General features: G+C 69.1%; 55 protein-coding genes and 2 pseudogenes. 22 read left to right on the forward strand and 35 right to left on the reverse strand.

Annotation, left to right across the window (positions count from 1 at the left end; translation table 11 throughout):
* Window positions 1–37: 37 nt before the first annotated feature.
* On the reverse strand, window positions 38–1,000 hold the full coding sequence (locus BZL64_RS05000; RefSeq protein ID WP_086766556.1) for a cytochrome P450: 963 nt from the start codon (window positions 998–1,000) through the stop codon (window positions 38–40).
* 649 nt (window positions 1,001–1,649) lie between these two features.
* On the opposite strand from BZL64_RS05000, the gene BZL64_RS05010 reads away from it, so the two are divergent.
* Window positions 1,650–2,951 (forward strand): FAD-dependent monooxygenase, encoded by a 1,302-nt coding sequence (locus tag BZL64_RS05010; RefSeq protein ID WP_208639363.1) that lies wholly within the window; start codon window positions 1,650–1,652, stop codon window positions 2,949–2,951.
* Window positions 2,952–3,014: 63 nt separating this feature from the next.
* On the opposite strand, the gene BZL64_RS05015 is transcribed toward BZL64_RS05010, so the two are convergent.
* From BZL64_RS05015 to BZL64_RS40490, 3 genes and pseudogenes are all read right to left on the reverse strand, one after another.
* Window positions 3,015–3,860, reverse strand: a complete 846-nt coding sequence (locus tag BZL64_RS05015) for a class I SAM-dependent methyltransferase (RefSeq protein ID WP_086766560.1) — start codon at window positions 3,858–3,860, stop codon at window positions 3,015–3,017.
* 312 nt (window positions 3,861–4,172) lie between these two features.
* The gene (locus BZL64_RS39735) at window positions 4,173–4,313 is read right to left on the reverse strand and encodes a hypothetical protein (RefSeq protein WP_158101503.1); all 141 of its coding nucleotides are present in this window, start codon (window positions 4,311–4,313) and stop codon (window positions 4,173–4,175) included.
* Window positions 4,246–4,567: pseudogene (locus BZL64_RS40490) on the reverse strand (IS5/IS1182 family transposase); the annotation flags it as partial. The pseudogene BZL64_RS40490 and the gene BZL64_RS39735, both read right to left, overlap by 68 nt.
* A gap of 709 nt (window positions 4,568–5,276) precedes the next feature.
* Between BZL64_RS40490 and BZL64_RS05025 the strand changes: the two are divergent.
* Window positions 5,277–5,888 (forward strand): YdeI/OmpD-associated family protein, encoded by a 612-nt coding sequence (locus BZL64_RS05025; RefSeq protein ID WP_086766685.1) that lies wholly within the window; start codon window positions 5,277–5,279, stop codon window positions 5,886–5,888.
* A 73-nt stretch (window positions 5,889–5,961) separates the two neighbouring features.
* On the opposite strand, the gene BZL64_RS05030 is transcribed toward BZL64_RS05025, so the two are convergent.
* Both BZL64_RS05030 and BZL64_RS05035 read right to left on the reverse strand, forming a co-directional pair.
* Window positions 5,962–7,539 (reverse strand): sodium:solute symporter family transporter, encoded by a 1,578-nt coding sequence (locus BZL64_RS05030; protein WP_086766563.1) that lies wholly within the window; start codon window positions 7,537–7,539, stop codon window positions 5,962–5,964.
* Complete coding sequence (locus BZL64_RS05035) at window positions 7,536–7,874, reverse strand: hypothetical protein (protein WP_086766565.1); 339 nt, start codon at window positions 7,872–7,874, stop codon at window positions 7,536–7,538. The genes BZL64_RS05030 and BZL64_RS05035 overlap by 4 nt, the downstream gene beginning before the upstream one ends.
* A gap of 483 nt (window positions 7,875–8,357) precedes the next feature.
* Between BZL64_RS05035 and BZL64_RS05040 the strand changes: the two genes are divergently transcribed.
* The gene (locus BZL64_RS05040; RefSeq protein WP_086766567.1) at window positions 8,358–8,963 is read left to right on the forward strand and encodes a dihydrofolate reductase family protein; all 606 of its coding nucleotides are present in this window, start codon (window positions 8,358–8,360) and stop codon (window positions 8,961–8,963) included.
* Between the two features lie 208 nt (window positions 8,964–9,171).
* Here the strand turns inward: BZL64_RS05040 and BZL64_RS05045 are convergent, their stop codons facing one another.
* The 4 genes from BZL64_RS05045 to BZL64_RS05060 all read right to left on the reverse strand — a co-directional run bounded on the left by BZL64_RS05045 (window position 9,172) and on the right by BZL64_RS05060 (window position 12,427).
* Window positions 9,172–9,840 (reverse strand): NAD(P)-dependent oxidoreductase, encoded by a 669-nt coding sequence (locus tag BZL64_RS05045; RefSeq protein WP_086766569.1) that lies wholly within the window; start codon window positions 9,838–9,840, stop codon window positions 9,172–9,174.
* Window positions 9,837–10,670, reverse strand: coding sequence for an NAD(P)H-binding protein (locus tag BZL64_RS05050; protein ID WP_086766571.1), 834 nt, complete (start codon window positions 10,668–10,670; stop codon window positions 9,837–9,839). Before BZL64_RS05050 ends, BZL64_RS05045 begins: the two co-directional genes overlap by 4 nt.
* 185 nt (window positions 10,671–10,855) lie before the next feature.
* Window positions 10,856–11,776: an RNA polymerase sigma-70 factor gene (locus BZL64_RS05055; RefSeq protein ID WP_086766573.1), complete on the reverse strand. Its 921-nt coding sequence runs from the start codon at window positions 11,774–11,776 to the stop codon at window positions 10,856–10,858.
* Between the two features lie 177 nt (window positions 11,777–11,953).
* Entirely contained in the window at window positions 11,954–12,427 is a 474-nt protein-coding gene (locus BZL64_RS05060) for a carboxymuconolactone decarboxylase family protein (protein WP_086766575.1), read from the reverse strand.
* Window positions 12,428–12,598: 171 nt separating this feature from the next.
* Between BZL64_RS05060 and BZL64_RS05065 the strand changes: the two genes are divergently transcribed.
* Complete coding sequence (locus BZL64_RS05065; protein WP_086766577.1) at window positions 12,599–12,982, forward strand: DoxX family protein; 384 nt, start codon at window positions 12,599–12,601, stop codon at window positions 12,980–12,982.
* Window positions 12,983–13,117: 135 nt separating this feature from the next.
* On the opposite strand, the gene BZL64_RS40860 is transcribed toward BZL64_RS05065, so the two are convergent.
* Window positions 13,118–13,264, reverse strand: coding sequence for a DUF6233 domain-containing protein (locus BZL64_RS40860; protein WP_425276013.1), 147 nt, complete (start codon window positions 13,262–13,264; stop codon window positions 13,118–13,120).
* 158 nt (window positions 13,265–13,422) lie between these two features.
* On the opposite strand from BZL64_RS40860, the gene BZL64_RS05075 reads away from it, so the two are divergent.
* The gene (locus tag BZL64_RS05075) at window positions 13,423–13,953 is read left to right on the forward strand and encodes a DUF6584 family protein (protein WP_086766579.1); all 531 of its coding nucleotides are present in this window, start codon (window positions 13,423–13,425) and stop codon (window positions 13,951–13,953) included.
* Window positions 13,954–14,772: 819 nt separating this feature from the next.
* On the opposite strand, the gene BZL64_RS05080 is transcribed toward BZL64_RS05075, so the two are convergent.
* From BZL64_RS05080 to BZL64_RS05100, 5 genes are read right to left on the reverse strand one after another with little or no spacing between them, the layout of a single operon-like run.
* Window positions 14,773–15,567, reverse strand: a complete 795-nt coding sequence (locus BZL64_RS05080) for a hypothetical protein (RefSeq protein WP_244205195.1) — start codon at window positions 15,565–15,567, stop codon at window positions 14,773–14,775.
* Window positions 15,568–15,579: 12 nt separating this feature from the next.
* Window positions 15,580–16,491 carry a carbohydrate ABC transporter permease gene (locus BZL64_RS05085; RefSeq protein WP_086766581.1) on the reverse strand — a complete coding sequence of 304 codons (912 nt, stop codon included), beginning with the start codon at window positions 16,489–16,491 and terminating at the stop codon, window positions 15,580–15,582.
* Window positions 16,488–17,432, reverse strand: coding sequence for a carbohydrate ABC transporter permease (locus tag BZL64_RS05090; protein WP_086766583.1), 945 nt, complete (start codon window positions 17,430–17,432; stop codon window positions 16,488–16,490). The genes BZL64_RS05085 and BZL64_RS05090 overlap by 4 nt, the downstream gene beginning before the upstream one ends.
* On the reverse strand, window positions 17,429–18,697 hold the full coding sequence (locus BZL64_RS05095; protein WP_208639365.1) for an extracellular solute-binding protein: 1,269 nt from the start codon (window positions 18,695–18,697) through the stop codon (window positions 17,429–17,431). Before BZL64_RS05095 ends, BZL64_RS05090 begins: the two co-directional genes overlap by 4 nt.
* Window positions 18,698–18,749: 52 nt before the next feature.
* Window positions 18,750–19,769, reverse strand: a complete 1,020-nt coding sequence (locus BZL64_RS05100) for a hydroxyacid dehydrogenase (RefSeq protein ID WP_086766586.1) — start codon at window positions 19,767–19,769, stop codon at window positions 18,750–18,752.
* Between the two features lie 203 nt (window positions 19,770–19,972).
* On the opposite strand from BZL64_RS05100, the gene BZL64_RS05105 reads away from it, so the two are divergent.
* Complete coding sequence (locus BZL64_RS05105; protein ID WP_086766587.1) at window positions 19,973–21,154, forward strand: substrate-binding domain-containing protein; 1,182 nt, start codon at window positions 19,973–19,975, stop codon at window positions 21,152–21,154.
* Between the two features lie 52 nt (window positions 21,155–21,206).
* Here BZL64_RS05105 and BZL64_RS05110 read toward each other — a convergent pair whose 3' ends face one another.
* Window positions 21,207–24,122: a GH59 galactosidase gene (locus tag BZL64_RS05110; RefSeq protein ID WP_244205196.1), complete on the reverse strand. Its 2,916-nt coding sequence runs from the start codon at window positions 24,120–24,122 to the stop codon at window positions 21,207–21,209.
* A 231-nt stretch (window positions 24,123–24,353) separates the two neighbouring features.
* Window positions 24,354–27,344, reverse strand: coding sequence for a glycosyl hydrolase 115 family protein (locus BZL64_RS05115; RefSeq protein ID WP_341868781.1), 2,991 nt, complete (start codon window positions 27,342–27,344; stop codon window positions 24,354–24,356).
* Window positions 27,345–27,538: 194 nt separating this feature from the next.
* Here BZL64_RS05115 and BZL64_RS40865 point away from each other — a divergent pair.
* From BZL64_RS40865 to BZL64_RS42120, 3 genes and pseudogenes are all read left to right on the forward strand, one after another.
* A pseudogene (locus tag BZL64_RS40865) lies at window positions 27,539–27,676 on the forward strand (IS5/IS1182 family transposase); the annotation flags it as partial.
* 53 nt (window positions 27,677–27,729) lie between these two features.
* A complete protein-coding gene (locus tag BZL64_RS05120) occupies window positions 27,730–28,491 on the forward strand; it encodes an isocitrate lyase/PEP mutase family protein (protein ID WP_086766593.1) in 762 nt (253 codons plus the stop codon).
* A gap of 128 nt (window positions 28,492–28,619) precedes the next feature.
* Entirely contained in the window at window positions 28,620–28,853 is a 234-nt protein-coding gene (locus BZL64_RS42120) for a VMAP-C domain-containing protein (RefSeq protein WP_425276014.1), read from the forward strand.
* A gap of 167 nt (window positions 28,854–29,020) precedes the next feature.
* Here BZL64_RS42120 and BZL64_RS05125 read toward each other — a convergent pair whose 3' ends face one another.
* Window positions 29,021–29,224: a cold-shock protein gene (locus BZL64_RS05125; protein ID WP_086766595.1), complete on the reverse strand. Its 204-nt coding sequence runs from the start codon at window positions 29,222–29,224 to the stop codon at window positions 29,021–29,023.
* A 352-nt stretch (window positions 29,225–29,576) separates the two neighbouring features.
* Here BZL64_RS05125 and BZL64_RS05130 point away from each other — a divergent pair, with 352 nt between their 5' ends.
* Complete coding sequence (locus BZL64_RS05130) at window positions 29,577–30,203, forward strand: TetR/AcrR family transcriptional regulator (RefSeq protein ID WP_086766597.1); 627 nt, start codon at window positions 29,577–29,579, stop codon at window positions 30,201–30,203.
* Window positions 30,200–30,547: a nuclear transport factor 2 family protein gene (locus BZL64_RS05135; RefSeq protein WP_086766599.1), complete on the forward strand. Its 348-nt coding sequence runs from the start codon at window positions 30,200–30,202 to the stop codon at window positions 30,545–30,547. The genes BZL64_RS05130 and BZL64_RS05135 overlap by 4 nt, the downstream gene beginning before the upstream one ends.
* Window positions 30,548–30,676: 129 nt before the next feature.
* Here the strand turns inward: BZL64_RS05135 and BZL64_RS05140 are convergent, their stop codons facing one another.
* Window positions 30,677–31,600: a LysR family transcriptional regulator gene (locus BZL64_RS05140; protein ID WP_086766601.1), complete on the reverse strand. Its 924-nt coding sequence runs from the start codon at window positions 31,598–31,600 to the stop codon at window positions 30,677–30,679.
* 113 nt (window positions 31,601–31,713) lie between these two features.
* Here BZL64_RS05140 and BZL64_RS05145 point away from each other — a divergent pair, with 113 nt between their 5' ends.
* Window positions 31,714–32,205 (forward strand): GNAT family N-acetyltransferase, encoded by a 492-nt coding sequence (locus tag BZL64_RS05145; RefSeq protein WP_244205197.1) that lies wholly within the window; start codon window positions 31,714–31,716, stop codon window positions 32,203–32,205.
* Window positions 32,206–32,321: 116 nt separating this feature from the next.
* Window positions 32,322–33,050 (forward strand): aspartate/glutamate racemase family protein, encoded by a 729-nt coding sequence (locus tag BZL64_RS05150; protein ID WP_086766691.1) that lies wholly within the window; start codon window positions 32,322–32,324, stop codon window positions 33,048–33,050.
* Between the two features lie 204 nt (window positions 33,051–33,254).
* Here the strand turns inward: BZL64_RS05150 and BZL64_RS05155 are convergent, their stop codons facing one another.
* The 3 genes from BZL64_RS05155 to BZL64_RS05165 all read right to left on the reverse strand — a co-directional run bounded on the left by BZL64_RS05155 (window position 33,255) and on the right by BZL64_RS05165 (window position 36,416).
* Window positions 33,255–33,464, reverse strand: coding sequence for a DUF6243 family protein (locus BZL64_RS05155; protein WP_086766603.1), 210 nt, complete (start codon window positions 33,462–33,464; stop codon window positions 33,255–33,257).
* Window positions 33,465–34,502: 1,038 nt separating this feature from the next.
* Complete coding sequence (locus BZL64_RS05160) at window positions 34,503–35,135, reverse strand: DUF6368 family protein (protein WP_086766605.1); 633 nt, start codon at window positions 35,133–35,135, stop codon at window positions 34,503–34,505.
* 111 nt (window positions 35,136–35,246) lie between these two features.
* Complete coding sequence (locus BZL64_RS05165) at window positions 35,247–36,416, reverse strand: endonuclease domain-containing protein (protein ID WP_086766607.1); 1,170 nt, start codon at window positions 36,414–36,416, stop codon at window positions 35,247–35,249.
* Window positions 36,417–36,678: 262 nt separating this feature from the next.
* On the opposite strand from BZL64_RS05165, the gene BZL64_RS05170 reads away from it, so the two are divergent.
* From BZL64_RS05170 to BZL64_RS05190, 4 genes are all read left to right on the forward strand, one after another.
* Window positions 36,679–38,052 (forward strand): MBL fold metallo-hydrolase, encoded by a 1,374-nt coding sequence (locus BZL64_RS05170; protein WP_086766609.1) that lies wholly within the window; start codon window positions 36,679–36,681, stop codon window positions 38,050–38,052.
* Between the two features lie 39 nt (window positions 38,053–38,091).
* A complete protein-coding gene (locus tag BZL64_RS05175; protein ID WP_086766611.1) occupies window positions 38,092–38,454 on the forward strand; it encodes a rhodanese-like domain-containing protein in 363 nt (120 codons plus the stop codon).
* Window positions 38,451–39,203, forward strand: a complete 753-nt coding sequence (locus tag BZL64_RS05180) for a sulfite exporter TauE/SafE family protein (RefSeq protein WP_086766613.1) — start codon at window positions 38,451–38,453, stop codon at window positions 39,201–39,203. The genes BZL64_RS05175 and BZL64_RS05180 overlap by 4 nt, the downstream gene beginning before the upstream one ends.
* A 433-nt stretch (window positions 39,204–39,636) precedes the next feature.
* Entirely contained in the window at window positions 39,637–39,969 is a 333-nt protein-coding gene (locus BZL64_RS05190) for a hypothetical protein (protein ID WP_244205198.1), read from the forward strand.
* Between the two features lie 64 nt (window positions 39,970–40,033).
* Here BZL64_RS05190 and BZL64_RS40870 read toward each other — a convergent pair whose 3' ends face one another.
* Entirely contained in the window at window positions 40,034–40,666 is a 633-nt protein-coding gene (locus BZL64_RS40870; RefSeq protein ID WP_244205199.1) for a nuclear transport factor 2 family protein, read from the reverse strand.
* A gap of 211 nt (window positions 40,667–40,877) precedes the next feature.
* On the opposite strand from BZL64_RS40870, the gene BZL64_RS05205 reads away from it, so the two are divergent.
* Window positions 40,878–41,636 (forward strand): hypothetical protein, encoded by a 759-nt coding sequence (locus BZL64_RS05205; RefSeq protein WP_086766615.1) that lies wholly within the window; start codon window positions 40,878–40,880, stop codon window positions 41,634–41,636.
* A 434-nt stretch (window positions 41,637–42,070) separates the two neighbouring features.
* Here the strand turns inward: BZL64_RS05205 and BZL64_RS41900 are convergent, their stop codons facing one another.
* On the reverse strand, window positions 42,071–42,265 hold the full coding sequence (locus BZL64_RS41900) for an ATP-binding protein (protein ID WP_341868783.1): 195 nt from the start codon (window positions 42,263–42,265) through the stop codon (window positions 42,071–42,073).
* Between the two features lie 276 nt (window positions 42,266–42,541).
* On the opposite strand from BZL64_RS41900, the gene BZL64_RS05220 reads away from it, so the two are divergent.
* On the forward strand, window positions 42,542–43,030 hold the full coding sequence (locus BZL64_RS05220; RefSeq protein WP_341868782.1) for a hypothetical protein: 489 nt from the start codon (window positions 42,542–42,544) through the stop codon (window positions 43,028–43,030).
* Window positions 43,031–43,046: 16 nt separating this feature from the next.
* Here BZL64_RS05220 and BZL64_RS40495 read toward each other — a convergent pair whose 3' ends face one another.
* The 5 genes from BZL64_RS40495 to BZL64_RS05240 all read right to left on the reverse strand — a co-directional run bounded on the left by BZL64_RS40495 (window position 43,047) and on the right by BZL64_RS05240 (window position 46,618).
* The gene (locus tag BZL64_RS40495) at window positions 43,047–43,667 is read right to left on the reverse strand and encodes a Mu transposase domain-containing protein (RefSeq protein ID WP_208639366.1); all 621 of its coding nucleotides are present in this window, start codon (window positions 43,665–43,667) and stop codon (window positions 43,047–43,049) included.
* On the reverse strand, window positions 43,664–43,816 hold the full coding sequence (locus BZL64_RS39740; protein ID WP_158101504.1) for a hypothetical protein: 153 nt from the start codon (window positions 43,814–43,816) through the stop codon (window positions 43,664–43,666). The genes BZL64_RS40495 and BZL64_RS39740 overlap by 4 nt, the downstream gene beginning before the upstream one ends.
* Before the next feature lie 627 nt (window positions 43,817–44,443).
* Entirely contained in the window at window positions 44,444–44,890 is a 447-nt protein-coding gene (locus BZL64_RS05230; RefSeq protein ID WP_086766698.1) for a DUF3592 domain-containing protein, read from the reverse strand.
* A gap of 138 nt (window positions 44,891–45,028) precedes the next feature.
* A complete protein-coding gene (locus tag BZL64_RS05235) occupies window positions 45,029–45,877 on the reverse strand; it encodes a hypothetical protein (RefSeq protein WP_086766617.1) in 849 nt (282 codons plus the stop codon).
* An 87-nt stretch (window positions 45,878–45,964) separates the two neighbouring features.
* The gene (locus BZL64_RS05240; protein ID WP_086766619.1) at window positions 45,965–46,618 is read right to left on the reverse strand and encodes a hypothetical protein; all 654 of its coding nucleotides are present in this window, start codon (window positions 46,616–46,618) and stop codon (window positions 45,965–45,967) included.
* A 416-nt stretch (window positions 46,619–47,034) separates the two neighbouring features.
* Between BZL64_RS05240 and BZL64_RS05245 the strand changes: the two genes are divergently transcribed.
* Together BZL64_RS05245 and BZL64_RS05250 are read left to right on the forward strand one after the other, a co-directional pair.
* On the forward strand, window positions 47,035–47,541 hold the full coding sequence (locus BZL64_RS05245; protein ID WP_143662994.1) for a hypothetical protein: 507 nt from the start codon (window positions 47,035–47,037) through the stop codon (window positions 47,539–47,541).
* Between the two features lie 196 nt (window positions 47,542–47,737).
* Window positions 47,738–48,322, forward strand: a complete 585-nt coding sequence (locus tag BZL64_RS05250; protein WP_086766623.1) for a DinB family protein — start codon at window positions 47,738–47,740, stop codon at window positions 48,320–48,322.
* A gap of 498 nt (window positions 48,323–48,820) precedes the next feature.
* Here BZL64_RS05250 and BZL64_RS05255 read toward each other — a convergent pair whose 3' ends face one another.
* On the reverse strand, window positions 48,821–49,726 hold the full coding sequence (locus tag BZL64_RS05255) for a hypothetical protein (protein WP_086766625.1): 906 nt from the start codon (window positions 49,724–49,726) through the stop codon (window positions 48,821–48,823).
* Window positions 49,727–50,105: 379 nt separating this feature from the next.
* Between BZL64_RS05255 and BZL64_RS05260 the strand changes: the two genes are divergently transcribed.
* The gene (locus BZL64_RS05260; RefSeq protein ID WP_086766627.1) at window positions 50,106–51,083 is read left to right on the forward strand and encodes a sigma-70 family RNA polymerase sigma factor; all 978 of its coding nucleotides are present in this window, start codon (window positions 50,106–50,108) and stop codon (window positions 51,081–51,083) included.
* A 163-nt stretch (window positions 51,084–51,246) separates the two neighbouring features.
* Here BZL64_RS05260 and BZL64_RS05265 read toward each other — a convergent pair whose 3' ends face one another.
* The 4 genes from BZL64_RS05265 to BZL64_RS05280 all read right to left on the reverse strand — a co-directional run bounded on the left by BZL64_RS05265 (window position 51,247) and on the right by BZL64_RS05280 (window position 55,287).
* Window positions 51,247–52,362: an LLM class flavin-dependent oxidoreductase gene (locus BZL64_RS05265; RefSeq protein WP_086766629.1), complete on the reverse strand. Its 1,116-nt coding sequence runs from the start codon at window positions 52,360–52,362 to the stop codon at window positions 51,247–51,249.
* Window positions 52,363–52,659: 297 nt separating this feature from the next.
* Complete coding sequence (locus tag BZL64_RS05270) at window positions 52,660–53,127, reverse strand: MarR family winged helix-turn-helix transcriptional regulator (RefSeq protein ID WP_086766631.1); 468 nt, start codon at window positions 53,125–53,127, stop codon at window positions 52,660–52,662.
* A 150-nt stretch (window positions 53,128–53,277) separates the two neighbouring features.
* Window positions 53,278–53,700: a hypothetical protein gene (locus BZL64_RS05275; RefSeq protein WP_244205200.1), complete on the reverse strand. Its 423-nt coding sequence runs from the start codon at window positions 53,698–53,700 to the stop codon at window positions 53,278–53,280.
* 144 nt (window positions 53,701–53,844) lie between these two features.
* On the reverse strand, window positions 53,845–55,287 hold the full coding sequence (locus BZL64_RS05280; protein WP_086766635.1) for a GH1 family beta-glucosidase: 1,443 nt from the start codon (window positions 55,285–55,287) through the stop codon (window positions 53,845–53,847).
* Window positions 55,288–55,292: the final 5 nt, after the last annotated feature.

Consider the following 55,292-nt stretch of genomic DNA (forward strand, 5'->3'; position numbering starts at 1 on the left):
GACCGTGCCACAGCAGCATCCGCGGCAAAGTCGCCCGTCACATCGCCTTGCTCGCGACGAGTCGGACGGGAACCTCGGCGTAGGTGTTCAGGATCGTGTTCTGCGCGATCACCGGATCTCCGGTGAACTCGAAACGCTCCACGGACTCGAGCAGCGCGTGGATCAGGGCGTGCAACTCCATGCGGGCGACGCCCTGACCGACGCAGTTGTGCGCGCCATGTCCGAACCCGAGATGGTCGAGGGGATTGCGGCGGAGGTCGAACTCGTCCGCGCGTTCCCACTTCCGCTCGTCACGGTTGGCGGAGGCGAACAGCGCCCACACCCGGGCTCCCTGCGGGATCGTCACCCCGCCCAGCTCCGTGTCGCGCGCCGCGACGCGGGTCAGGCCCCGCACGGGAGTCTCGAGCCGGAGCAGCTCGTTGATCGTCGAGGCCACCAGAGCGGGTTCGGCGCGCAGCGCGGTCCACTGGTCCGGGCGCTCGGCGAACAGGACGAGCAGATGGCCGATGGCCGCGGCGGTGGTCTCCAGCGACGGCCCGATGAAGTCGACGAGGAGGAGCGGGCACTTCTCCTTGGCGATGACTCCCTGATCGGCCGCCTCCAGCATGGCGGCACCGGGGCTGTGGGGCGCGAGTTCCCTGTTCGCCGCGAGCTCGTGGGCGAAGGCGAACAGACGTTGTGTCATCTCCATGTTGTGCGGTGTGCGTTCGGAGACCGGGCCCAGCAGGTCGTTGCCCACCTGTCCCCATGCGTAGAGATGTTCGCGATTGCGTTCGGGTAGTCCGAGGTAGTCGGGGATGACCAGCATCGGCATCGCCTGCGCCAACTCGGTCACGCCGTCGATCTCGCCGCGCGCGACGACTTCGGCGACGAGGTCGTGCGCCTTGCCCGCGATCTCCTCGGCGCGCGCCCGCAGCGGTCCGGGCCGTAGCCCCGCCCCGACGACGGAGCGCAGTACGTCGTGCTCCGGAGGGTCGCTGACGAGGGTGACGCCCCGCATGATCTGGTTGACATCGGGATCAAATCCCACGCCCTCGCCGAGAGGAAGGCGTCGTGGTTGGCGAGCACGGCCTTCACGTCGTCGTACCGTGTGATCGCGTACACGTCCGGTTCGCGCAGCCGGACGACGCCGCCCAGCTCGCGCAGGTGCCGATACTGCTCGTAGCGAACGGACCGGTCCGAGGTCGCGAACATGTCGATCTCTGTCGTGGGTATGACGGCCACGGGTTCCTCCTCGAGCGTCGCCGAGGGAACCGGCGCGCTCCTGTCCGTGACCGGGGGCAACACGCCTCCCCCCTTGCTTCGCTTCCTCGTTCGAGCCGAACGCATGATCCTGATCTTGCTCGGCGGACGCGGCCGCCAAACCGCCTCACGCTGAGGCAGGTCCCTTCGGTCGGTCACGGCTGCGGGAGGAGAACCGCCAACCCGGCCGAGGCAGCGACGGGTTGGTGGCCGCAGCTTTCCGCCGCCTGCGGGTAGCGGGCCGCACGGCGGCCAACCGTCCCCGAGGTGACTTCAACATCTTCATCAATGTCTGCCGTGACCGATGAGTTTTGTGCGGATCCATGGTCGATACGGCTGGATACACCGACAGCGGTGGACCTGTGCTGGGGACGTTCCAGCGTGTGAGGAAGCACATGGAGGCTGTGATGAGCGTCGACGACTCCGACCCGGGGCACGCGATCCGGACGGGCGGGCAGGGGACGCGGGAGAGCGGCCCCAAGGTGCTGGTGGCGGGGGCAAGCATCGCGGGACCCGCGCTGGCCCACTGGCTGCGCCGACGCGGGGCTGAGGTGACCGTGGTCGAACGCGCTCCCGAGCTGCGTTCCGGCGGGCAGGCGGTGGACGCGCGCGGGGTCGCCAAGGAGGTCATCGGGCGCATGGGGCTGGACGCGGCGGTGCGCGCGGCGTGCACCGACACCGCCGGCGCGCACACCGTGGACGCGGACGGGCAGGTACTGGAGACCTTCCGTGCCGACGACGAGGGTGGCGACGGGTTCATCGCGGACATCGAGATCCTGCGCGGGGACCTGTCCAAGGTGCTCTACGACGACACCCGCGACAGCGTCGAGTACGTCTTCGGCGATCGAATCGCCGGACTCGCCCAGGACGCGGACGGGGTCGACGTGGTCTTCGCGGGCGGCGACCGGCGGCGCTTCGATCTGGTGGTCGGGGCGGACGGGCTGCACTCGGAGCTGCGAGCGATGGCCTTCGGGCCGCATGAGCGGTTCCTCCGCCACCTCGGGCACATGCTGGCCTTCTACAGTGTGCCCAACGAGTTCGGGCTGGACCGCTGGCTGCTGGAGTACCAGGATCAGGCGACCGGGCGCTCCGCCCTCCTACGGCCCATCCAGGACGCCAACCGGGCGATGGCCGTGTTCTACCTCGCCTCGGCTGACTTCGACGTCGACCACCGCGACGTCGCGGCCCAGAAGGTCCTGCTGCGGGAGCGGATGGCGGGCCTGGGCTGGGTGGCCCCGGACATCCTCGCGCACCTGGACGACACTCCGGACTTCTACCTCGACCAGGTCGCCCAGGTGGTGATGGACCGCTGGTCGAGTGGACGGGTGGGGCTGCTCGGGGACGCGGCGTTCAGCTCGTCGCCGATGTCCGGGCAGGGCACCGGGCTGGCCCTGGTCGGTGCCTACCTGCTGGCCGGAGAGCTGGCCGCTGCCGGATGGGATCCGGAGACCGGGTTCACCCGCTACGAGGCACGGATGCGCTCGTTCGTCGAGGCCAACCAGGAGATCGGCCGGTTGAACGCCCGCAGCCGCGACGTCCCCGGGCCGGACTCCGAGCCGGCCCCCGAGCCGCGCCCTGATTTCGCCGGCGAATGGTTCACCGAGCTGGTCGGGCGCGCGATCAACGGCGTCGAGCTGCCCGACTACGCAGGGGTGCCGGACTCCGCGACCCCGGCCGGATCGCCGATCACCTCGTCGGCCAGGCCGTAGGTGTCACACAGCGTGTCGAGGTCGAGAGGGACGACGCTTCGATAGGGCACCGCCGGCCGGGCGTCAGCCGGCCCGGCGGGCGGTGACCAGCAGGTACTCCCACTCCATGACCGTCCCGTCCTGCCCCGCCGCCAGGTTCCCGTCGCGGGCCAGGGCCGCCAGGTCCCGGTCCAGGGCGGCGGCCCGGTCGGGCTCGCCCGCGATGTTCTTGTAGACGGAGATGGTCGGGCCGTAGCGCTCCTTGAAGTAGTCGCGGAACGCCTCGGGCGTGGGGAAGAGGCCGATCCGGACGGTCCGGCGCTCGGCGCGCACGTCCGTGACCCGGTCGCCGAGGAGGCCGCGCACATGGTCCTCGTCCCCCCACAGCGGGGGCGGCTGCGCACCCGGCGGGGGCGGCGGCGCGTAGGGCTTCATCGCGGCGAACATCCGGCCGATGAACCCCTGAGGCGTCCAGCTCAGGAGCCCGATGGTGCCGCCGGGGCGGCAGACCCGCACCATTTCGCCGGCGGCCTGCCGGTGGTGCGGGGCGAACATCACGCCGACGCAGGACAGCACGGTGTCGAACTCCGCATCGCCGAACGGCAGGGCCTCGGCGTCGGCCTCCTGCCAGGTGAGCTGCGCACCCTGCTCGGCGGCCACACGTCGGCCGGCCTCGAACAGTTCGGGGGTCAGGTCGCAGGCGACGACGTCCGCGCCCGCGAGGGCCGCCGGGATCGCTGCGTTCCCGGAGCCGGCCCCGACGTCCAGGACCCGCTGGCCGGGGCGCACGTCGCACGCCTCGACCAGGACCGCCCCCAGTTCGGGGATGACCTCGGAGGCCACGGACGGGTAGTCCCCCTGGGCCCACATCGCGCGGTGCTTGGCCTTCAGCGCACGGTCGGCGTCGGCCGTGCTGTTCTGCGTCGTCATGGCTGCGCTCCTCACCGGTCGGACGGCGGTTTCGCGCCGACGGTCTCGAGCGAGCTCCGCCGCCTCCATACGAGCGTAGTGACGAGCCAGGAGAGTGTCTCGCCGTCTGCCGCCGGGATCCGGCGTGCAGGGCGGGGCGAGCGCGGTGGGGGCCTCACCGATCAGAGTAAGTACCGCACGAACTACTCACCGGGTCTCAGTCCGTCCAGGCGGCCAGGGACGCGTTCACGCCGAGAGCCGGGCGGGCTCGGCCTGCTGCAGCTACAGCTGCCCAGCGGTGTCCCATGCCTGGCTGGGCCGCAGGCCAGGGCCTCAGGCAGCGAACGGGTTGGTGTGGCGGGGCAACTGCTGCCCCGGGCGCGCGAACCGCTGGGCGCCCTGTTCGTCGCGTACGGCGAGGAACCCGGCGTCCGTCAGGCGCTGTGCGATCTTCCCGCGGCGGATCGCGGTCATGGGTGTTGCCGGCCGAGACGCCGACGAGGAGGGGCAGTCCCTTCGCGTCCGACAGGACGTGCATCTCGGAACCCGGCTCACTCCGGTCCACAGGGCTCGGACCTGTGTGTTCGCCCCCTTTCTTCAGCGCGGACGTGGGCGGTGTCCAGGACGACGCGGGTGACGTCGAGGAGGCCTGCGTCGTGGAGCCGGTGCAGCACGGCTTCGTGTAGCCGTCCCCGGACGCCGGCTCGAGGCGGAAGTTGGCGCCAGGCAACCGGTGGCGGCGGGCAGGCCGGCCGACTCACCGAAACCCGCCGGACCCAGATCCTGGTCCCCGTCGGCGAACTCCAGGTCGTCAACTGACGCCGAAAACCGAGACAGCCTCATCCAGGAAGACCGAAACAATCGCCGAGAAGCCGTCTCAGCCTTCACATCGAAGACGCCACCGCGCCCAGACGCCTACGAATCCAAGCCGAACACCGACCCGGCCAGCACGAAGAGAACGAGAGTGTCATCCTCCCGCGGGTAAATGAGCCCGGCGCCGAGTCGGTGACGAGGCGCCAGCGCTTCTGCTCGCCGAGCGCCTCACGCAGCCAGTCCAACGACCGGTCTTCAGCACGGCGACGGCGAGCGCCCTGCCCCGACCCGGTGACGATCCTGGCGCGGCTGTCGTCGATCCACCGCTGCGCGTGGACGTAGCCCGGAGGGGAGGCTGCTGGTGGACCAGCAATGGTCGGAAGGCCCGAACACCGATCCCGATGCGGCAAGAGAGCGCTCCGACGCGGACCTACGGGCGTCGCGGGTTGCCGTACGAGCGGTGTTGCGGTGGAACAGGCCGACTTCGTAGGAGCCGGGGGCGATGTGCAGGCAGCCATACTCGGCGATGGCGTCGGTGAGGGGGGAGCCAGGCCGATACCGACGCTGCGGGCTCGACGAGTCACCCCGAGAGGTCGCAACACCGGGTGGCACTAATCTGCGGTGGTGACCGGAACCGAGCTGGATGAGTTGATCGTTGCTGACGGCGTGGCGCTGCGCGCGTGGCTGCTGGACAACCACACCGCCTCTCCTGGCGTGTGGCTCGCCCTCACCAGGAAGGGCGGCTCCGTTACCACGCTGACCTGGCAGCAGGCGGTCGACGAGGCACTGTGCTTCGGCTGGATAGACGGGCAGGCCCGCAAGCGCGACGAGGGGAGTTCCTGGAGGCGGCTCACCCCGCGCCGGCCCCGCAGCATCTGGTCCCAGCGCAACGTCGCCAACGTGGCCCGGCTGGAGGCGGCCGGCCTGATGCTGCCCGCCGGCCGCGCCGCGGTGGACGCCGCGAAGGCCGACGGGCGGTGGACGGCCGCCTATGCGCCGTCATCGGAAGCGGAGGTGCCGGCCGACCTGCGAGCCGCGATCGCCGCCGACCCAGCGGCGCAGGCGATGTTCGAGGTACTCACCAAGACCAACCGCTTCGCCCTCATCAGCCGGGTCAATGCCGTCAAGCGGGCCGAGACGCGCACCCGGAAGATCGCCGAGTGCGTGGCGATGCTGGTCCGGCACGAGACGGTCCACCCACAGCGGGCCAAGCCGGCGGACCCGCCGACGCCGTGACCGGGCATCTGCCGGAACGGACCAACCCACGCTATTGAGCTGCAGCCGTCCTCACCGTGGATGTGACCAGCCGTCAAGGCGTTGACCAGACGGCGTGCTCCGCGCCGCGTACCTCGCCGGCCGCCCGGCGTCGATCCGTGACGCTGCCCAGCCAGCCCAGCAGGAATCCGGCCGGCACCGTCACCAGGCCCGGGATCGTCACGTTCCAGATCCTGAAGTCCTGGTCGGGGAAGATCGACGCGGGTGTGCCGGACGTGTACGGCGACAGCACCAGCGCCGCGATGCTCAGCACCGTGGCTCCCCACAGGCACCACAGGGCACCGCGGGCGGTGAAGCCGGGCCAGTACAGGGCGTACAGCAGAACGGGCGCGAGGGCGGCGCCGCAGACGGCGAGCCAGAGCGTCGAGACGACCACCAGGTTCCAGTCGGCGACGACGACCGCCACGAGCGCGGCGACAGTGCCCGTCAGCGCCGCCGACCACCGCGACGCGGTTCCATCCGCCTTGTCCGCCGGGCGGCTCCCGGCGGTCTTGCCGTACGCGCCCAGCACGTCCCGTCCCAGGGCGATGCCGGCGGCGAGGGTCACATCCACGACGGCCGCGAGCGCGGTCAGGAAGAGGACGCAGGCCAGGGCCGCGACCAGGAGGCCGCCGCCGTCGAGCGCCCGCCCCAGCATCAGCGGCGTGAAGACCTGCGCCGACGGGCCGGCCTGGCGCAGCGCCTCGCCGACGAGGGCCGCGGCGCCGACGCCGACGACGGTGAGCGCGCCGTACAGCAGGGTGAGTTCGGTGAGCATCCAGCGCCCGACGGTGCGGGCGCCGCGCGGGCTCTTCGTCGAGATCGCCCGCATGAGTACGGCGGGCATGGCCAGCGTCGCCATCGACATGCCGAAGGTCTGCCCGATCCGGTTCACGGCGCCCACCCATCCGTCACCGGTGTAGCCGCCCGGACGCAGATACGCCTCGCCCATCCGCGAGCCGTGCGCGGCGGCGTCGAGCAGCCGCCCGGGGTCCCCGCCGAAGCGGTCGAGCACCAGGACGGCAGCGACCACCAGCACGGGCAGGGCGATCGCCGACTTCGCGATCATCACCACGCCGGTGCCCCGGATCCCGCCGCTGACGGCGAGCGCCGTCATCACGCAGCCGATGACCACGATGCAGCCGGCCCGCGTACCGGGCTGCCCGATCAGCGCTGCTGCGACGTTGCCGACCACCACCAACTGCACGACCAGCAGCGGGAAGCAGACGAGCAGGGTCACCACACCCCACGAGACGCGCACGGCGGGCCCGCCGCTGCCGCGCGCGTCCAGCATGTCCGCGGCCGTCAACGAGGCGTGCCTGCGCAGCGGCTCGATGATCAGCACGAGGAGCAGCATGACCCCGATCAGGCTGCCCAGCATCACGCCGAGGCCGTCGAAGCCGGACGTGGCGACCATGCCCACCAGTACGGTGACCGTCGCGACCGTGGTGGTGTCGCCGCCCATCGCGATGCCCTGCTGCCAGGAGCGCAGCCTGCGGTTCTCGGACCGTACGAGAGCCCGGTCGTCCTCGTCGGCGCCGGTGACGATGCACAGCAGCAGGCAGATCACGACGAACACCGAGAACACGGCGAAGACGAGGGACCGGGACGAGGGATCGAGCAGCGTGGTCACGACCACCTCCGGGCACCCGGCTGCGGCTCGATCCGGTCGACCCGTCGCCCGTACAGCACGAGCGCGTGCACACCGACGCCGAACGGCACCACGGCGAGGAGCACACCGAGGCTCACCGGCCCGGCGATCCTCGTACCGTACAAGGCCGGTACGAGGGAGGCGGGCAGCACATAGAGCAGCCAGGCCACGGCGATCCGGACGCCGAGCCGCAGCCCGACGGCCAGGCGCGCCGCCTCCTCGGCGTCGGGTCGCTCGTGCTCCGCGGGAGGTCGCCCGGCGGCGGCGAATGCGTCATGGTGGGGCGGCCCGTGCCAGGGCTGCGGTGCGAAGGACATGTGGGCGGCTCCGCTCACGTCGGTGCGACACCCCGGAAGGGGTGCGAGTACGGGTGTGGGGGTGAGCGCGGAGTCAATCAGACACATGCACGTACCCGCGCGCCCCGGACGCAGGACTGTTCGTCCGCCCAATACGGAGCCGTGTGGACGGTGAGCGGGCACTGCGCGATCGGGAGCGGCAGCGGCAGCAGCGGTCGGGACGGTCCTGGTACTCCGCGACCTCGCCGGCCCTGACGCGGCTGCCAAAAATCCAACTCGAGTGTCTCCTCGGTCCAGCGGTCCACCGGTTTGCCGGTCGGCCTCTCGACGTTCAAGGCCACGCCGTCGCCAGCCCCTCGCCTTCGCCCTCGATACCGTCAGTGCCGCTCCGCCCACCTGATCGGCTGCAGCGTCATGGGTTTCCTCGCTACGCCACAGCGCGGCCGATGAGTTTTGGGATCACGGCCGGTCCAAACTCGTGACACCCCAGGAAAGGACACCGCCATGTCGGAGCTTCTCGTCGACTTCATCACCTCCCTCGACGGCCACGCATCGGGAGAGGGATGGCCCGGGTTCTGGGGCCTCGAGGGCCCGGAGTACCTCGCATGGCTCGGCGAACAGCCCGAGGCCACCTACCTGATGGGAGCGAACACCTACCGACTGATGTCGGGCTTCGCCGCAGGTGAGGTCCCCGATGGCCAGGACGAGTTCAGGCCCGAGGAAGAAGCGTCCGTCGACGAGCTCACGCAAGCGTCCAAGGTGGTCTTCTCCTCCTCCCTCGATGAGCCACTGACGTGGGCCAACTCCACGCTCGTCCGCGACGACGCCGTCGAGGCGGTCCGCGCCATGAAGTCGAGCGGCTCGGGGCTCCTCAGCACGATCGGCAGCCTCAGCCTGTGCCGGTCCCTGCTGCGAGCCGGACTCGTCGACCGCTTCCGGGTCGTGATGTTCCCGGTGATCACCGGGGCCACCGGCCAGGAACGCATCTACGACGGCTATCCGGACGTTGCCCTCGAGATGATCGAGCACCACACCTTCGACGGCCGCATCCAGCTGGTCGAGTACAAGCCCAGTGTGCTCGACCACCCGCCGCTCGGCGTCCCTGCGTGACATCACCCCGGCCGCCGCTTTGAACGGCCGCCCAACCGGCGCCGGCGGGCGCGCAGCGAAACCGCGTCCTGACGTTGGCCACGGTGACCCGGGCGGCGAAGGACAGGGACGGGACTCCGAGGCATCTCTTCGACCTTGCTGGTGACCGTCTCGGCGTGTCGCCCGCCCTCTTGCCGCAGCCCGGATCGCTGTGCGTGGCTGGTATGGGTCAGTTCGCGATTCCGACGACCTGCTCGATGGTGTCCGGCTGGTTCACCATGGCGAGCATGTGGTGGGCGACATCGGCGCGGGACACGGAGAACCCGCCCCGGATGTTGCGGTTCCACGCGGTCCTGTACCTGCCGGTCAGTGGCTTGTCGGTGAGCTTGGGCGGGCGCGACACCGTCCACTGCAGTCCGCTGTCGCGCAGGGTCTGCTCGGTGACGGCGAGGTCGGCATAGTGCCGGCCGAACATCGCCCGGGTAAACGGGACTCCCAGGTGGCGCATGAAGAAGCCGTCGCCGGGGTCGTGCCTGGGTGGCGTCGACTGTCCGGGCACCGGCACCGGTCCGACGGGTGCGGCGCTGACGATGATGATCCGGCGGACGTGCTCGGCCCGCATCGCCTCGACGATCGCGCGGGTTCCACGCGAGGTGATGCCCGCGTCCGCGCGCGGGTTTCGCGGGCCGAGCGCGGACAGTACGGCGTCGGCGCCGCGTACTGCCGCGGCGAGCGTCGGCATGTCGGGCCGGGTGAGGTCGACGGCGACCGTGCGGACGCCGCCCGGCAGCTCCCGCGGGCGGCGGGCCACGGCGGTGACATCATGCCCGTCGGCCACCGCCTGCTCGACCAGGTGCCGTCCGATGCCGCCGGTGGCGGCGACGATCGTGAGTTTCATCGGGGTCCTCCTGCGGTGAAGGCGGCACGGTGGTCTCGCGCCCAGGTGCCGTACGTGCGTGCCGGGCGGCCCAGCAGCCGCCGCACGGTGTCGGTGGTGGGCCCGGCCTCGCGGGCGTAGTCGGCCAGCGAGCCGAGCAGCCGGTCGGGTACCTCGTCGGGCAGGCCGGCGGCGAGCATGCCGCGGCGTATCTCGTCCGGTGCGGCCTCGACGAACGACAGTGTCCGCTCGAGCGCCGCGCCGAGCGCGGCCACCTTCTCCGGCTGGCTCAGCGGCCGTTCTCCGGTGAGCAGGTATGTCTGACCGCGGTGCTGCGGGTGGGTCAGGGCGAGGGCGGCCACGGCGGCGATGTCACGCTCGTCGACGGTCGAGGTCCTGGCGTGCGGGTACGCCCCCCGCACGGTCCCGGTCGCCCGGATCTGCCCGGCCCAGGCCAGCGTGTTGGCGGCGAAATCGGCGCAGCGCAGGATCGTCCAGTCCAGGCCGCTGTCCTTGGCGATGTCCTCGACCGCCTGGAACTGCTGCCGGAAGCGTGCGTGCCCGGCCGGGTACTGGACGGTCACGGCGGACAGCACGACCACCCGTGCCGCACCCGTCTCGCGGGCGCGGGCCAACAGGTCGACAGCGGCTGATCCGGCGGCGCGTGGGCTGAGCAGGATGGCCTCCACCCCGTCGATGGCGGGAACCTTCGCGGGATGGACGAGCTGTGTACCGGCGGGGAATTCGGCGTGCGGATCGCGGGTGACAGCGGCGACTTCCGCTCCCCCCTCGGCCAGGAGGCGGACGGTTTCCCGGCCGACGACGCCGGTGGCCCCGGTGATCAGGATCATGACTGAACCCCCAGTGGGTGTGTCGATAGTCGATCTCGCTCGGTGGATGTTCACGGTTCGTAGCGCGGTTCACATCGTGGGAGAACGTCACGGACGAGCCGTGCGTCAGGACCATCGGAATGCGGCACTGAAGCCTTAAGTCCTGCCCTGTCGGGCTGGTCGGGCTGGTCGGGCTGGTCGGGAGATCACTGGGTTCTGCGGGTCCGCTTCACTTCCTGGTCGACGGCCCAGGCGTCAGCGACCGGGCCGAGGTGGCTGAGCTTGTCGGGGTTGATGACCGCGCGGATCGTCTGGATCTGCCCGTCGAGTGTGTCGAGGGCGAGGATGTGGAGGATCTTGCCGTCGCGGTCACGGAAGAGCGCGCCCGGCTGGCCGTTGACCTCGTGCGGTTCGAACGTGATGTCGATCCGGGCCATGAGCGGGTAGACGGCGGCGAGCAGCCTGGCCACGTTCTCGGCGCCGGTGACGGCCCTGGCCAGCTGCGGTGCCTTGCCACCGCCGTCCCCGACGAGCTGGACGTCGGCCGACAGCAGACTCTGCAGTCCGTCCACGTCACCCTGCGTCAATGCCTCGAAAAACCGCCTCGCCAGCTCCTGCCGATCCTGGCGGTCCGCTTCGAACCGGGGCCGTCCCTCGTGCATGTGGCGGCGTGCCCGTACGAGCAGCTGCCGGCACGCCGCCTCCGAGCGCCCCACCGCGGCAGCGATCTCGTCGAAGTCGAAGGCGAAGACCTCCCGCAGCACGAACACCGACCGCTCCAGCGGACTGAGCCGCTCCAGGAGCAGCAGCGCCGCCATCGACACCGAGTCGGCAAGCTCCGCCGCGCGGGCCGGGTCCTGGTACGGATCGTCCAGCAGCGGCTCGGGCAACCACGGTCCGACGTACTCCTCCCGCCGCACCCGGGCGGAGCGCAGCACGTCGATCGCGATCCGGGTGACCGTGGCTGACAAGAACGCCTTGGCCGACACGGGCCGGGTTCTCGAGGCGTCATAACGGAGCCAGGTCTCCTGCACCGCGTCCTCCGCCTCACCCACGCTGCCCAGGATCCGGTACGCGATCGAGAACAGCAGCGGCCGCAGCTCCTCGAACTCCTCGACCTTGCCCACGCCGATTTCCCCTTGCGGTCTGAGTGCCCGGCCGGACTCGCGCCGACGAGACATCTTTCGAAGATCATCCGATGTGTGGGCGGAGCAGACAACGCTCGTACCGCGACCGCCCTGCCCGCCTTGGCCACGGCGTCCTGGCCCCGGCGGGCCTGACCTGGGCCAGGATGCGGTGGCGGTTCAGTGGAACTGGCCGACCTGGTAGTCGCCGGCCGGCTGCTGGGTGATGATGTTCAGCCGGTTCACCGTGTTCATGAACGAGACCAGCAGCACGAGGGCCGTGAGCTGCTCCTCGTCGTAGTGCTGGGCGGCACGCGCCCACACCTCGTCGCTGACCCCGGTGGCCGCGTCCGCGACCCGGGTCCCCTGCTCCGCCAGCTCCAGCGCGGCGCGCTCGGCCGCCGTGAAGACCGTTGCCTCCCGCCAGGCCGCGATCAGGTTCAGCCGCACCGGGCTCTCGCCGGCTGCGGCGGCTTCCTTGGTGTGCATGTCGATGCACACCGCGCAGCCGTTGATCTGGCTCACGCGCAACGCCACCAGTTCCTGCGTCGTGGCCGGCAGCGGCGATTCCTTCAGCTCCCGGCCGACCGACATGAAGTACTTGAGCGCCTTGCCGGCGGTCGGGCTGGCGAAGTAGTTCAGTCGCGCATCCATCGTGTGCTCCTCCACGTTCGTCGATGCCTTCACCCACCGAGACGAGACAGCCCTCACGTCTGTGACACGAAGCGGTGTGAGCCACGTCTCTCCGCTGACGGGGCTCGGGATGTCACAGGCCAACTCGCTGCCTCGTCTCGGGTGCGGAAGTCCTCGATCAGGGAGTTGATGATGAACCTCGCACTGTGGATCACTGCCGGAGTGCTCGCCGCTGTCTGCCTGGTGGGCAGCTCCAAGATGTTCGTGCCGCGGGAGAAGCTGGCCGCTATGGGCTCCTCTGCGCAGTGGGTCCTGGAGTTCAGCCCCGGTGCCCTCAAAGCCATCGGTGCCGTCGAGCTGCTGGCTGCGGCCGGCCTGATCCTGCCCGCGGTGCTCGACGTCGCGCCGGCACTGGTGCCGTTGGCCGCCACCGGACTCGTTGTGCTGTTCGCCTGCGCGCTCACCATGCGTCTGCACCGTGGCGAGAAGGCCACGATCTCAGGCGACCTCCTCTACCTCGCCCTCGCCGCCTTCGTCGCATGGGGCCGTTTCGGCCCCGAGTCCTTCACCGGCTGACCACCGGCGTACAAAGCCGAGCGCCGAAGTGCCAGGCACATTCCAGGCCGTACCAATACACCTGGCAGCCGACGGAGTTGGCTACGACGTCACTCGCCTCAGCAATGACCACCCCGCCTACTGCAACAGCTTCGCCTACAGAAGGGAGCACAGCCGTGTCCCTGGGTGCTCTGCGGCGTCCAGCGCCTGGCCCAGAGTCGGCTTCGGCGTCCCGGCGGGTGCTTCCTCGCAGTCAACGGCGTGGATGACGCCCCGGCCGGGTCCTCGGCCGCCGTCCGGGATTCTGCAAGACCCGGCCCGACGGCCGCCACTCGCCGAGGAGCTGCTGCTCCGTCGTTTCCGCGTCGTGGCGGGGGTTCAGCCGATGCCGTGGAGAGCGAGCGAGTGTTGAGGGGTAAACCAGGTCGACGTAGATCCGTGCGGTACCCGATCATGCGTTCATGCCCCTGAGAGAGACCCTTTCCCGAGTCGACGCAGACCTGGCCGCCGGCCGGGTTCCCCTCGCCCGCCAGCGTCTGCGCGGTCTCGTCTCGTCCTTCCCGTACGACCTGAGGCTCCGCCGGCGTCTGGCGGAGGTGTACCGGCTCTACGGCGACGCCGCCGAGGCAGGACGCTGGATGTACCTCGAAGAGGACCGCGATGCTGACGAGACCGGTGCCTTCGAGACGCGGTACGGGTCTGCCGGGTGGCGGATGAAGGCTCTCGCCTGGCGCGGTCCCGAGGCGATGGCTGAGACCCCCTTCGCTCAGGGGCAGCTGGTCGCGGTGCGGACCGCCTGCGCCGAGGAACTGGGCCACCCCGTCGACTGGGACGACCCCGCCTCCTACCAGGACGGCCTTGCGGCGAAGTACGAGGAGGCGCCCTCCGAGCCGTGGACGGTCGGGGGCGTCCTGGCGGGCGTCGGCTGCCTGGCGGGGACCCTTGCGTTCCTCGCGATCTGGGTAAATGGAGTCATTGCCCTCTTCAACTGAACTCAGGTCACCGCCGGTGAGGGGTGTTCGTCCGCTCCAGACCGACGATCCGGCGCTGGTAGTTCCTCCAGCCCGCGCGCTGCTGGACGAGTACACCGGGGTACGCGGGCCCGGGACGGGCTGGGGTCTGCACGAGCACCGGCAGGAGCGGCAGCCCCCGGCGAAACGCCCCCAGAGGTCGTTTTCGCCCTCAAGTGAATACGCGTCTTACACCTGTCTCATCCCAGGACGTCCGCCGCAGGGTCGGTTCAGTGACGAGGGGTCACCACCGGCGCCGGCACCGGCACCGGCGGACCGGAGCCGTTGCATGTCCACTGCCTTCGCGCTGGGACTTGTGCCAGCGAAGGCGTTCTCGGCGAAGACGGCGCCGTAATCGGTATCTGCTGATCCGCCTGCCGCATTCGGCTCCTGCAGCCAGGGTGAGCAGCAACGTGAGAAGTGCCGCCACGACCGCCTGAGACGCGCAGGCCACCGGCAGATCAGCCCAAGTGAAGCCGTAGCTGATCAGCGCCGAGGATGTCGACCCCCCGCTCAGGGCCAGAAGGAGCCGCCTCGTCTCACCGGGAACCGGCCGTCCCTTGGCAGCCCACTTCTTCAGGCCTTCGACGAACCAGAAAGCAACCAGCGCCGCCGCCTCGATCCCTGGCAACAGGACCGCCAGGCCAAGGTCCAGGACCCACTTCGACATGTCCACCATGCTGAAGCGGGCGGACAGCCACGCGCCTGAGTACGGCTACTCAGTGCTCCATGGCCGGCGCCCGGACACGTTCCACCGGCCGCCGTCCCACCCGGATCCGGTCACACGGACCGCCCCACGCATCAGGTCCGAGAAGCTGTTGTCCGGACCGCGCGTGACCGGAAGCCGTCGCCGAGGTCGTGCCTTCCCATTCCTGCGCCGTCTCGTACAGCCTCCCGCGCGACAGGGTCGGCCTCCGCGTCCCGGCCGTGAAAGGCCCCCATGACCCGGCAGTTGCGCCACACCACGAACAGCACGCACCCGGGAAGCACCGCGAGCCCCAGCAGTGGCGCCTGGTTGACGAGGACGAGGGCCACGGTCCCGAGGGCCAGGTTCATCAGGGCCAGTACTCCATGCCGGACCACCGCGTAGGGAGCCAGCAGGATCAGTTGCCGCTCCACGGCCCCTCCCCCGGCCACATGGGCGAGCGCGACAGGCCATGCCGACGCGGCCACCAGCGCGACCACCACCGCCACGGGAGCGACCGCCGCGCCCAGCGCGGCGGTTCGCATGGTCACGACGTCCGCGACCGCCGCGATGACGAGCAGCACGGGCGGTGCCGAGACCAGCACCGCCCGCCGGAATAGCTGCCGGTAGGCCCGGAAGTACAGCCGGACGGGAGCCTGCTCGTCCCCCGTCGTCGCATCGAGATAGGCGAACGCCGCGGCGAGCGAGGGTCCCGGCAGCACCAGCAGCAGCAGTCCGAAGAACACGGGGTGGTGCCAGGGCTGATGGCTCACTTGCAGCGCGAGCAGCAACGGGAGATGCGTCACGGCGATCCCGAGGTTGACGACCAGGACACGGTGGACGTGCGCCCAGATCAACTCCCATGAGCCGTAGGCGACGTTGAGCCGTGGCCGTCGGTCGGCTTCCTTCATGGCCATCCTCCCTCAGCCCTTCACGCCCGTGGTCGCGATGCCCTGGACGAAGTAGCGCTGGCCGAGCAGGAACACGGCCAGGACGGGCACCACGGAGAGCACCGAACCCGTCATGATCATCGCGGACTCGGCGTCGTACTGGCCGATGAAGGCGCGCAGGCCCAACTGCACCGTCCACAGGCGGTTGTCCGTCAGGTAGATGAAAGGGCCCATGTAGTCGTTCCAGGTGTTCACGAACGTCAGCAGCGCGAGGCTCGCCAGGGCCGGCTTGGACAGCGGGAGCACGATGCGGGCCCAGATCCCGTACTCGGTGAGGCCGTCGAGGCGGGCCGCCTCGCTGACCTCGTCCGGGATGGTCAGATAGAACTGCCGCATCAGGAAGACGCCGAACGCGCCGAACGCCTGCAGCAGGATCAGTGACGTGTAGGAGTTCACCAGGCCGAACTTCTGCATCATCACGTACTGCGGCACCATGTACGCCTGCCACGGCACGGCGATCGTCGCGATGTACCCGGTGAAGAGGAGGTCCCGGCCGGGGAAACGCATCTTGGCGAATCCGTAGGCCGCGAAGCTGCCGGTGAACACCTGCAAGAACGTGATCACGACGCTCAGGAAGAACGAGTTGCCGAGGTAGGCGCCGAACGGCACCCGCGTCCAGATGGTGGAGAAGTTCTCCCACTTGAAATCTTCGGGGATCCACTGGATCGGCACCGTGAACACGTCACGGTCGTCCTTGACCGACGAGATCAGCATCCAGATGAACGGCAGCAGGACCGCCAGCGCCACCACGGCGAGCAGCAGGTACAGGGCGATCTGCCCGGTCACCGCCACCGCGCCGCCGCGGGCGCGGTGCTCCACCGCGGGCCCGCCGGGAGCCGGCTCCGCGGGCGCGCTGCTGTCCTTGCGCAGCACGGTGGTGTTCATCGCTCGCTCCTTCGCTGCATCTGGAACTGGATCACCGTGATCACCAGGCAGATCAGGAAGAGCGCGAGCGACACCGCCGAGGCGTAGCCGAAGCGGCCCTGCGTGATGCCCTCGCGGAAGATCAGCTGGGACAGGACGAGGGTGGAACGCCCTGGACCGCCCTCGGTCATCACCTGCACCAGGTCGAAGACCTTGAAGCTGGAGACCGTGATCATGACGGTGACGAAGAAGGTCGTGGGCCGCAGCCCCGGCAGGGTGACGTGCCAGAACCGCTGCCAGGGGCCGGCGCCGTCCACGCGGGCCGCCTCGTACAGCTCGGCCGGGACGGTCTGGAGTCCGGCGAGGAACAGCACCATGTAGTAGCCCATGTCGCGCCACACGCTCGCGATGATCAGTGCGGGCATCGCCCAGTCCTGGGAGCTGGTCCAGCCCGGCGGGTGGTCGACGCCGAGGAAGGTCAGGAACTGGTTGACGGGCCCCGACTCGGGGCTCAGCAGCATGTTCCACACCACGGCGACGGCGACGAGCGAGGTGATGTACGGGAAGAAGAAGGCGGTGCGCAGGACGTGCACGCCGCGCAGCTTCTGGTTGAGCAGCACGGCGAGGCCGAGGGAGGCGACGAGGGTGAGTGGGATGTGTCCGGCCGCGTAGTAGAAGGTGTTCTGGAGCGCGGCCCAGAAGTTGGAGTCGTTCCACAGCCGCTGGAAGTTGTCCAGGCCCACCCACTTGGGGGTGGTGTAGGAGTTCCAGTCGGTGAAGGAGATCGCGAGCGCGCCGATCACCGGGACGAGGGTGAGGGTGGCGAACCCGAGGAAGTTGGGCAGGATGAACGACCAGCCGACCAGGAGGTTGCGGCGCCGCCGGCGCTTCGCGGCGGCCTGGTGGGCCGCGGAAGCGCCGGAGGACGTGGTCTTGGGGGCGGGAGGAGCGGCGACACTCACTGGACTTCGTTCCTCACGCGGTCGTCCATCTCCTTGATGCCCTCGTCGACGGACTTCTCGCCGCTCATGATCAACTCGTGCTCCTCCTTGAGGATCTGGTCGATGTCGGAGGTCTTGTCGCTGACCGGCATCTCCAGCTGCACCGTGGTCGGCTGCATCGCCTTACGGGACAGTTCGTCGGTCGGCATGCCCTCGACGGAGAAGAAGGTGTCGAGGATCTCGCCGCTGGTGTACGCGGGCGTGACGCCGATCTTCGCGACGGCGGCGGCGCCCTCGGGGCCCGAGGCCCAGGTGACGAACTTCTTGGCGGCGTCGGCGTTCTTGGCCTTCTTGTTGACGGCGAACGCGGTCGGCGAACCGAAGGTGACGGTCTTGCCGTCGTTCTTGATCTGCGGTATCGGCGCCATGCCCCAGTTGATATCGTTCTTGCCCTGCTTCTTCTCGGCAAGCAGCGCGGCGGCCCACCAGGAGCCCATCGGCACCATGGCGGCCTTGCCGGTGGTCAGCTGGGAGTCGTAGGTGACCTGGTTGCTGGAGGCCGCGGAGAACGACAGGGTCGCCTTCGCCTTCTGCAGGCCGAGGGCCATCTCGTACTGGTCCTTGAAGAACGCGTAGTCGCCGCCGAGCTGGTCGCCGCCGGTCTGTGCGGAGGACATCGCCTGGACGACGGAGCGCCAGATGTGGTGGTAGGCGCCGTAGACCTTGTCGGATCCCGAGCCCTTGGTGAACTTCTTCGCGAGCTGGGCGTAGTCGTCCCAGGTCAGCTTGGACATGTTTGTCGTGCCGGCCATGTCCTTGTTGTAGAAGAGGACCCAGAAGTCGGAGCGGTAGGGCAGCGCGTAGTACTTGCCGTCGAGGTCGTAGTCGTCGAGTCCTGAGTACGACGCCTTGTCGAGCTTGGTCGCCTCGTCGGTCAGCGGCAGGAGCTGGCCGCGGGTGGCGTAGCGGGCGTAGTCGGTGACGTTCTTCATGGTGAGGACGTCGGTGGTGTCACCGCCCGCCAGCATCGTGGTGACCTTGTCCGGGTAGTTGTCGGCGAGGATGTCGACCGGCTGAACGTCGATGTCGGGGTTCTTGGCCTCGAAGCCGTCTATCAGGGCCTTGAACTCGGGGGTCGTCTTGTAGTTCCACAGGGCGATCTTCACGACGGTCTTGCCGTCGGCCGAGGAACTGCTGTCCGTACCGCTGGCGTTGCAGGCGGTGGCGGTGAGGGCCGTGGCGACGATCAGTGGCGCGATGTGTGCGAGCTTCTTCTTCAACTTCATGGCGGCGGCTCTCCTTTGAGCTCACGGATGGAGCGATTGACAACAGGGGGGATCAGGCGCTCAGACCCAGCGCCCAGCTCTCCGCGGTGACTTCGGCCCGCAGGGGCTGGCGGTCGACCCAGCGGGCGAGTTCGTCGAGGACGTGGTCGGTGAGCCGGCGGGTCTCGGTGCCCAGGGACCCGGCGATGTGCGGGGTGATCATCACGCGGCCGAGGTGGCGCAACGGCGAGTCGGCGGGCAGCGGTTCGGGGTCGGTGACGTCGAGGATCGCGAACAGCCGTCGTGCCGCGCACTCGGCGGCCAGCGCTTCGGGGTCCACGAGCGAGCCGCGGGCGGTGTTGATGACCGTCGCGAAGTCGGGCAGCCTGCGCAGCTGTTCGGCGCCGATGAGGTGGCGGGTCTCGGCCGTCTCGGGGGCGTGCACGGACAGCACGTGGATCCGCGGCAGCATCTCCTCCAGCGGCACGAGGGTCGCGCCGGCGCGGGCCACCTCGTCCGGGTCCGCGTACGGGTCGGCGACCAGGACGGTGGTGCCGCGCAGCACCTTCAGGAGCTCGACGACCTGCCGGCCGATCCGCGAGAAGCCGACGATGCCGACGGTCCGCCGGAAGTTGGACAGGTCGCCGTACCCGGTGACCGAGCCCCAGCCCCCGTACGCGCGCTGTTCGTCGGCGGCGAGGAACGGGGCCTTCTTGCCGGCGAAGATGATCGAGGCGAGGGTGTATTCGGCGACCGGCACGGCATTGGCGTCCGCGGCGCTGGTCACCCGGATCCCGCGCCGCCACACCTCCTGGCCGACCAGGTCGCGCACGCTGCCCGCGCCGTGCAGCACGGCCCGCAGGCGGGGTGCCGCCGCGAGCCGCTGCGGGGTGAGGGCGGGCGCGCCCCAGGAGGTGAGGAGCACCTCGGCGCGGGCCAGGCGTTCGCGTGACCGGGTGCTGTCGAGGTCGTCGGTCCAGCAGGGCTCGTCCAGGGTCACGAGGCCGGCGAGGCGGCGCAGCCGGTCCTGGTCGAAATGCGCCTCGAAGCTGGACCTGCTCATCACGACCAGAGCGCGGGCCTTGGTCTGCATGCGGTGCGGGCTCCTCTGCGTTGTGGGCTCCCGCTCGAACAGCGGGTGCCATCTGTGTTTCCGGCGAGTTCCGGCCAGAAGACGCTGAGTCAGAGATAATGGGCGACCACACAAACCCGCCAGAGCTCGACCACAGACGAAACGATCTGAACAGACTCGAACATCGCGCCCGGGGCCCGGCACCGGACGGGAGGGGATGCGCCATGACGTCGCCACGGCACGAGGACCAGGAACGACCCGCGGGGGCCGACCGGCTGTTCGCGCTGCAACGCCGCGAACGCCTGATGGGCCACCTGCGACTGCACGGTTCCGTACGTGTGCGTGATCTCGCCCTCGACCTGTCGGTCAGCGAACTGACCATCCGCCGCGACATCGCGGCGCTGGCCGGTCGCGGTCTGCTGACCAGGGTGCACGGCGGGGCCACGCTGCCCTCGGCCCTCGAGCAGGAGCCGGTGCGCAGGCGCCGGCTCGCGACGCCCACGTTCACGATCGGGATGGTCGTTCCCTCGCTGGACTTCTACTGGCCGCACATCGTCAGTGGCGTTCGCAACGCCGCGGCGGCACGCGGCGTCAACGTCCAGCTCAGGGGCTCCAGTTACGACCAGGCGGAAGACCGCAGACAGATCGTCCGGCTGACCGAATCCGGGCAGGTGCAAGGGTTGCTGCTCGCCCCGAACCTGGAGGGTCCCGGCAGGGACGAGATGATCGACTGGATCGGCAAGCTGCCGGTTCCGGTCGTCTTCGTGGAGCGCAAGACACCCGAGTGGACGCCGACGCCCCACCAGCTCGAATGGGTGTGCACGGACCACGCGACCGGCCTGGAGATGGCGGTCCGGCATCTGCACACGCTCGGCCACCGTGACATCGGGCTCGTCCTGTCCAAGGGCAGCCCCACCTCGGCACACCTCGCCGTGGGCTGGCACCGTGCCTGCGCCGAACTCGGCCTGTCCGACGCCTTCCTGATACGCGAGAGCGTCGCCCTCGGCGTGCGGGGACACCGCCGGATCATCGGCGACATCCTGGAGGGCTGTCGCCGCTCACGCATCACCGCGCTCATCGTGCACAGCGACCCCGACGCCCTCTCGGTGGTCCAGTACCTGACCGAGCAGGGCATCCGCGTCCCCGACGACATGGCACTCGTCAGCTACGACGACGAGGTCGCCCATCTCGCCGACCCGGCCTTCACCGCGGTGCGGCCACCCAAGGCGCTCGTGGGCCGCACGGCCGTCGAGATGATGCTGGCACGCCTCCTCGAAGGCAGTGGCAGACCCGCACAACGAACCCTGATCCTCCCGGAGTTGATGATCCGCTCGTCCTCGCTCCCGGCCACGCCCCACTCCCTGCCCGTGCCCCCGCCCCGGCGCCAACGCCGTGAAACAGCGTGAGCGGCCCCGACGCCACCGGCACCAGGACCACTCACCCTGAGACGAGGACCGTCTACTGCGCGGTGTCCTCCCTACGCACCAGCTGGTCGTATGCCGCCCCCAGCCGGGCCGTGATCTGCTCGACGCCGACCGTGTCGAGGCCCCTCTGCCCGTCCTCGGCGGCCTTCGCGGCGGCGAGGGCACGGGCGAACACCGGCCACGAGGTGTCGGTGTAGTCGCCCGGCTCCGGCGACCCCACGTCCGTCAGCGCGCGCCGGATCGGTGCCGTGTCGACGGCGCCGTCCACATCGTGGCCGGAGACGGTGGTGAGGGCGTCCAGGACGAGCTTCCCGGACTTCAGGACGAACCGCACCTCATGCCTGCCGTCCGCCAGACCGCGGAGCGCGTACGTCGCCAGGCGCTTGTCCGTGGCGGCGGTCTTCGCGTTCGGGACGATCAACTCGCCGTCGACATACACGTCGAGGACGGCACTGCCGTCGTTGCCGCCGATGACATCGACGCCCGTGCCGCGGAACGGGACGGTGAAGGACGCTCCGGCCGTCGTGCTCGTCGACGTCGACCGGTACCAGTCCATCGCGTCACCGAGAGCCGCCTTCCGGCTCCATGCGCCCTCGTACGACACCGCACTGTCCATGTTGTCCAACTGCGCGGCGGCGTACGGCGTGTAGCCGCCGATCGTCTCGACCTTCAGGTTGTCGAAGCCGGTCCTGTGGAATCCGCTGCCGAGCTTGACGCGGCCCTCGGTCTGCGGGGTCGGGTCGTGGTACGCCGCGACCGCCCGGCCGTCGACGAAGGCGGTGACCTTCGCCCCCTTCGCCTCGACGGCGAGGTGGTAGCCGTCGGCAGCCGCGACCGTGCCCTGCGCGATCACCGTGCCGTACTCGTGGAACGTCCAGGCGCCGTCGGGTCCGATGCGCAGGTTGTAGGCGGCGTCACTGATCGCCATGCCCTTCTGCTGACGCACGCCGAGGGCGGCGAGCCCGCCGTCCCGGTCCGGGAACGAGACGTCGACGGACGCCTTGTAGTTCTCCCAACGGAAGTCACCGACGGTCGTGTTGGGGGTGTTCCTGTTCCAGGCGGCGGTGTCCTTCATGGACTGGTCCATGTACTGGTACAGCACCCCGTCACCGCCCACCTCCCACGCGCCGGTCTGGTCGACCAGATAGCGGGGCTGGTTGCCGCGCGAGGCGAGGTACGGCTGGAACGTCCTGCCGACCCGGACCTTGCCCTCTTCCTCGTACCCGAAGTCGTCCGCGTAGAGGTAGCCGTCGCGGGTATTGGACCGCTTCCCGTTCGCGTCGGTGTCGAGGACGGCACGCTTGCCGGACTTCGGCAGGCGCTGGTGCGTGGCCGCGTCGACGCTCTTGTCGAGGGTCGTCAGGGTGGTGATGGACCGCGGCTTCACGGTGTACGTGTAGAAGCCGTCGGCGCCGGGGCGCATCTCCTCGACCAGGTGCTTGAAATTGGCGTCGTAGCGCTGCCCGGGGTCGGCCGCCCGCGTCTCCCACACCTCCATCGTCGGATCACTGCCGAGGCGCAGGTTCTCCGCCTTGATGCGATAGGTCCTGCTCCGGTCGCTGTCGTTGACGACGACGGTGGAGAAGTCCTTCTTCGCCGGGTCGGCCAGCGTCATGTAGCTCGGGGCGCCGTTGGACCCGTCGACGTTCTCGGTGCCGCTCACGCCGCTGCGGCTGGCCTCGGGAACCGTACGCCAGATACCCGCCGTGTTCGTCTCGTTCTCCCAGCCCGTCCTCGCGAACTGGGTGAACTGCTGCATGACGTACAGCGCCGCGTCGTAGTGCAGATACCCGGACCACGGGTCGCGCGCGCTCACCAGTTCCTTGTGGCTGTACTGGGCGCCCTCGTAGAAGGAACCGATCGCCGGCTGGAAGATGTAGTGGGTGCGTTTGGAGTTCGCGTAGCTCTTGACCAGGCGATTGGCGACGTCGAGTGCGCTCTGTACGCCACCGATTCCGGTGCTGGCCCCGTTCGGGCCTTCTGTGTTGTTGACCCGGTAGTCGGTGTATCCGAACGAGGCGGTGCCCTCGCTGTACCAGACCTCCTTGTCCTGGCCGTACTTGTTGTCGCCGGTCGCCAGCTTCGTGTAGGGAAGGTACGTGTCGCTGTCGGCGGCACCCTCGCGCCGATCCTCGGTCGTGTAGTGATACCCGGCCGCGTCGACGATCCCGAAGAGGTCGGCGTCGCTGAGCATGGCCGGCCCCATGTTCAGGGTGTTGTTCTCGTCAGAGGCGACGATCTTGATGCGGTGGTACGCATCCGCCACCGCGCCCCGCTCGGCGGCGGGGATGCCGTAACGCTCGTCGGCGAATTCCGTGTCGTTCACAACAGTGTTCTTGTACCACTTGACGAAGGACACGTCCGGCGATCGTGTCTCGTTCTTGTCCGGGTTCACGTAGTCGACCATGTACCCGTACTTCTGGTACACGTCGAGAAGGGTCTCCTTGTACCAGCGGTACATGTCGTCCTTGCCGGTCCCCTTGTTCCACTCCAGCTGGACCCATCGCGGCATCTCCCAGCGCAGGATCGACACCTTGAGTTTCGGGTTGACCGTCTTGGCGTCGGCGGCCAGTTGGAAGCCCGGGGAACGGGCGGCGTCGGCGAGTTCGTCCGCCGTGCGCATGGTCGCGGGATCGGCGCCGGTCGAGGTGTTCGTGTCCGACCCCATCTCCACCTTGACGTGGTTGACGAGCGGGTTGTCACCGCCGAACAGCACCCGGATCAACTGCCAATAGCGACTCGGCTGTTCGGCCTTGTAGTCCATCAGCAGATTGCTCGTGCTGTTGCAGCTGAGCACGCCGAGACCCTTGTACGTCAGGCCGTTCACGTTGTCGGCACGCACGTCGTTCCCGTCGACCACGACGTCCACCGGGTCGTCCGCGGCGTGGCCGGCCGGCGCGGCGATCAGCCCCGTCGCCAGCGTCAACGCGGCGGTCGCGGCGAGCGACACCCATTTCGATCCTCTGTGTGCACGCGTCTTCTGCGAGCGCGTCCTCTGTGTACGCGTCCTCTGTGTACGCGTCTTCTTCATACGCATTCGGCTTCGTTTCCTTTGCCTCGTCTGCCTCGTCCTGGCTCGGGCGCGGGAACATGACACAACGACGCCGTTCAGGCCCTCTACGGATCACCCGCATCCGAACACATGCATTCGCACTCGAACATCGAGGGCCCGCACGCCGTGTCACTCACCGTCGGGCAGCCACCTCACCTGTGCCGAATGCCGGTTGAAGACGGGGTGATAGCTCTCCGGTGGCGCGAGGTAGCTCGCCTGGAGGCCTCCCGTATCGACGACGATCTGGTCGACGGCGATGGCCGGGTCGACCATGAACACCCGCAGTACGTGCTCACCGGGGGCATCGACCGTCAACGCGGCGACGAGCTTCTCGACACCCTCCTCGACGTTGCGCGCCCAGGCGTCACCCCGGTTGCCGGTGGCGATCGCCTGCCCGGTGAGCGTCACCGGCTCCTGCCCGTCGAGCGCGACGGCCACCCGGCGGGCGCCTCGCTCGTCGAGGGACGGCAGCCGGAAGACCGTCACCGGGAAGGTCCCGGCCGTCACGAACCGGACGCGATACCACAACTGCGGCGCCCGCACCGCCAGTTGTCGCGTAAAGGGGTCGGCGGTGGAGGGCGAGGCAAGCATGGCGCCCGCCCTGCGCCCGAGCCCTCGCACCCGCTGCCACTCCGCGCCGCCGCCCCCGCGTCGTCCGTCGTAGTGTGCGGCGTCGAGGCAGACGTAGCCGTTCGCCTCGACGTATCCCCTGGCGCGCCGGCGCCCCCGCTCACCGTCGTTGACCACCTTCACCGGTACGGAGACCTCTCCCCCGGCACCCGCGAAGGCGACGGTCGCTTCCTGCACGCCCTCCGGCACGCTGTCCCAGTCGATCTCCACCCGCACCCGTGTCTGGTCGGTGAACGCTCCGGCGTCCGCGCTCAGCCGCACCCACGGCACGCTCACTGCCGCTCGCCAAGCCACCGTGGAGAAGCCGGTGTTGAAGAGGTCGACGAAACGCACATCACGCGTGTACGACGAGAACCTCAGCGGCTTCTCGGCCCCGTTCGCGTTGCCCTCGGCCGCGACGCCGAACCCGGCGGTGTCGGCGGCCGGTACGGTGACGACACTCGGGCGGCCCGGCGCCTTGGGGATCTGCGACGGGTAGGGATTGACGATCCCGCTCCATTTGCCGCCCGCCACCTGGGAGTTGTAGCGCGTCGTGAGTGCCACCTCCTTGGCGTGCGCGGCGTTCGCCAGCTTCGCGTACGTGTTGACGCCCGCGCCGCGTCCCTGGGCGACCGCCAGGGCGTTCCGCTCGGCCCAGTAGAACTTGAGGTTCATCCGGAAGGCGCCGTGCACCGGATACTCGACCAGCTCGAAGAAGGCGTCCTGATAGGCCGCGGGCAGCGTGGCGCCCAGTGCCTGCGTACGGTCGAGGAGTGCCTGATACGCGGCCATGCGGCGGCCCATCTCGTCGCCGTGCGCGGTCAGCGAGAACTGGCCGCGGGCCACGAACTCGGGCCGCAGCTCGGCCGCGAGCCGGTAGTACTCGGTGCGGATCTCGGCGATCTCCCTGCCGTGCCGCCGCCCGAACTGCCGGCCGGCCCACTCCTCGACGAAGTCCACGACCGAGTCCGCATCCCACCGGTCGACGTCCCAGGCCATGTCCATACAGAAGGACAGACCGTTCTCCTGCGACTTGAGGTCACCCACGTTGAAGATCCACACGCGGTCGACCCGATGCTCGTACGCGCGCCGCAACTCCTGCCAGATTTTCGCGACTTGAGTGGTGTCCAGCCACAGATAGCTCTTGGGCCGCCCCCAGTAGGAGATGTGGTAGTACAGGCCGTTGCCGCCGCTGCGGGCGCGTTCCTGCGCCGTGGGCAGCTGACGCAGGTTGCCGTGGTTGTCGTCGGGCCATACGAGCGTCACGTCGTCGGGCACCCGCACGCCCGCGTTGTAGAGGTCGAGGACCTCCTTGTACGGGATGAAGATCTGAGAGGTGGCCCTGTCCCCGACCTCCTCCACGAGGATCTGCCGCTGGGCGGCGACGATGTCGTTCATCACCGCGACCTTCTCCTCGACCGTGGTGGCGTGCTTCGTCTCCAGGGCCGAGTCGTGCAGCCCGCGCATGCCGATCGTCCAGCTGCTCTCGTACACGGCGTTCTCCCGGGCTCGGGCGCGCCAGTAGTCGGAGATCGTGTCGGGGTTGACCGTGTAGTCGTAGACGGGGAGGGTGCCGTCCGCGTTCGGGTGGTCGGCGGCCCAGGGATCCCATTCGTGCACACCGTTGCGCAGGAGCGCCTCTGGGTGGCTGGATCCGACCACGATGCCGTAGGAGTCGGCGAGTCGAGGGTTCTCCCGGTGCTTGTTGAAGAAGTCGGAATACGGGTGCATGGCGGGCCACAGGTAGTTGGCCTTCAGCCGCAGGATCAGTTCGAAGACGCGCCTGTACGTCTCCGGGCCGATGTTCTTGTCCGTCTCCTGGGTGCGGTGGGACCACGTGGTCAGGTTCTGCTCGTCGTTGATGAAGATGCCTCGGTAACGGACCGACGGTTCATGGCGCTTGACCGTGGCGGCCTTGACCGTCACGGTGTCGCGGCGTTCGACCGGTACGTCGGCCCACCAATACCAGGGCGAGACGCCGATGCGTTCTGACAGGTCGTAGATCCCGTACACGGTGCCGCGCCGGTCACTGCCCGCGATCACCAGGGCCCGCTCGACGCCCTCCACGGGACGCTCCACCACCTGGGTCACCGACGCCTCCCAGCGTCCCGCCACGCGCGAGACGTCCAGCCTCCCCTCGGCGACGAGCCGGTCGACGACCGGGCTCGCCCCGAGGGTGCCCACGACGACGGCGAGCCCCGGCAGCTCCGCACCGTCCCGGACGAGCCGGGGTCGTACGCCGGAGACCCGCTCGACGTCGGCGCACAGGTCCCCCGCCGCGCGGGCCACGGCGGGATCGTCGGCCTCGGCCACGAGGACAGCGGTGGCCGCGCCGTTCACGACGAGCGGGAAGTCCGCGGCGCCGGCACCGGCCTCCTTCGTGGCCGCGTGCGCGGCACCCGTCACCAGTGCGGGCACCAGCGGCGCGGCACCGGTCGCGGCCATGCCACGCAGAAAGGCCTTGCGGCTCAGGGGGTGGGAATCGGGTCTGCGCTCGGATCCGTCTGTCATGGGGCTGGAACCTAAAACGTTCCAATGAACGCGGTCAACACTCCTGACAACACCGGCCGTTCGCCCTGCTGGACGTGGCGATGCACTGCCTACGTCTGGCTGAAATCGATTCAGAAGACGTTAAGGCCTGAGCGTTCCGCACCGTCGCCGCGCGACCGTTCGCCCACCGGCGTGGAGCTTTGGGGGAAGTGGACGTGCGGCCGGGCCAGTGGGGCGACAGCGCGCAGCTGGTCCCCGTCCTGGAACGCAGCCGGGTCAAGTGCACCAGCGGTGGCCATCCGCGCACGCGGCCCGACCACCTCGGGGGCGATAGGGCCTACAACTCCCGTCGGGCGGCGTCCCGCTGGTCCGTTGTCCGTCCTCGTTCAGGTGTAGCGTCCTTGACATGGACTCTCGTACCACCGTTGAGCGCGCTCAACGCCTCAAGCAACTGCACGCCGAATACAGGCCGCTCGTACTGCCGACCGTCTGGGACGTCTGGTCCGCGCGGACGGCAGCCGCCGCCGGGTTCCCCGCGCTGACGATCGGCAGTCATCCGCTGGCCGACTCCCGGGGGGCCGACGACCACGAGGGGCAGACCTTCGAGGAGGTGCTCTCCGCCGTCAGGCCGATCATCGCGGCGGTCGACGTCCCGGTGTCCGTGGACCTGGAGTCCGGGTACGGGCAGAAGCCCGCGGATCTCGTCGCCGGGCTCATCGAGGTCGGCGGCGTCGGTCTCAACGTCGAGGACACCGTCCACTCGGACGGCGGCCGCGTGCGCAGCACGCAGGAGCACGCGAGCTACGTCGCCGGCCTGCGCGCGGCGGCTGACGACGCGGGGGTCCCGGTCTGGGTGAACGGGCGGACCGACCTCTTCCTGCACACGAAGGACGCTTCCGGCGTCCTCGACCAGGCGATCGAACGACTGCGGGCGCTGGAGCAGGCCGGCGCCGACAGCGTCTACCCGGTGGGTATCCAGGACGACGACGACCTGCTCGCGGCGGTGACCGGCGCCGTCGCCATTCCCGTGAACTCCACGGCCCATCCCCTCAGGCACGATCTTGAGCGCTTCCGCCGCCTGGGCGTCGGCCGGATCACCTACGGCCCACTGCTGCAGTTCGCGATGGCCGACACGATGAAGGACATGCTCGGGCCGTGGGCACCCTGAGGAGCTGATCGACCCGACGGGGCCGCCCGTCGGGTCCTTCGCCTCACGGCAGCAGTGACACGTAGTGCTGGTCGAACTCGGCTACGCCGCACGGGACTTCCTCGGTAAAGCGCCCTCGGGGGCGCTCCCTGCTCGACCTCCCCGTCGACCGCTGGTCCGTCAGCAGCAGCCGCAGCAACGATACGACCGGTGCGGGCCCCGTGGGCGTGTTGCGCCCCGTCGTCGTACGCGGTCTGGAACGCCCCACCGACCTGACGCGACGAGGGCGACGCCGACGGTCATGTGGAGTCCGGGGGGGGGCTACACGCAGCGACCAGACCACTGATCTCCGGCCGGTCCCGCCCGACTCCCCGAACGCATAAGGCCGGTTCGGGAAGCCGCCCCCGCGTTGATCACCATCGGCCGCATGATCGCCGGCCACGACCTCGCCATCGGCGTGCTCGTCCGTTCGGTCACCGCCATATGTCCCGTCCACAGGGAAAGGCCCGGCCCTCCAGGAGAGAAGCCGGACCTTACCGAGGCTGCGGGATCAGACGGGGCGGATGTTCTCCGCCTGCGGGCCCTTCTGGCCCTGGGTGACATCGAACTCCACCTTCTGGCCTTCCTGCAGCTCGCGGTAACCCTGGGCGGCGATGTTGGAGTAGTGGGCGAAGACGTCGGGGCCGCCGCCCTCCTGCTCGATGAAGCCGAACCCCTTCTCGCTGTTGAACCACTTGACTGTGCCCTTGGCCATGGCCGTCTCCTTCGAGAGAAAACCGGGCTCGCACCCTGCGGGCCCGGGAGGTGATCGCCTTGGTCCGGAGAGGCGCTGAACAGCAAGAACGCCCGTGATTGCGATCACGGGCGAACGGACTTCGGAACCACGACTGCTGAACCACCACGCTATACCGGCGCGGCGACAGCCGCTAGCGATAACACGGCGCGTCAACGCCCCTCCTGTCGACACACGCGTGGCATCGACCTCCGCTGGGGACCCGCCGGAGTCGCACGCGTCGGTCCGCATCCGTCTCCATGCACGGTCCTTCGGGTCCGCTGAGCACCGGCGTGGTAGTTTGTGAGCGATCGTTCAACTACAAGGGGCGTCGATGGGCCGCAAACAGGTTTGGGAGCAGGGCGAGGTGCTGGCCTCCGCTATGCGTCTGTTTCGTCGTCGTGGCTACCTGGGCGCCTCGCTGCGCGACCTCGAAGAGGCGACCGGAATGCACCCGGGCAGCCTGTACCGGGCGTTCAGCAGCAAGGAGGGCCTGTTCAGCGCCGCGCTGGATGACTACAACGAGCGCGTGGTGGAGGGAAGGGTTCGCGCCCACCTGCGGGACGCGGAGGACCCCGTGGCCGGCATCCGCTCGTTCTTCACCTCGGCGTTCGACACCGGTGGCGGTCCCGAACCCGATCCGGGGTGCCTGCTCACCAACACCGCGGTGGAGTCGTTCTCCGTTCCGCACGTGGCGCCAGGCGTACGCCGGGGGCTGGAGACGATCGAGTCCGGCTTCGCCGACGCGTTGACGCGCGCCCAGGCCCAGCGGCTACTGCCCGAGGAACTCGACGTCGAGAAGTCAGCCGCCCAGCTCCTGGCCCTCTATCAGGGCCTCCTGGTCCTCGTCCGGTCCGGTACTGACGCCGCCAAACTGCACACCATCACCGACGGAGCCCTGGCATTGATCCGTGCCAGGAATGCCACAGCCAAGCAAGCCGACGAAGAGGAACAGCGATGAGTGACCAACAGCAGCTCTGGGACAAATACGCCGCGTGCTGGTCGGCCGACCCCTCGAGGCGACTCACCGCGCTCGGCGCGGTCGCGGTCGACGACGTCACCTACCGGGACCCGGGAACCGAGGTCGGCGGCCTGGCCGAACTCGACGCGTACATGGGCGGGTTCGCCGGGGCGTTTCCCGGACATCGCTTCCGCATCGACGAAGTCCTTGACCACCACGACCGGTCACTCGCCCGCTGGACCCAGGTCGGGCCGGACGGCGAGGCCTTCATGACGGGCGTGAGCAGCGCGGTGCACCGGGACGGCCTTCTCGCCGATGTGACCGGATTCTTCCTCCCCGCCTGACGACTTCGGCCGACCCCGCCAGACCGCCACCTATGGGCACTGCTCGGCGACTTCGGCCGCCGGGCATGCCGACAGGCGGGGTACGCCTTCAACTGGCCCCTGTTTCGAGGTGGTTACTGCGCAGGTAGGTCAACGCGCCGTCGTCGTCCGGTCGCAGTTGTCACGGCCTGTCATGGGCTCGGACGCTGCCATGAAGGCTTGCAGGAGGGGACGGTCGTCTCCTCGGCGGGTGGCCATGAAGATCCGGCTCACTGTAGGAGGCCCGTCGAGTTCGACCCTTCGGGCACCTGCGGGGAGCAGTGTCGTGACGCTGTAGGGGGCGATGCTGACGCCGAGCCCGGCCGCGACGAACATCATGATGGTGTGCCAGTTCGAGCACTCCTGCGCGACCTGGACGTCGATACCGGCGTTCCGCAGCGGCTGCGTGTTCATGTCGAACGCGTGAGTTCCCGCCGAGCGCGGAAACAGGATCAGCGGGTCTTCAGCCAGCGCCCTCGCCTCCACAAGGCCACCTCCTGCGGCGGGGTGCTCGCTGGGGACGACGGCGACGAACCGTTCGGATGTCAGTAGGGAAAGGCCGATGTCGTCTCGCTCCTCGGCGTCCCTCACGATCCCGACGTCGGCGGTGCCCCGCTTCAGGGCCGCCAGAACGTCGGTGGTGAAGCCGTCGTGCAGTTTGACCTGGACATCCGGTCGACGGCGGGAGAACTCACGGAGGATCTCGCTGACGATCGCGGTGGCGGAGGTGATGAAGGCGACGTCCAGGCGGCCGGCCTCGCCGCGGCCGACACGGCCGGCCTCGTCGAGGTCGGCCGCCAGGCGGTCCAGAAGGTTCCGGGCCCTCGGCCCGAACGCCGCTCCCGCCTCTGTGAGGTGGACACTGCGTGAGGTCCGCCGGAACAACTCGACGCCGACGATCTTCTCAAGCTGCCTGATCTGCTGGGACAGAGCGGGCTGAGCGATGTGCAGACGCTGGGCGGCGTGGCCGAAGTGCAGTTCCTCGGCCAGAGCCAGGAAGTACCGGAGATGACGGAGCTCGATTCGCTGATCCATAACTCAAGCTTATTGATTGAGCCTGAGCCGTGTATTGGACATATGGGTGAGCGGGCCGGAGGCTACGAGCAGTCACATCAGAGAAGAGCCAGATCAGAAAGCGAACCCGTCTCATGCCGCACGCCTCCGCCCCGGCCATGGTCTCCTCGATCCGCTCACCGAGTGACGCCGACGCTTTCTACGCGCTGAACGAGGAGTGGATCTCGCGCCTGTTCACTCTGCAGGAGGAGGACCGGGCTGTTCTCGGGGATCCGTTCGGCCGCATCGTGGACGCGGGCGGCGACGTGCTGATGGCCCGCGAGCCGGGCAGCGACACCGCAGTGGGGTGCATCGCACTTCTGGCGTATCCGGACGCCGTCTTCGAGCTGGCGAAGATGGCCGTGGCCCCCGCCGCGCAAGGACGCGGCATCGGCCGCCACCTCATAGCCGCAGCGATCGACCGCGCCCGGACACTCGGTGGAACCCGGCTGTTCCTCGGGACGAACACCAAGCTGGCCCCCGCCATTCACCTCTACGAGGACGCGGGGTTCGTCAGGATCACCCGCGACCGTCTCCCAGTGCCCGACTATTACGCACGCGCTGACATCCTCATGGAACTGAAGTGATCCTCGCGGCGGCAATTCCTCGCGCCCGGAACAGCTTAACCGTATCGCTCATTTCGCTTATGGAAGGAGACTGGGTGGTGAGCAGAATGCCATTCGAAGTTGATACGAGGAGCACGATGAAGACGATCGGGCTGATCGGCGGAATGAGCTGGGAGTCGACAGCGGAGTACTATCGGTTCTTGAACGAGTTCACGCGCGACCGACTCGGCGGACTCCATTCAGCCCGATGTGTGATCTATTCGGTGGATTTCGCAGAGATTGAGCAATTGCAGGTCCAGGGACGCTGGGCAGATGCAGGCGAGACCCTGGCTGCGGCCGCTCAGTCTCTGGAAGCGGCCGGCGCTGATCTGGTGCTCATCTGTACCAACACCATGCACAAGGTCGCCGACGTCGTCGAGGCGGCGGTGTCCGTTCCGCTCCTGCACCTGGCCGACGCCACCGCAGCCGCCGTACGGACATCGGGCCTGCGCCGGGTTGGCCTGCTGGGCACGGCGTTCACCATGGAACAGGACTTCTATCGAGGCCGTCTCGAAGCGGCCGGGCTCGATGTCCGCATCCCGGATAGTGACGGGCGCGCGCTCGTGCACAAAGTGATCTATGAGGAGCTGTGCCTCGGAATTGTGCGGGACGAATCGCGTACTGCTTACCAGAAGGTCATCAAAGACCTCGTCGCCGCCGGCGCGGAAGGCATCATCCTGGGCTGCACCGAAATCGAGCTTCTCATCACCCCTGAGCACTGCCCCGTGCCGGTCTTCCCCACTGCACGAATTCACGCTCAGGCAGCCGTAGACGCCGCTCTTCCGGATACCCAGAACCACACTGCCACGATGCCCGTATCCCGCTGACTGGAGTGCGGCATCACTCCCCGCCCGTAAAAGCCACGACCCATACGTCGCAGACGGTTCCGCTCCCCGCGCACGCGGGGATGGCGGTTGGTCGGCCGGGAGCGGAGCGGGGCAGGCCCGCGTCTGGTACGGCAGCAGGGCCCGGACCACGCGTCGTGGTCCGGGCCCTGCCCCATGCGGTGCCCACCCTGCGGTGGCGGTGCGTCAGCTGTGTGCGGTGTCGTCGCCGGTCTGCCCGGCGCCCTCAGCGGTGCCTGCCTTCTCGCGCATCTTGCGCAGCAGCTCCGCCTTCTGGTCGGCGGCACTCTGGCGGTCGAGGTTGCGGTGCGGACCGTTGTTCTGCCGTTCGGCGCGGGACAGCTTCTTGCGCTGGCCGCCGCCCATGCCCACGGGGTTGTTGATGTTCTTGCTCACGGGTTCTCCCGGAATGATGTGGAAGTGATCTACGGATTCATCGGTGGGGGACGGGCGCGGCTACGTCGAAGGACATCAGCAGGGGCCCATCACGCTCTCACTCGTGAATCGGCGTCTGGAAGAACATGACCAAGACGGTACCCGGTCCCGTCAGCTCCGTACACCAGGTTCTTCGCCGTCCCGGCGTCGGCGGAGTACGCCTGCTTGTCCAGTGCTGTCGCAAGCCTGTCGGTGATTGCCCGATGAGCCGTCGCCGGTCCAGCGCTCCCCGGATCAGCTGGCCGGCCCGTAGGGTTCTCGCACGCCGACTACCTGGAGCCGGTCGTCCGCCGGTACACACGGTAGGTATTGCCGGGGCACGACGCGTGACTCACCTGCCGGGAAGAAAGCCGCGGGCGCGTTCGTCGAGTTCGGCCGCGTGTAGGCCGCGGGCCGGGAGGGGCGAGGCCGCGGGCCCGAAGGGGCGAGGTCGCCCCTCATGCCGGTGCCGGCCTTGCGGGTGCGGACGGAGCGGACGCCGTCCATGCGGGCAACGGTGGCAGGACTGTACTGCTCGGTCACGGCCCGGTGATCACCCAGGGTTTCGTGGACCTTGGCCGTGCGGGAGTACACCGAGGCTGCCGACGGGCCCCAGCTATGGGCCTGGAACGGGACCTCGGAGCAAGCCCGCGCTTCCGCCGCCGTACGCCTCAGACGTCCTCCTGTGCGGACGCCGCATGGGCTCGCGCGAGGAGGGCGTCCATGCCGCGGAGGAAGACATCGACGTCATCTCGAGTTGCCGCCTGTCGTAGGCGTCGAAGCTCGCTTCGACCACCGCATGAAACGACGCGCCGACCCGAGCAGGCCGCACGCCCTATGGACTGGCAGCACGTCGGCGCCACAGACCCATAGAGCCCCATGGATACGCGCAGACACACACCGTTCAGACCCGCGCCTTGCACGCCCACCTCCGGTGGCGCAACGCCAACGCCCGCCGCCAGGACGTCCTGGTCGCCGAGCGCAAGGAACGCGGCCGCCTGCACAGCGAATCTGTCTGGGCTACTTGACCAGCCGGAAGGCGGGGTGCCCAACCCAGGCCCGCAGGAACGCCGCCGATCCCAGCGCCATCCAGTCGTCGCCCGCGATCCCCAACACCCCCGGAAGGCCAGCGACGACCGACGCCTGGCCGTCCAACAGCTCGACATTGGCCACGCCCCCGATGACGTCCATGACAGCGGCGGTCAGCAGGGCCGTGGTCACGTGGTCGATCTCGCGATTGCAGCCCGCACTGACATTGACGGCATGGGTCGGTCTGAAGCCGAGGATGGCCTCCACCTCGGGCTCGTCCGCGTGCTCAGCCTCGAAGGTGCTCTCGTCGCCGACGCCCGACCCCATCAAGTAGACCAGGAAGGGCCGACGCCAGTCCTCGCGCTGCGGATTGAATCCCACCAGGGCTGTGAGTTCCTCGTCCGCGGAGGTGTTGCCGAGGAGTGGCAGCGGGTACGGCTTTCGCCAGTCCTTCTCTCGCCTGTCCTCGACGCCCAGTCGCTCTGCGGGCACGTTGACGTCGAAGAACCCGGGCCGCTTCTCGTCGAAGTGGGAGGAGAGCCCCACCATCAACGCGCGGAACTCCCGCAGCACAGCCGGGGAGAGCGGCTCCGCCAACTCGATCACCAAGGTCGGACCAGACATGCTGGAAGCCTAGTTTGATCGGCTCCGCGACCGCTCGCATTGTTCCCACACCGAGTCCAGCCGGTCCGAGCACCGACGCCGCCAACCCGGCGAACCTGTGCGGTCAGAGCACTAGGCGTCCTGCGCGAGTGCTTCTTCAACGGTGCGGGACAGGACGTGTGTGGCTTCCTCGTGCGAAAGCCGCACACTGCGCACGGCACGGATGCCGTACTCCGAAACGGAGCAGTGGACGGTGCAGTCGTAGCCGCCGTCGGTTTCCTCGACAGTCACGTGCATGTGCAAGAGCCAGTCACAGTCCTGGGCACCCCAGACCAGGTGCAGGTGGCGGCGTAGTGCGGCGAGCCTGTGGTGGGGCGGCAGACTGCGCTCGGTACGGCAGTCGTCGCATTGCAGCAGGTGCTGCAGGCTGCCGGGCCGGGCCAGGAACTCCTTGCCCTGCCCTTCCATCGTGTTGCAACTGCCGCACAGAGGGCCGCGGATCAGGCCGTGGGCGTGGCAGTGGTCCCAGTCGGTGGCGGGGCGGGCCGTCTCGCAGACCACACACAGGAAGTTGGCTGCGCTAGGGCCGTGTTCACGGACACGGACGTAGGCGGCCCCCTGCAGTTCCCGGCGGTAGCGGCGCAGCCTCGAGACCGCACAGGCAGGACAGATGATCCTCCAGCCAATGGCGGTCGGGGTGCGCCAGCTGCCATCGGGGCTGAGGGCTCCGCAGCCGTCACAATGCTGCTCGGCGGCCTGGAGTCCGCTCTCGCGCTCATCTCGCTGATCGAGGATGCAGGCGAGGGTGCGGGGGATCATCCAAGCCGCGTCGGCCCACACGAGTGCACGCACGGGCAGCGTGCACGCGATGGTGTAGTGCTGGTATCGCCGGAGCAGGCAATCGGGGTGGGTGTGACGGGGCTGCTGTGCGGCTGCCTGCGGAGGGTGGCACCGGCAGCCGTAGCTCGCTCCCGCGCGGTCGACGACACGCTGCGTCTCGGTACGCCAGCCGGTGTGTGTGAAGTCCTCCGTCCTCCGCGCGTCTTGCTGAGCGCGCTCCAGGCACACGAGGTCTTCGGGGTCCCAGGGCAGTTCCGCCACCGTGCGCCCCGCGCGCAGCACGGCCTCTGGTACGAACCGCCACTGGCGGGCGGATTTGTAGGCGCGCACCGGTACGTGCCCGAAGAAGACGAAGTCATGCGGAGCCCGGTCCTTACGCCGGAACCGCTCGCAAGCCAGCGGGATCGGGCAGGCGCGTGTCGCGTCGGCCAAATACCACGCCGCTGCCTTTTGAGTGAGCACCCGGCCAGCATGGCACCCACCACTGACAACGAGGGAAGCGTGGGTTGAAGAGGGGCGACGAACCCGGCGGGCGTGTCGAGTTGGCGATATGCCCGCCACTGCGCCTCCACCCTCTCTCGCTCGGCCGCGGCGCTCGGGCGGTACAAGCTGCCGTATCCCCCGCCGACTGAACCTGGCGTTCGGAATACCCCCTGGGGTATACCTGTTAAGGTGAGTGTCCGATACCCCAGGGGGTATCCCTGTCAAAGAGGAGTCGTCAGCCGTGTTCTTCGTCGACACCCTGGAATTCGAGGGCCTGGGCAACCGGAGCTACCTGACCGGCGGAACCCATGCCGCTGTGGTCGTAGACCCGCCGCGCGACATCGACCAGGTCATTGCCGCAGCGGCCCGCCGCGGGGTCCGCATCGCTTTCGTGGCCGAGACCCATGTCCACAACGACTACGTCACCGGCGGTCTGGAGCTGGCCCGCGTCACCGGTGCCCAGTACCTGGTGCCGGCCGGGGCGTGCGTGTCGTTCACCCGCACCCCCGTCGCCGACGGCGACGCGGTGACGGTGGACGAGGGTCTGGTGCTGCGCGCGATCGCCACCCCGGGGCACACCCCGCACCACACCTCCTACGCCCTGACCGAGGACGGGCGCAATGTGGCGGCGTTCACCGGCGGCTCGCTGCTGATCGGCACCGTGGGCCGCCCGGACTTGGTCGAGCCGCGGCTCACCGAGCAGCTGGCACGCGCCCAGCACGCCTCCGCCCACCGGCTCGCCGGCGAGCTGGATGACGAGGTGCCGGTGCTGCCCACCCATGGGTTCGGCAGCTTCTGTTCCACGTCCCAGGCCGAGGGGGACGCGACGACGATCGGCAAGGAGCGCGAGACCAACGACGCGCTGACCTTGGACGTGGACACCTTCGTCACCCAGATGCTCGCTGGGCTGGACGACGTGCCCGCGTACTACGTGCACATGGGCCCGGCCAACGCCGCAGGTCCCGCGCCGGTCGACCTCACCCCGCCGCGGCATGCGGACGCCGAGGAGATCGCCTCCCGGCTGGCCGCGGGCGAGTGGGTGGTGGACCTGCGCAGCCGCACGGCCTTCGCCGAGGGACACGTGGCCGGGTCGTACAACTTCGAGGGCGAGGGCAAGCTCGCCACCTACCTGGCCTGGCTGATCCCTTGGGGCAAGCCCGTCACGCTGCTGGCCGAGACCCCGGAGCGGATCAGCGCCGCGCAGCGGGAACTGGTGCGGGTGGGCATCGACCGCCCGGCCGCCGCCGCCACCGGTGACCCGGCCGCCTGGGCCCGCGGGAGCGAGCACCTCGCCTCCTTCCCACGTGCCCGCTTCGCCGACCTCGCGGATGTCCGTGAGCATGGCGACGTGGTCGTTCTGGACGTGCGCCGGGACTTGGAGCGTGCGGGCGGTTACCTCGACGGCTCGGTCCACATCCCGATCCACGAGCTGCACGGCCGCATCGGCGAGGTGCCGGACGGGGAGGTGTGGGTGCACTGCGCCGGCGGCATGCGCGCGGCGATCGCCGCCTCCCTGCTGGATGCCGCCGGCCGCGCCGTGGTCGCCGTCGACGACGGCTTCGACGCCGCCACCGATGCGGGACTGGCCCTCACCCACCCCGACGGCACCCACTGACACGCGCCTCCGCGCCATCCCCACGAAAGTGATCAAACGATGTTCTCGCTTCTCCGCCGCGGCCCCGGCCGCCTCACCCCCCAGCAGGCCCGTCAGCGGACCGGCGAAGGCACCGCTGTCCTGCTGGACGTCCGCGAAGCACCGGAGTGGAACGCCGGGCACGCGCCCGACGCCCAGCACCTGCCGCTTTCCCGCCTGGCAGCAGGGGCACCGCTCCCGGCAGCCGCGCAGGGCAGGCCGGTGGTCACGATCTGCCGCTCCGGTCACCGCTCCCAGCAGGCAGCCAAACTGCTCGCCGGACGCGGCGTCCAAGCCTCGGACGTCACCGGCGGCATGACCGCCTGGGCACGTGCGGGCCTGCCGGTCACCGCTCAGGACGGCAGCGGCGGTGTCATAGCGTGAGTGCGCTGGTCCTGGCCCTGATCGCGGGGGCCTTGGTCGGACTCGCGCTCGGCGCGCTCGGCGGGGGCGGCAGCGTCCTGGCCGTCCCGGCACTGATCTACCTGCTCGGCTTCACCCCCGCCGCCGCCACCACCGCCAGCCTGATCATCGTCACCGCCACCTCGCTCACCGCCCTGTACGCCCACGCCCGCACCGGCAACGTCCGCTGGAAAGCCGGCGCCCTGTTCGCCGCGGCCGGACCCCTGCCCGCCGCCGCGGCCGGAGCCGCCGCCTCCCGTCTGCCCCAGCCCGTGCTGACCGCGGCGTTCGCGGCCGTCGCCGCACTCGCCGCCGTCACGATGCTCCGCCCCAGCCGCGCCACCGCCGCCCCGGCGGCCGACGGGGCAAAGCCCGTCAAGGCAGCCGGCACCGGCGCGGGACTGGGCGCGCTGACCGGTCTGCTCGGCGTCGGGGGAGGCTTCCTCGCCGTCCCGGCCCTGGTCACCGTGCTGGCATTCGAGATGCAGGCCGCCGTCGGCACCAGCCTGCTGGTCATCTCAGCGAACTCGCTGGCATCCCTGGCCGCACGCGGCGCCGGCACAGCGGGTATCGACTGGACGGTGATCGGCCCCTTCACCGGGGCGGCGATCCTCGGCGCGTGGGACGGCAAACGCCTGGCGGCCAAGGTCACCGGCACCCTGCTGCAGCAAACCTTCGCCGTCGTACTGCTGGCCGTGGCGGCCTTCATGCTCATCGACGCTCTCACCTGACCGGCCGGACGAGCGACCGGGTGGCACTGCCCACATGGGTCGGGCCGGTGGAAGAAGCAGCTGCACCGACCAGGTGCGCATCTGCTCCCCCTCACCGGAAGCGGCCATGTCCACAGCGGTCAGACAGTGCCGCAGGCCGGCCGCGATGATCGCGAAACCCGCCTGTCCAGAGAACCGACCGTTATCGACGTACGCACCACCGGCGAATACGCCCCGGCCACCTGCCCGGCGCCCACAACATCCCCGTCGACCAGCTCGACACCACCCTGCCGCCGCGAAGGCCGCCACAGCCGCGGCGAACTCCTCATGGGGGACGCGGCTGGGAACTGGCCGGGCAACTCCCGCGGCTTGTGCGCGTTGTGTGCTTCGCGTCCCTGAGAGGGAGGTTCCCGGTCTAGGCTTTCCCAGCAAGGGTGTGGATAGGGGGCTGCTGGTGGACCAGCAATGGCCGGAAGGTCCGAACGCCGATCCCGATGCGGCGAGAGAGCGCTACAACGCGGACATGCGGGCGTCGCGGGGTGCGATACGAGAGCTGTTCCGGGTGGAACTGCCCGTCGCGCACCTGGGCCTGATGCTCGTTGCCATAGCGACTGTGTATGTCAGCGTGGTCTGGTCCCCCAAGACGGGAGTGATCATCGCAGGAGGCTTCGCGGCGCTGTTCGCCGTCGCTCTGGCTGTGGCACTCCTGTCGGGCAGGCGAGGGTGGGGTGCAGCGCGCGCCGCATACAAGTTCACCTTCGGCTGGGCCAACTGGATCACGCCCTAGGCATCCTGACGGCCCGTACGACTCTGGGGATGATAGAGGCCGGGATTCAGAGCAGCGCGCCGCACTACATCGGTTCGACGAGGGCGGCCCGCCATTCAGGCTGCGGGTCCGCTCCCAGGCTCGTCCAGTACTCCGTTCCACGGACGATCTGCCCGTCACGGACGGTCCAGAACGATGCTGCGCGGAAGACGCCAAGACTGTCGTGTGGCACCTCGACTTCGGAGACGACTTCGTCGCCCTCGGCCACCACCTTGAGCACTCGAATCGACCAGCCCTGCGGGTATTCACGGTTCACCGTGACGAAGTTTTCCCGGCCGACGATGCGTTCGAGGCTGATCGGCCACTCGACTATGACATCCTCCGCGATCAACTCGGCGACGCCTGCCCAGTCACGAGCCTGGATCCGGTCCCACAGGGTCTCAATCACCTTCGAAGATTCCATCGACGGAGCGTCCCACAGCGGTCTGACAGAAGCCACGGCGGCCGTGCGCTGTATCCGACGGCGTCTGGTGACGAACTGCCGATAGGCGTCGGGCACGGCGATGTCGTGCTTGGCCGCAAACGCAGCGACGCGTGCTTCCGCAAGCTTCGGACCGAGGCGAAACTCGTGTTTCTCTTCCCCGAAGGAGTGGCTGCGCAGGGGTTGGAATGGGATCTCGGCCAGCTTGCGACGCAGTCGGGGTATGCGGGCATCCATGATGCGTCTTCTCTCATTCCCCTCACCCTGTTCGTAGCTGTGAGCGTCCACGTCTTCGGTTCTGCCGCTGATCTTGTGACTGGTTGCCAGCTCATCGTGAGCGGCTGCGAAACTGGGCAACTGCCGTGCCGATGACTGATGGGACCCGGTAGGGTTGTGATCTTCGGTTGGCGGAAGCCACCCGGAGTCCCCCTGAGGCTGTGCCGACACGATGAACCCCGACGACACTCCCGCACGGCTCCGACTCGACCGTGCTCTGGACTGCTTGGACGTCACCTTTCGCGGAATGACCGCCCGCAGTGATGAGACCCAGTGTGACTGCCACTGGGGCAGCGAAGAAGAGCTTGCACAGTTGAAGGTCCCGGACGTGGTGCTCGACCCGGACCTTCTGCGTCGCACTTGGGATGCCCCCGACTGGGACGACCACGGCGCGGTGCTGCGCCGTATCCTGCCTCAATTCGCCAGGGCGCTGGTCAGTGGCCTCGTGGAGCCCATGTTCGGCATGGACGAGGTCGGACGTTCGTTCATTCGCGGCCGCTGGCGGCAATGGCCTGCGCACCAGAGCGCTGCGGTGTGGGAGTTCCTGCGTGCCTGGTGGGCTCACACCCTCGCCGAATCGGATCCGGCCGTCCCTGCGCATGAGGTCCTCGCGCTGTGCGCCGAGGCATCTGGCACGCTCAGCCCTTGGCTCAACACCTGGGAGGCATTCGAAGACGGCGTTGCCGACCGGCACCTGACCGAAGCGGCTACCCACTGGGAGTACGACCTTCTGGGCGATCAACTTCCTTGGAACGCGTGGGACAACGCAGACGACCTGCGCACCGAACTCGGGGCCTGGTTGGTCCGTCACGCCCCTGCGCGGCTTCAAGCCCAGGACGCTCCCGAGGAACTGCTGCACCGCATACGGCTCATCGGACTCACAGGCCCCGCCCGCTGGGATGACCCGCACTGGCCCAACCACCGCTATTGATTCGGCTTCAGCCCGCAGCCTTCCCTTCCCTGGTATCAAGACCGTCTTGAGCAGCCTCAGGGCGTGAGGAGTACGCGCTTGCGGAGGAAGTAGAGGTTCACTGGCCCACATTCTTGCCTTCTGAGTAGCTTCTTCCTTGTGGCCTGCCCTTCAACCTGGCCGGAGCTCCAGGGGGTGGAGAGTCCGGCGGCGACGGCGTCGACATCGCGGCTCAGTCCGTCCGCCGAGCCGCTCGCGCAGCCAGTCCAGACGCGGTCCGCAAGTGGGCGGCCGTTGGGTGTCCAGCTGGTGTCCATAGAAATCCAGGTGCGGCGAGTGGTGTTCCCGGGGATGGGGGTCAGTTCAGGGGGACTGCTCCCTTCCCTGCGAGGGCCTCGGCGAGGCGGTGCGAGTCGCCGGTGGTGGTCACGAGGTGAGCGTGGTGCATGAGGCGGTCAGTGCTTGCGCCCACGAGAGTCTTCGGCATGATCGTGTCGAAGTGTCGAAGCTGGGGGGTGGATGTTGCTGGTCCCAGCGATGGACCGGAGTTCGTAGGCGGCGTCGATGATGCGGTAGAACGCCTCGGCGGCGTCTTCCCCGACGGGCAGCAGGCCGATGTCGTCGATGACGATGAGGTCCGCGCGGCAGATCCGGGCGACGGTCCCGTGCGGTGGACCCGTCGACCTTCGGCTTCCCGATCGCGGCGCTGAGCGTTTCCAGGGTGAACCAGAACACCCGCAGGTCGTTCTCGATCGCGGCCTGGGCCAGGCCGTCGGTGAAGTGGCTCTTGCCTGTCCCGTCGGTTATCTGGGGTCAAGCAATCGGTCCGGGCGATCGCCCTGGTGGCGACGTCGAAGACATAGATGCAAGGGTTGGCCAGCATAAAGCTTCTGTCCTGTGGTGGGTCCTGTCCGTAGGATCTCGGCATGCCAGCTGACGAACGCGTGACCCGATCCTCGTTTCGCAAACCGCTCCAGTCGATCATGGTCCCCACGGCAATCGGTGTCCTGCCGGACCGGATCTGGTCGGATGAGGAGTGGGAGCGCATCCAACTCGGTTACCGGTCCAGGGGTATGGATGAGAAGTGGAACGTTGTCGTTGAGGGCGATGTCGTATTCCTGCACCGGAGCTGGACCGGCTTTGGCGTCTTTGAAGCGACGTTCGCACCTGTCGAGGGCGGTGGCCGGCGGATCGCCTCAGCCGTCGTGGAAGCTGGCCGCGGGGGCCTGCACGGGAACTCGACCGACCATGACCGTCTGATGCTGGACCTGGTGCTCAGCGCGATAGTTCTCGGCGAGCCAGCGAGAGAACTCCGGGAGAAGTTGGTGGAGTTGGCCCGCGAGAGGTCCGGGAATGCGGATGTTCCCGCTGGGGCTGTGCAGCACAGTGCCCTCGGCCTGCGTTCGGATGCGTAGGTTCGCTGCCCGCAGGTCAGCGGGGCTGGACCTGTCCAGGCAAGCCGCGGCGGTTGAGCTCGCGGCGGAGGCCAAGGTTCTCGCAGTGGGCCTGTTCCAGTGCGTCCCGCAGGGCCTGGATCTCCTGGCGGTGCTGCTTCTTCAGCCCCAGCTCGACCGCGCGGGCCATCTTGGCGCGGATGCGGGTGGCGCCGGCGGGTCCGGCTTCCTTGAACCAGCGCCCGGCCCCGGGGCCGATGCCCACGAACGCGATCTCCGCCTCCGAGCGGGACCGCAGCCACGGCTGGTGGATGCTGCGGCCGTCGGGCTGGTCGGAGTGGTGGGCGTCGATGATCTGTGGAACACCCGGGTGGAGAGATCGTGGGCGCCAAACCTCCGACGGGTCCCCGGAGTTGGTGCGGGCGGTGATGGATAGTTTCTCGCCGGCCGCCCGGCACCACACCTTGTCGCCGGTATAGCCCGGCGGGGTCGAGTAGCGCACCGCGTTGAAGTTGATGGTGCGCTCCGAGCCGACCATTCTCTCCTCGCCCAGTGCAAGCGCGAGCGGCTCGATGGGCAGGACATGCAGCGTGGTGCGTTCGACGTCCAGACGGTCGCCGGGTATCTGCCCCGTCGCCCTGTCACGGCGCGAGTTCACCGCATCAACCAGGTCAGGCACGTATTGGTGAGCTCTGCGAAGGTGTCGTAGGCGGCCAGAAAATTCGCGTTGGTGGGCACCAGGTCGGCCTTCGCGATCCGGACCGTGGCCTCCGCACCACCCTTCGATTCCGGGTCGTAGGCACGCAACTGACCACCTGGCAGCCGTAGTGCCGGCCCGCGGCGACCATCTGCGGATGCCGCACCGGGATCCCGGCGATGTGCTCGACGGCGACCGTCTTCGCATTGTCGGTCAGCACATACGTAGGCGCCCCGCCGATCCGCCGCAGCGTGGTGTCCAGGCAGGCGCCAGCGTGCCCACCGTGCAGTCCCAGACCGGGATCACCACCCGAAACGGCGACCAGGACAGCCATGCGCAGAACAGCCAGGTCCGACCGCCCTGCGATGCACGGCCCCTCGCCCCAGTCGAACTGCAGCCACCGGCCCGGCTCGTGAATCCACGGCCGGTACGCCGGCTCGTGGGCACCCCGTGCCCGGACGGTGCGCAGGGACGGTCCAGTCCCGTACACAACGCCTCAAGCGGGGCGGCGGCAGTCGCCGGCCCTCGGCATGAAGCGGCCCGCCAGGTGGAGAAGGCGCCAGCCAGGAAGCAGCCGGCCGAGAAGGCTCCGTTCACTGGTGGGGCGCGCCCGGCCCAAGACGGTGGCGGCATCGGCTGCGACTGGAGACTTCGTCCAGCGGCCGCCGCGCACAGCTCGCGCGCCGCTGCAAGGAAGCGTCCGGCGGCCGTCGTAATGCCCCCTGGAAGACGGGATGTCAGGGCATGGAGCTGTCCGAGTTCCAAGCGATCATGAGGAAGACAGCGAAGCCGATGAAGACGGCGAGGAAGAGCATCGCGGCACCCGTGCTGGCGGCGAGCCTTCCTCGAGCCGGGGCCTTGGCGGTGGCCTGCTGGGGGCGCTCCGGCAGATAGTGCACGGTGACGAGGTCGCCCTCGATCGTGGTCGACGGCCCGCCCTCCTCGTCGAACCGGATGACGTGCCCGTCACGGGCGGTGAACTCGTAGACGTGGTGCAGTGTCGTGCGCACCGTGCTGTCACCACCGCCGCTGGTCGTCGTGTACGACCTGACACACCGCGCCTGCGCGGTGTCTCCCCTGGACCAGGCGGCACTGACCTGGCGGGACCGGCGCAGCAGGACGACGGCCGCGTATACCGCAAGGGCGATGAGGAGGACGGGTACGACGTTGAACAGGGCTTCCACGGGATCCTCCAGGAGACGTCCGTCGACCCGGACCAGCCAGACCCGCGGACCGTCGGCGATGCGTCCTTGCGGCACGGCTGTGGTCCGGTCGCCGGGATTTTTGGTCGTGTGTTCCGGTCGGCACGCAAGGCACACCCGCTACCAGGGCCCGCAGCAGTCAGATGACGCAGCGTAACCAGAACCATTCACGGCGACGAGCAGGCGCGCACGGCCGGTTCGCCGCCGGCCGGCCGGCCGGTCATGGACCGCCGCCACGTACGTTTCAAGGACTGGAGGAAGGTTCGCGGCCGTGTGCGCTTCCGCAATGCTGAACACAGTGCCGCAAGCCGGACACTCCGCACAGCCGAAGACGTGTCTGATCCCCTCGGCGAGCCTGTGCTGCCCGTCCCGGCCGGCTGTGGCGTGCATCCATCGGCCCGGGTCACGAAGCTCCTCGGCCGGGGCGGGCCGTAGCGTCCGCCGCTCGACGTCGCCCCGATCCCAGTCCCGCATGGCCGAGTAGCAGCCGTAGTCGCCTACCGCGATGGTGACCTCCGCTTCGCAGCGGGGGCATGACACGGCATAGAAGTCGTCGTCGAAGTCCCCCAGGGAGGCACTCCAGTGGTGGTGTCCCGCAAGGGCGAGCAGATCACCGAAGAGCCGGTTGTAGTCGGCCGGACGGGTCCGCAGCCTCTGGTCGACAAGTTGCCGCAGCCGGGCGACCTCGTTGGAACAGCTCGCGAGCAGCGCTTCAGCGTCAGGGTGCCGCAACGTGCCACGCACGATGGCGCCGGCCAGTTCGAGCGCCTGGGCGGACGTGGGAGCCAGGGCTGCCAAGCGCGGGAGAGCAGCGAAGCTCGCCGCGGAGACCGTCTCACCGTGAAGGCAGAGACGGTCCCACAGCTCTTCCCACGCCTCAGGAGCTTCCTCTCGCTCCACCCGGTCCAGGAGCAGTGGCACCCGCCCAACCGCCCCGTGAGCATCAACCACCCGCGTCCAGTCCGTCACCAGAGCATTCAACTGTTCCTCCCGTCCCGCCGCCGGCCTGAAGGGTGACAAGACCACAAGGATTCCCAGCCATCGCAGGACAGCCCCTCAGCCCGCAGACCGGTGTGGGTTCGGCGTGCCGTCATCGCTCATGTGCGCCCGCTGCCAGATCTCGTTCCAGCCGTAGGTGACCTGCGGCACGAGCCGGTGCCGGTGCCCGCACGGACACGGCACCGGCGCCCACGCGCACCCACGGCACAGCCCGACCCAGCTGTGCCCGGTCGAGATCGGTTCCAGCGGTCTGGCGTCCCCGCAGGCTGGGCAGCCAGGGAGATCGGCGCCGTCCAGAATCGCGTTCTGTCGCCGGACGTACTCGGGCAGCCGCAGCGGCGGATGGCGAAACGGGTCTTCGTACCAGGCGCGGTCCTGGCCCTCCCACCAGCTCCGCAGCCACCACGGTCGCGGGTTCGCCACAGCCCGCCGCCCAGCCCGCTTCTCGGCCCGGCGCCGCGCGGCGTACTCCTGCGTCCGCGCGAGCCACAGCACCCTCGCCTCATGGAGTTCCTCCACCGCCCGCACCAGCGCGTCCGGATCGGCCTCCAGCCGCCGTGGGATCGCGGCGCTGAGGGTGAGGTGGTGGTACGTCGCCCGGAAACCATATGGCGCGAAGAGGGTGATGCAGGTCCGCAGCGCGTTGTGCCGTCGGCGGAGAGGGAGGCGGGCGTCGTGCACGCGCGCTCGGTGGGTCAGGAAACTGGTCATCGTGCAGGCCTCAGGTCCAGCGCCCGTGCCAGGGCGACGGTGACGACGGCGGCGTGTGTCGACAGGTGATGTTCGGCCCAGGTTCCCACGCCACAGCACAGGGCCGGCCCGCTTGAGTCCTCTGGCGGTCCATCAGGGTCTCCCGCACAAGGGCCCGTTGCTGCGCGGGACGACTCCGCGACGGACACCTCCCCGAGGCGGCACAGGCTCGGCGTTCTGCTGGGCTCGGGCAGGCTGTCGTCCTGGCAGCGGTTCGCGATGGTCCTGACGGTCTTCGAGTTCGGATGGTTGAAAACGACCTGGTCAAACGCTGTATCAAGCAGCGTACGAGTCGCGTCGGAGTCACACCGGCGGGATGATTGCAGTTGTGGCACGACGTACCGAACACACCGCTCAGGTGAGGGAGGACGGTATACATGAAGAACCTTTCAGCCACCAGACTGCGCACCACCATGACGGTCACGGCAGCCGGCGGGCTTCTCGTAGCAGGCCTCACGGCCGCCCCCGGTGCTGGTGCGAGTGAGGCGACCGCACAGGTTCGGAGCAGCGTCAAGGGGCCGTATACGCCGTGCTACACGGACGGCGAGACCTACAACAAAGGCACCCCCGTAGGGAGCGCTCCACTGAAGTGGAAGTACTCCACGACCCCCTACGCCGGCGCGCGATACGACCGCTGCAAGAACACGGTCACCCTCTACTACGGTGGTTACAAGGCGCCCTCCTGGTACAAGGTCAAGTGGACGCTCTCACCTGCGGGCGAGACCCATAGGTACAACGACTACGCGGCCGGCTCGCGCAAGCTCGTGCTGACCGCCACGCATGCCCAGGGCCAATACACCACCTACACAATTCAGGTGCGAGCGTGCAGCGGGACTCTGTGCACTGCGTGGTCCCCCATCGTCTACCTCTCGTACCACCCCTGACAGGTCATTCGGCCCTACGCCCTCGCGGGCGCCCTGGGCCGACGACGGCGCCCGCCCGCTCTTCGCCCCGAGGCAGTGCTGTCCGTGAGCGTGGTGTGAGCAACGGCGGCCATGGCCAGGCCCTCGGCTCTGCCAGCCGTCGCTGACCATGTACGGGATTTGAGACCGCGATCAGCCCGTGGCAGGCTCATGGCGCATGATCGATGAATTCGCGAAAGACAACCTGCACCGGAGACTGCGGCGGGACCGCGAGGCGCTGCTCTGGAAACTCGACGGCTTGTCCGAATACGACGTCCGCCGACCTTTGACAGCGACCGGGACCAACCTCCTCGGCCTGGTCAAACACGTCGCCACCGTCGAGGCCAGGTACTTCGGCGAGGTCTTCGACCGCCCTTCTCCGGAACCGCTGCCCCGGTGGCAGGACTCCAACGGCAGCGATCAATGGGCGGCCGAGGGCGAGACCCGCGGTCAGATCATCGCCTTCTACCGGCGCACGTGGGAACACTCGGACGCGACGATCAACGAGCTTCCCCTCGACGCCCCCGGTCACGTGCCGTGGTGGCCGGAGCCTTCTCCCAACACGAACCTGTTCGCCGTCATGGTCCATGTCCTCGGCGAGTCCATCCGGCATGCCGGGCACGCCGACATCCTGCGCGAGGGCCTCGACGGCCGGACCGGGGTGCGCGCCGAACACGAGCAGCAGATCGACGAGGAAGCCCGCGCCGCCTACCGCGCGAAGATCGAGCAGGCCGCCAGGTCGGCCGCACCGATCACGGCTTAGTTGGGTGCACCAGGCAGCCTGACATCAGCTTTCCCTGCCGGCGCTTGCCTACCGTCTTGCCAGTGAAGGCGCAGCGTTGCTGTGGCAGGGCGTTGCTGTGACCGGGCGGCTTCCTCAACGCACGGCAGCGACTGCGCGCGATGAGCCGCCGTACCGACCGGAAACCTCTCCGCGCCGGCGACAGCCCCGCCGAGTCGTTCCCTCTGCACCGCTTGGCTCGCAGCCGTCGGGCTCGCGTGCTGAATTGGCTCCTTGTGCTGCGGGGATTCCCTCCCGGCCGACCTCTGCTGTCGAGCAAGGCGTCTACGCGCCCGACCAGCGCCGTGCTTCACGGCTTCCTGAACGCGGCCGGCTTCCCCTCTCGAACCCGGCGGTGAAAGGTGGCTCATCTGGCGGCGCGGGCCTTGCCGGGTCGATCAGCAGGGAGCCTCGCACGGGTCGTCGTACGGGGCCTCCAACGCGAACGCGTAGTCGGTAGGGGCCTGTTCGGCCTCCTCTTCAGCCGGTGGGAGTCAGTTCCGGCGCCTGCTGCGGCTGCTCCTCCATGTGCGCCGCAGGCCCGCCGAACCATGCCACCGCGACTGCGCCTGCCACCGCCAGGACGAAGCCGAGCACCGCCATCCAGGCGAGGCCAGCCCGTGAGGCGTCGCCGAGCCACAGCACGCCGATCGCGCCGGGCAATACGGTCTCGCCGACGACCAGGGCCGCCGTGGCCCCGTTGACCGAACCGATCTGCAAGGCGACGGTGTGCAGGTACATCCCACCTACACCGGCCGTCACGATCGCGTACAAGGCGGGATCCGTCAGCATGGCGGCCGGATCGAAGGGGGTGACGCCGTTCAGGACGCGGACGCCCACGCCGAGCGCACCGAAACCGAGTCCGGACAGCAGTCCGGCAAGAATCGCGGCGCGGGGACCGAGGAGACGTACCGCGAGCGTGCCGCCCGCCATCAGAGCAAGCGAGATCGCCAGGAGCCACCAGTGCGTGGCGATCGGGACGCCGTGTCCACTGCCCTCCTCCCCCGCCGCCGTCGCGAGCAGAACGAGCGCCCCGCAGACCACGCCGATGGACGTCCACTCGGCGCGAGTCAGCCGGATACGCAGGAGCCTCACGCTCAGCACCGCGGTGACGACCAGATTGGCGCTGATCACGGCTTGAGAAAGGAACAGGGGCAGTAGCCGAGCAGCCAGTGCGCCCAGTGCGAAGCCCACGAAGTCCAGGATCGTACCGACGATGAATTCCCAGGTCATCGCGGCCTTCGCGGTGGAGGAGAGGCTGGGTCCCCCGAACTCGGTGGTGGCCGCACCACTGCGCGCGGACCTGCGGGACCCGACGGCTTGCAGGACCGAGCCTGTGCCGTAACAGACGGATGCCGCAACGGCGGTCAGCAAGCCGATCAACACTTTTCGCTCCGTTCCTGATGGGCACCGACTCAGCGCCATCTCGGTTGACGAGACGGGTTATGGCCATGGAGCGTTGCCTCGCCGTCACCTTCGCCGCCCGCTCGTTCCGTGACCGGGGCGGCGGCGCGACGGAGGACGTCATGCAGGTCGGCACGGTCAGCGTCTGATCAAGGCAACGTGGCCGTCGCCGACCGAATCGTGGTCCGGGACGAGGGCCGGGTCGAGCTGGACGGCACAGGAAGGAATGGGCAGGCAAGGGCAGGCGCATTCGCCCAGCTCACCCCGAAGTCAGGGCGCTGAGGTGCCGCGTGCTTCCGCCGCAGCTCGGCCCTACAGTGATCACCGGTTCAGTGACCCGAACGTCTTGAAGGAGTGCGGCATGGGGGATGCCAGGGTGGCCGGTACGGCGGCGGAAGGGCTTGAGGGGTACCGGAGAGAGCTGACCGGGTACTGCTACCGGATGTTGGGGTCGTACGCCGAGGCCGAGGACGCCGTGCAGGAGACGCTGGTCCGGGCCTGGCGGAGCATCGACCGCTTCGAGGGCCGGTCGGCGCTGCGGTCGTGGGTGTACCGCATCGCGACCAATGTCTGTCTGGACGCGCTGGCCTCGGCCAAGCGGCGGGCGCTGCCGATGGACCTGTCCGGCCCGAGCGAGGGCGCCGCAGTGCCGGCACCCCCGCAGGATGCCGCCGCGTGGGTGGGGCCCTGCCCTGGCGGCGATCCGGAGGCAGCCGCGGCGACGGGCGATTCGGTGCGGCTGGCGTTCATCGCCGCCCTTCAGCACCTGCCGCCCAGACAGCGGGCCACGCTGATCCTGCGGGACGTCCTGGGCTTCTCGGCACGCGAGGTCGCCGACCTTCACGGCTCCACCGTCGCCTCGGCCAACAGTGCCCTGCAGCGGGCCCGGACGACGCTGGCCGCCCGCCGCCAGGTGACGGGCGGGCCGGGCGACGACAGCCTCCGCCGGGTGCTGGCCGAGCGGTACGCCGCGGCCTTCTCCCGTTACGACATGGAGGAACTGAACATGCTCCTCCACGTCGATGCCACGCTGTGCCTGCCCCCGTACGCGAAATGGATGCGCGGCGTACCCGACATCCAGGCGTGGCTCACCGGCCCCGCGATCGGCTGCCTCGGCTCACGCCTGATCCCGACCACGGCGAACGGCTCCCCCGCCTTCGGCCAGTACCGTCCCCTCCCCGACGGCACCGGCTACGTGCCGTGGGCCCTACAGGTCGTCGAATTCTCCGGCGACCGGATCACCGGCATCACGGCATTCCGTGACACCGAACGCCTCTTCCCGCTGTTCAGCCTGCCGGACCGCCTGGCCGCGGACGCCCCCACCGGCGCTCGTGCCTGACCACGTGCTGCCGGTGCCCTCGACTCGGGTATGGGCGACGGGAGCGGGCGCGGCCAGCTCCTGGCGATGACGGTGGAGCGCGGCGGGCAGCAGTCCGAAGGACTCAGTGATCCGCTAGTGATTGATACGTCAACAGTCAACTTTCGGCGCAGTTGTTGATGCATCAACCTGGGCTGGCCGCCTGCTCCTGCGCGAGGCCTGTGCCGGTGCCGCGAGCGGAAAGCAGCGAGACATGGGTGGGGGCGTTGGGCACCTGGGCCGGCCTGTTCTTGGCGAACTCCTTCCGCAGGACGGGCACGACCTCCTCTCCGAGCATGTCGATCTGCTCCAGCACCACGGTGAGCGGGACTCCGCCGCCGTCCACCAGGAACAGCTGGCGCTGGTAGTCACCGGCGTACTCGCGGAAGGACAGCGTCTTCTCGATGACTTGCTCCGGGGTACCGACGGCCAGCGGGGTCTGCTCCATGTACTCCTCCATGGACATCCCGCCGCCCATCACCGGTGAGCTGTCGAAGACGGGGCGGAACTCACGGAGGGCGTCCTGGGAGTTGCGGCGCATGTAGACATGGCCGCCCAGGCCGACGATCGCCTGCTCGGCGCTGCCGTGACCGTAGTGTGCGTACCTCTCCCGGTACAGGTCGATCATCTTCCTGGTGTGCTCCTTCGGCCAGAAGATGTTGTTGTGGAAGAAGCCGTCGCCGTAGAACGCGGCCTGCTCGGCGATCTCCGGGGAGCGTATGGAGCCGTGCCAGACGAACGGCGGTACGCCGTCCAGCGGACGCGGGGTGGAGGTGAACCCCTGCAACGGCGTGCGGAACTTCCCCTCCCAGTTCACGACGTCCTCGCGCCACAGCCGGTGCAGCAGGGCGTAGTTCTCGACGGCGAGGCCGATCCCGTCACGGATGTCCTGGCCGAACCACGGATAGACCGGACCGGTGTTGCCGCGGCCCATCATCAGGTCCACGCGGCCGTCGGCCAGGTGCTGGAGCATCGCGTAGTCCTCGGCGATCTTCACCGGGTCGTTGGTGGTGATCAGCGTGGTCGAGGTGGACAGGATGATGCGCTCGGTGCGGGCCGCGATCCAGCCCAGCATCGTGGTCGGGGACGACGGCACGAACGGCCGGTTGTGGTGCTCGCCGGTGGCGAAGACGTCCAGGCCGACCTCCTCGGCCTTCTGCGCGATGGCGACCATCGCCTTGATCCGCTCGTGCTCGGTCGGCGTACGGCCCGTGGCCGGGTCCATGGCGACATCACCGACGGTGAAGATGCCGAACTGCATCGTGATCAGCCTTTCTGGAGTTGATACATCAACCATCATTCCGTAACTCTCCCCGTCACATCCGTATTCCGCCCGTACGCGCCACCACCCCAGACGCCGACACGGGCAAGAGGCAGGGACACGAGACACGGACACGGGACAGGGACACGGGACACGGGACACGGACATGGGCCAGTAGGCACGCCCATCGACGATCGGACCCACTCCCCCGCCCGTCCGTCCGGAACGGCATCCGGCTCGCAGGCCCGTGGCGATCTCAGGGCGCCCCGGCTGCCGGGCAGTACTGCGGTCGGCCGATCAGGCGACGTCCTCGTCCAGCTTCGCCACCACCCGCTCGGAGATGTCGGCCAACATCCGCAGCTCCGCCGGGGTCACATGGTCCAGGAACAGCTCCCGCACCGCTTCCACATGTCGCGGAGCCGCCGCCTCGACCGCCGCCCGTCCGGCATCTGTGATCACCACGAACGCTCCCCGCGCGTCATCGGGGCACTCCTCACGCACCACCAGTCCCCGTCCGGCCATGCGCGCGATGTGGTGCGACATCCGGCTCTTCTCCCACTCGAGCACCCGGCCCAGATCCTGGTAACGCTGCCGCCCGTCCGGCACATCGGTCAGATTGACCAGCACCGCGAAATCCGCGGCCGACATTTTCGACTCACTCTGCAACAGGCGCGCAAGGCGCCCGCCAAGCCGCTCGTGCAACCGGACAAAGCCCCGCCAGGCGCGCTGCTCCTCTGCCGTCAACCACCGCGCTTCTTCATCCATACAAGCGAGTGTAGAGGGGTTGATGAGTCACCGAGTCGGACGAGGCCAACCCCGGTCCGGGAGGCAAGCAGCGCCCTGGCCGCGGGCAGGGCGGCCTTCGCTGCGGCCATGCCCGGCAGCGCGGGCCGCGAGCGCCGCGGCGGCGCCTGTTCAGGCAGAGACGAAAGCCCCCGCGGGGACTTCGTCGAGGACGAATCCATTGTCGAGCCGGACCCGCACCGTGACGCGGAGCGTCCGTCGCTGGTAGGCGGCCCACTGCTCTTCCAACACTCCTACCTGCTCCTCCAGCTGCCTTCTGCTCCCGGGCGGCATCTGGTGGCCGAAGTCGTCGAGGAGCGACTTGAGGCGCAGGTACTCACGGACCTCGTGGCTCTGCTGCCGGTGATGTTCGTCCACACGCTCGACCGTGCCCTCGATGCCTGCTGCCAGGGCCACGGAAGCAGCGCACGCAGCCCACTCCTCCGCAGGCTCCTCGGCTGGGGTCACCGACCCGGCCAACCGGAGGTCCGCCGCCAGCCGCACCCGTTGGCCCACGTTCAGCGTCATCGATCCTTCGTCTTCCTCGTCGGTCACCGGCCATCCGGCAGACATGACGTCGCCGGGCGTACAGGAGAGGAGGAGATCATCCCACCCTCCTCTCCCGACACGACCGGAGCCCACCGGCCATCGCCGGCGCACCGGGCGACGGGCGACGGGCGAGTGCTCTACCCCGACCGGTCAGGCACTGGGCAGGATTCCGGTGCGCGCGACGTCGGAGTACCAGCGGGCGCTGGCCTTGGGAGTACGGTTCCCGGTCGGGTAGTCGACGTAGACGGCGCCGAAGCGCTTGCTGTAGCCGTGCGCCCACTCGAAGTTGTCCAGCAGCGACCACAGGAAGTAGCCGCGCACGTCGGTGCCGTCCGCGATGGCCTGCTGGACGGCGGCCAGGTGGCCGCGCAGGTAGGCGATGCGGGCGGGGTCGTTGACATGGCCCGAGGGGTCGGCGTAGTCGTCGAAGGCGGCGCCGTTCTCGGTGATGACCAGCGGCAGTTCGGGGAAATCGGACGCCAGGCGGCGCAGGAGGTCGTACAGGCCGCTGGGGTCCACGGCCCAGCCCATGGCGGTGGTGTCGCCCGGGGGCTGGTGGAAGGCGACCTCGTCGGCGGCCGGCCACGGACTGTGGGCGCTCCCTCCGTGCCCGTCCGATGTGTGGGTGCCGCTGCCGTCGGCACGGGAGACGAGGGTGGGGGTGTAGTAGTTGACGCCGAGGAAGTCGAGCGGCTGACGAATCTGGTCGAGGTCGCCGTCGCGGACGAAGGACCAGTCGGTCAGCGACGCGGTGTCCTTGAGCAGGTCCTCCGGGTAGGCGCCGCGCAGCATCGGTCCGGTGAAGACACGGTTGGCCAGCGCGTCGATCCGGCGGACCGCGTCGGCGTCGGCGTCGTTGCCCGTGAGTGGGCGGACGTGGTGGATGTTGAGGGTGACCGAGCACTGGGCCTGTGCGGGGATGCGGTCGCGCAGTGCCTGGACGGCCAGACCGTGGGCGAGGTTGAGGTGGTGGGCGGCACGCAGGGCTGCGACCGGGTCGGTGCGGCCGGGGGCGTGCACGCCGGAACCGTAGCCGAGGAAGGCGCTGCACCAGGGCTCGTTGAGGGTGGTCCAGGTCTTCACCCGGTCACCCAGTGCGTCGGCGGCCAGGGCGGCGTACTCGGCGAACCGCTCGGCGGTGGCCCGCTGCGGCCAGCCGCCGGCGTCCTCCAGCTCCTGCGGCAGGTCCCAGTGGTAGAGGGTGGCGACGGGCTGGATGCCCTTGTCGAGCAGCTCGTCCACGAGCCGCCGGTAGAAGTCGAGACCCTTCTGCACCGCGGGGCCGCGGCCGGTGGGCTGGATCCGGGGCCAGGCGAGGGAGAAACGGTAGGCGCCGATATCGAGGCCGGCCATGAGGGCGACGTCCTCGCGCCAGCGATGGTAGTGATCGGTGGCGATGTCACCGGTGTCGCCGTTGCGGACCCGGCCCGGCGTGCGGGCGTAGGTGTCCCAGATGGACGGCGTGCGCCCGTCCTCCGCGGCGGCCCCCTCGATCTGGTATGAGGCGGTCGCGGAGCCCCAGAGGAAGCCCTTCGGGAAGCTGCGGGAGGCGTCCGGGGCGGAAGGGGTCTGCTGCTGTGCTGCGGTGACCACGAAAG

The organism is Streptomyces bobili (assembly GCF_002154575.1).
GTDB classification, from domain to species: Bacteria; Actinomycetota; Actinomycetes; order Streptomycetales; family Streptomycetaceae; genus Streptomyces; species Streptomyces bobili.

What these genes read in the sequence shown, in the direction of transcription:
- BZL64_RS05000 (WP_086766556.1), bottom strand. Translation starts at nt 1,000, where the DNA reads ATGCGGGGCGTCACCCTCGTCAGCGACCCTCCGGAGCACGACGTACTG.
- BZL64_RS05010 (WP_208639363.1), top strand. Translation starts at nt 1,650, where the DNA reads ATGAGCGTCGACGACTCCGACCCGGGGCACGCGATCCGGACGGGCGGG.
- BZL64_RS05015 (WP_086766560.1), bottom strand. Translation starts at nt 3,860, where the DNA reads ATGACGACGCAGAACAGCACGGCCGACGCCGACCGTGCGCTGAAGGCC.
- BZL64_RS39735 (WP_158101503.1), bottom strand. Translation starts at nt 4,313, where the DNA reads ATGACCGCGATCCGCCGCGGGAAGATCGCACAGCGCCTGACGGACGCC.
- BZL64_RS05035 (WP_086766565.1), bottom strand. Translation starts at nt 7,874, where the DNA reads ATGTCCTTCGCACCGCAGCCCTGGCACGGGCCGCCCCACCATGACGCA.
- BZL64_RS05040 (WP_086766567.1), top strand. Translation starts at nt 8,358, where the DNA reads ATGTCGGAGCTTCTCGTCGACTTCATCACCTCCCTCGACGGCCACGCA.
- BZL64_RS05045 (WP_086766569.1), bottom strand. Translation starts at nt 9,840, where the DNA reads ATGAAACTCACGATCGTCGCCGCCACCGGCGGCATCGGACGGCACCTG.
- BZL64_RS05050 (WP_086766571.1), bottom strand. Translation starts at nt 10,670, where the DNA reads ATGATCCTGATCACCGGGGCCACCGGCGTCGTCGGCCGGGAAACCGTC.
- BZL64_RS05060 (WP_086766575.1), bottom strand. Translation starts at nt 12,427, where the DNA reads ATGGATGCGCGACTGAACTACTTCGCCAGCCCGACCGCCGGCAAGGCG.
- BZL64_RS05065 (WP_086766577.1), top strand. Translation starts at nt 12,599, where the DNA reads ATGAACCTCGCACTGTGGATCACTGCCGGAGTGCTCGCCGCTGTCTGC.
- BZL64_RS05075 (WP_086766579.1), top strand. Translation starts at nt 13,423, where the DNA reads ATGCCCCTGAGAGAGACCCTTTCCCGAGTCGACGCAGACCTGGCCGCC.
- BZL64_RS05080 (WP_244205195.1), bottom strand. Translation starts at nt 15,567, where the DNA reads ATGAAGGAAGCCGACCGACGGCCACGGCTCAACGTCGCCTACGGCTCA.
- BZL64_RS05085 (WP_086766581.1), bottom strand. Translation starts at nt 16,491, where the DNA reads ATGAACACCACCGTGCTGCGCAAGGACAGCAGCGCGCCCGCGGAGCCG.
- BZL64_RS05095 (WP_208639365.1), bottom strand. Translation starts at nt 18,697, where the DNA reads ATGAAGTTGAAGAAGAAGCTCGCACACATCGCGCCACTGATCGTCGCC.
- BZL64_RS05100 (WP_086766586.1), bottom strand. Translation starts at nt 19,769, where the DNA reads ATGCAGACCAAGGCCCGCGCTCTGGTCGTGATGAGCAGGTCCAGCTTC.
- BZL64_RS05105 (WP_086766587.1), top strand. Translation starts at nt 19,973, where the DNA reads ATGACGTCGCCACGGCACGAGGACCAGGAACGACCCGCGGGGGCCGAC.
- BZL64_RS05115 (WP_341868781.1), bottom strand. Translation starts at nt 27,344, where the DNA reads ATGACAGACGGATCCGAGCGCAGACCCGATTCCCACCCCCTGAGCCGC.
- BZL64_RS05120 (WP_086766593.1), top strand. Translation starts at nt 27,730, where the DNA reads ATGGACTCTCGTACCACCGTTGAGCGCGCTCAACGCCTCAAGCAACTG.
- BZL64_RS05125 (WP_086766595.1), bottom strand. Translation starts at nt 29,224, where the DNA reads ATGGCCAAGGGCACAGTCAAGTGGTTCAACAGCGAGAAGGGGTTCGGC.
- BZL64_RS05130 (WP_086766597.1), top strand. Translation starts at nt 29,577, where the DNA reads ATGGGCCGCAAACAGGTTTGGGAGCAGGGCGAGGTGCTGGCCTCCGCT.
- BZL64_RS05135 (WP_086766599.1), top strand. Translation starts at nt 30,200, where the DNA reads ATGAGTGACCAACAGCAGCTCTGGGACAAATACGCCGCGTGCTGGTCG.
- BZL64_RS05140 (WP_086766601.1), bottom strand. Translation starts at nt 31,600, where the DNA reads ATGGATCAGCGAATCGAGCTCCGTCATCTCCGGTACTTCCTGGCTCTG.
- BZL64_RS05145 (WP_244205197.1), top strand. Translation starts at nt 31,714, where the DNA reads ATGCCGCACGCCTCCGCCCCGGCCATGGTCTCCTCGATCCGCTCACCG.
- BZL64_RS05150 (WP_086766691.1), top strand. Translation starts at nt 32,322, where the DNA reads ATGAAGACGATCGGGCTGATCGGCGGAATGAGCTGGGAGTCGACAGCG.
- BZL64_RS05160 (WP_086766605.1), bottom strand. Translation starts at nt 35,135, where the DNA reads ATGTCTGGTCCGACCTTGGTGATCGAGTTGGCGGAGCCGCTCTCCCCG.
- BZL64_RS05175 (WP_086766611.1), top strand. Translation starts at nt 38,092, where the DNA reads ATGTTCTCGCTTCTCCGCCGCGGCCCCGGCCGCCTCACCCCCCAGCAG.
- BZL64_RS40870 (WP_244205199.1), bottom strand. Translation starts at nt 40,666, where the DNA reads ATGGATGCCCGCATACCCCGACTGCGTCGCAAGCTGGCCGAGATCCCA.
- BZL64_RS05205 (WP_086766615.1), top strand. Translation starts at nt 40,878, where the DNA reads ATGAACCCCGACGACACTCCCGCACGGCTCCGACTCGACCGTGCTCTG.
- BZL64_RS05220 (WP_341868782.1), top strand. Translation starts at nt 42,542, where the DNA reads ATGCCAGCTGACGAACGCGTGACCCGATCCTCGTTTCGCAAACCGCTC.
- BZL64_RS05240 (WP_086766619.1), bottom strand. Translation starts at nt 46,618, where the DNA reads ATGACCAGTTTCCTGACCCACCGAGCGCGCGTGCACGACGCCCGCCTC.
- BZL64_RS05245 (WP_143662994.1), top strand. Translation starts at nt 47,035, where the DNA reads ATGAAGAACCTTTCAGCCACCAGACTGCGCACCACCATGACGGTCACG.
- BZL64_RS05250 (WP_086766623.1), top strand. Translation starts at nt 47,738, where the DNA reads ATGATCGATGAATTCGCGAAAGACAACCTGCACCGGAGACTGCGGCGG.
- BZL64_RS05260 (WP_086766627.1), top strand. Translation starts at nt 50,106, where the DNA reads ATGGGGGATGCCAGGGTGGCCGGTACGGCGGCGGAAGGGCTTGAGGGG.
- BZL64_RS05265 (WP_086766629.1), bottom strand. Translation starts at nt 52,362, where the DNA reads ATGCAGTTCGGCATCTTCACCGTCGGTGATGTCGCCATGGACCCGGCC.
- BZL64_RS05270 (WP_086766631.1), bottom strand. Translation starts at nt 53,127, where the DNA reads ATGGATGAAGAAGCGCGGTGGTTGACGGCAGAGGAGCAGCGCGCCTGG.